Here is a 55,790-nt window from a genome sequence, read left to right as displayed (position 1 = left end):
GTAATCGGAGTCGATCAGGCCGACCAGATTGCCCAGCACGATGCCGTGCTTATGGCCCAGGCCCGAGCGCGGCAGAATCAACGCCGCCAGGCCCGGATCGCCGATGTACACCGACAGGCCGGTAGGGATCAGCAGGGTCTCGCCCGGCTTGATGACAGTGTCTTTTTCCAGCATGGCGCGCAGGTCGAGGCCGGCGGAGCCGGGCGTGGCGTACTGCGGCAGCGGAAATTCGGTGCCGATGCGTGGGTCGAGGATCTTGGCTTGCAAAGCGTGCATGTAAATTAAACCTGGTTCAGACGTTCGGCGATAAAAGTGATCAGCTGGCGGGCAATCTTGCCTTTGCTGGTCTGGGCAAAAATAGTGGCGTGCAATTCCCGGTCGATCACGCTGCAGGCGTTTTCTTCGCTGTTGAAGCCAATACTCGGGTTGGCGACGTCGTTGGCGACGATCAGATCGAGGTTCTTGTCTTTCAACTTGCGGGCAGCGTAGTCGAGCAGGTGTTCGGTTTCGGCGGCAAAGCCGACACTGAACGGACGGTCGGGACGGGTGGCGATGGTGGCCAGAATGTCTGGGTTGCGCACCATTTGTAGCAACAAGCCGTCGCCGCTTGTAGGGTCTTTCTTGAGTTTCTGTGGGGCCACGACTTCCGGACGGTAATCCGCGACCGCTGCCGAGGCGATGAACAGGTCGCAAGGAATCGCGGCTTCACAAGCGGCGAGCATGTCCCGGGCGCTGACCACGTCGATGCGCGTGACGCGATCCGGAGTCGGCAGGTGCACCGGGCCGGTGATCAGGGTCACGCGGGCGCCGGCTTCCACCGCTGCCTCGGCCAGGGCAAAGCCCATTTTGCCGGAGCTGTGGTTGGTGATGTAGCGCACCGGGTCGATGTTTTCCTGGGTCGGGCCGGCGGTGATCAGCACGTGTTTACCGGTCAGCGCCTGACGCTGGAAGCAGTCTGCCGCGCACTGGGCGAGGTCGGTGGCTTCGAGCATGCGGCCCATGCCGACGTCGCCGCAGGCCTGGCTGCCGGAGGCCGGGCCGAAGACTTTGAAGTTGCGGCTTTCGAGGGTTTGCAGGTTGGCCTGGGTCGCCGGGTCGCGCCACATGGCCTGATTCATCGCCGGCGCCACGGCGACTACCGCGTCGGTGGCCAGCACCAGCGTGGTCAGCAGGTCGTCGGCAATGCCTTGGGCCAGGCGAGCGATCAGGTCCGCAGTGGCGGGGGCGATCAATACCAGATCGGCCCATTTGGCCAGTTCGATGTGGCCCATTGCGGCTTCGGCCGCCGGGTCCAGCAGGTCCAGGTGGACCGGGTGCCCGGACAGGGCCTGCATGGTCAGCGGGGTAATGAATTCGCTGCCGCCACGGGTCATGACCACGCGCACTTCAGCGCCCTGGTCGATCAGGCGGCGAACCAGCTCGGCGCTCTTGTAGGCAGCAATGCCGCCGCCGACGCCCAGAACGATGCGTTTCCGATACAGCCGCTGCATAGGTCTGCCTTTCATTTCGTTGATGACTGCATGGCGATACCCCCTCCCCAGGGGTGAAATCGCCCGCAAAAAAGATGGGCTACGATATCACAGCGACCGCTACGGAACAGCGGCGCCCACAGACATGGAGGTGTTATGAGCATTCGCGATTGGCCAGCGGCGGAGCGACCGCGGGAGAGGTTACTTGAGTTGGGTTCGGCGAGTCTTTCGGACGCCGAGTTGCTGGCGATTTTTTTACGTACCGGTGTGTCGGGTAAAAGTGCAGTAGATCTGGCGCGACATCTGTTGAGTCAGTTTGGCAGCCTGCGTTCATTGCTCGAAGCCGATCAGGCTGCGTTCAGCAGGCAATTGGGGCTCGGGCCGGCGAAATTCGCTCAGTTGCAAGCGGCACAGGAAATGGGCAGGCGGCATTTAGCCGAGCGTGCGCGCCAGAAGTCGGCGCTGGAAAATCCGCAGGCGGTTCGTGATTACCTGAAGTCGATGCTGCGCCACGAGCCTCACGAGGTGTTCGGGTGTCTGTTTCTGGATTCCAAGCATCAAGTGCTGACCTTTGAGGTGCTGTTTCGTGGCTCTATCGACAGCACCAGTGTCTATCCAAGGCAAGTGGTTAAACGCGCTTTAGCCCACAACGCCGCAGCGTTGATCCTCTGCCACAACCATCCGTCGGGTAACTCCAACCCCAGTCAAGCCGACCGAATGCTGACCAAGCGCCTGCAAGAGGCGCTGGACCTGATCGATGTGCGGGTGCTCGACCATTTCATCGTTGGTGACGGCGATCCGTTGTCCATGGCCGAGTACGGGTGGATGTGAAGGGGAAAGGCTAGATGAGTCCCTGTGGGAGCGAGCCTGCTCCCACAGCTTTTGTGGCGACGCTGATTACTTGAAGTTGACCTTGGAGTAATCCTGCCGGCCAAACGGGCTGACCTGATAACCCTCGACGTCTTTGCGCGTCAAGGCGAAGGCCGTTGGGTGAGCCAGTGGCAGCCACAACGCCTGTTGCTGGATCTGCGCCTGGGCCTGTTCATAAAGCTTGGTGCGCACACCTTGCTCGCCAGTGGTCTTGCCGGCGCTGATCAGTTTGTCCAGGTCCTGGTTGCAGTAGCGGGCGAAGTTGGTGCCGGATTTGATCGCCGCGCAGGAAAACTGCGGTGTGAGGAAGTTGTCCGGGTCACCATTGTCGCCGGCCCAGCCCATGAACAGCAGGTCATGTTCGCCGGCCTTGGCGCGACGAATCAGCTCGCCCCATTCGATCACGCGGATCTCGGCCTGAATGCCGATTTCCGCCAGGTCCGACTGAAGCAACTGTGCGCCGAGGCTCGGATTGGGATTCAGGAGGCTGCCGGAAGGGCGGGTCCAGATGGTGGTCTGGAAGCCATTCTTGAGCCCGGCCTTGGCCATCAGTGCCCGGGCTTTCTCGACATCATGCGGGTAGCCCGGCAGGTTTTTGGCATAGCTCCAGGTATTGGGCGGGTAGGGCCCATTGGCAGGCTCGGCGGTGTCTTCGAATACGGCCTTGAGGTAGTTGGCCTTGTCGAACGCCAGGTTGATTGCCTGGCGCACTTCCGGCTTGTCCAGCGGCGGATGCTGGCTGTTGATGCCGACGAATGCGGTCATGAACGCGTCAGTCTTTTCCACCTTCAAGGTCGGTTCCTGCTTCGCAGCCTGTACGTCCAGCGGTTTCGGCGACAGGGCGATCTGGCACTCGTTGCGGCGCAATTTCTGCAGGCGTACGTTGGCATCCGGAGTGATTGCGAAGATCAACGGGTCCACCGATGGCCTGCCCTGGAAGTAGTCGCGGTTGGCCTTGTAGCGAATCGACGCATCCTTCTGGAAGCGCGTGAAGATGAACGGGCCGCTGCCGATCGGCTGGCTATTGAGCTTCTCCGGAGTGCCGGCCTTCATCAGTTGGTCGGCGTACTCGGCCGAATAGATCGAGGCGAAGCCCATGCTCAGGGTCGGCAGGAACGTCGAGTCCGGGTGATCGAGGGTGAAGCGAATGGTCAGCGGGTCTAGTGCGTCGATCTTCTTGATCAGCGTCGGTAACTGCATCGATTGAGCGTGTGGGAAACCACTCTGGGCTACTTTGTGCCACGGGTTCGCCGGGTCGAGCATGCGGTCGAAGCTGAACTTGACGTCTTCGGCGGTCAGGTCGCGCGTCGGGCTGAAGTACTCGGTGTGGTGAAATTTCACCTGCGGGTGCAATTTGAAAACGTAAGTCAGGCCGTCCGGCGTAACTTCCCAGCTGTCCGCGAGGCTGGCGACCACCTTGCCGCTGACGGTATCGAAGTCCACCAGGCGGTTCATCAGCACATCGGCCGAGGCATTGGTGGTGGTCAACGAGTTGTATTGCACCACATCGAACCCTTCCGGGCTGGCCTCGGTGCAGACGCTCAGGGCGGCTGCATGGGCCAGGGGGCTCAGTAGAAGCGGTGCGAGCAGCAGCGGTAGGGCAGCGAGGCGCATGGTTGGATTCCTTTACAGATGAAGGCCCATCTGCAAGTGCAGTCTGGAAAAGGCCTACCCTAGTGGGCTCTTTTGAAAATGACTATCCCCTTTTTCATTTTGAGGGGAGTATGGGCGATTGTTTTCGGTGGGTGACGATTGATAAAACCCCTGGATTGGCCTGTTGGCCGATTTTCTGCGACGAGCGGTCGCTATCGGGCTCAGCCTTTGTCCAAGGCACTCGGCGCCCGAAAAGCCGGGTTTTTATCAACTCAATTCACACCGGTTGTTGTTGCTCTCTGGTCTTTCTGGTATAAAGCAGCGCTCTTTTCTAGGGGCCCGGTTCCTTCGCTTGTAGGTGTAGCCGGTAAGACCCTTAAAGAAACGCGGCGCCTGGCGCCAAATGACTGAGAGATTAAGCGGCCAACCCATGCCGGGTTGGGCATGTGGTTTTAGAGGGCTGAGGCATGTCGAGAGTCTGTCAAGTTACCGGTAAGGGTCCGGTGACTGGGAATAACATTTCCCACGCAAACAACAAAACCCGTCGTCGTTTCCTGCCGAACCTGCAGCATCACCGCTTCTGGGTTGAAGAAGAGAAACGTTTCGTGCGTCTGCGCGTATCTGCCAAAGGCATGCGTATCATCGACAAGCGTGGCATCACTGTCGTGCTGGCCGAAATCCGCAAAGCTGGCAAGATCTAAGGGAGCTAATCATGCGTGAATTGATTCGTTTGATTTCGAGCGCCGGTACTGGTCACTTCTACACTACTGACAAGAACAAGCGCACTACTCCGGACAAAATCGAGATCAAGAAATATGATCCGGTTGTTCGCAAGCACGTGATCTACAAAGAAGGCAAAATCAAGTAATTGATTTTTCCCTCTTACGAAAAAGGCCCATATCGCGAGATACGGGCCTTTTTTGTTGGCTGTCGGTTCAAGTGGCACAAACCTTCAAGCCTTCTGTTCAAACACCACATAAATCTTGCGGCACGGCTCCAGCACTTCCCAGGTGCCTTTGAAGCCGGCCGGAATCACGAAGCGATCGCCCACGCGCAGGGTCTTGGCGCCGCCGTCGTCATCGCGCAGCACTGACACCCCCTGAACGATTTCGCAGTATTCGTGTTCCGTGTAGTTCACCCGCCACTGACCGATTTCGCCTTCCCAGACACCTGCACTCATCTGGCCGCACGGGCTGTTGTAGTGGTTGTACACCGCTTGCTCGGGGTCGCCCTTGAGGACTTTGGCCGGGTCTGGCCGATAGCGATCGGGCTGGGTGGTGGCCTGACTGAAATCGACGATATCCTGAATGCTCATGCTGGTATTCCCCCGTGATTACGGCGCGACTGGCTGGAAAATTGAAAGTCTATGTTTATTAAAATGAACATCGCAAGGCCGTTTAACGGCCTTATGTCAAATATATTGAAACTTCACCCGCCGCTGGTTTAGGGTAACGGTTGCCTTGAGCCGAAAAACAGGCTGGCCGGGCAGAATTCCTGACAGCACCCGCGAATAGCGCGGGGTGCTCGTATTCAATAAGAGGAGGACACTCGTATGACCACCCTGACTCGTGCCGACTGGGAACAACGGGCTCGCGATCTGAAGATCGAAGGCCGCGCCTACATCAATGGCGAATACACCGATGCCGTCTCCGGTGAGACCTTCGAGTGCATCAGCCCTGTCGATGGCCGTCTGCTGGGCAAGATTGCCAGCTGTGATGCCGCCGACGCCCAGCGCGCCGTGGAAAACGCTCGCGCCACGTTCAATTCCGGTGCTTGGTCGCGCCTGGCGCCGACCAAGCGCAAAGCCACCATGATTCGTTTTGCCGGCCTGCTGAAACAGCACGCCGAAGAGCTGGCCCTGCTCGAAACCCTGGACATGGGCAAGCCGATCAGCGATTCCCTGTACATCGACGTTCCCGGCGCGGCGCAAGCCTTGAGCTGGAGCGGTGAGGCCATCGACAAGCTCTACGACGAAGTCGCCGCCACCCCGCACGATCAGCTGGGGCTGGTGACTCGCGAGCCGGTTGGCGTGGTCGGTGCGATCGTGCCGTGGAACTTCCCGTTGATGATGGCCTGCTGGAAACTCGGCCCGGCGCTGTCTACCGGTAACTCGGTGATCCTCAAGCCTTCCGAAAAATCACCGCTGACCGCCATTCGCATTGCAGCGCTGGCGGTTGAAGCCGGTATTCCGAAAGGTGTGCTGAACGTGCTGCCGGGTTACGGTCATACCGTCGGCAAGGCCCTGGCCTTGCACAATGATGTCGATACCCTGGTGTTCACCGGTTCGACCAAGATCGCCAAGCAACTGCTGATCTACTCCGGCGAATCGAACATGAAGCGTGTCTGGCTCGAAGCCGGTGGCAAGAGCCCGAACATCGTGTTCGCCGATGCGCCGGACCTGCAAGCCGCCGCCGAATCGGCTGCCAGCGCTATTGCCTTCAACCAGGGCGAAGTCTGCACCGCCGGTTCGCGCTTGCTGGTCGAGCGTTCGATCAAAGACAAATTCCTGCCGCTGGTAATCGAAGCCCTCAAGGCCTGGAAGCCAGGCAATCCGCTGGACCCGGCGACCAACGTCGGTGCGCTGGTGGATACCCAGCAGATGAACACCGTGCTGTCCTACATCGAATCCGGTCACTCCGATGGCGCCAAACTGGTGGCTGGCGGCAAGCGTATTCTTCAGGAGACCGGGGGCACCTACGTCGAGCCGACGATTTTCGACGGTGTCAGCAACGCGATGAAAATTGCCCAGGAAGAAATCTTTGGCCCGGTGTTGTCGGTGATCACGTTCGATACCGCCGAAGAAGCCGTTGCGATTGCCAACGACACCCCTTACGGCCTCGCGGCGGCAGTATGGACCACGGACATCTCGAAGGCCCACCTCACCGCCAAGGCATTGCGTGCGGGTAGCGTTTGGGTCAACCAGTACGATGGCGGCGACATGACCGCGCCGTTCGGTGGCTTCAAACAGTCCGGGAACGGTCGCGACAAGTCATTGCACGCGTTCGACAAGTACACCGAGCTGAAGGCGACCTGGATCAAGCTGTAAGCCTGTGTGGAGCCCGATCGAACATCGGGCTCCCGAGCGACACAGATCCCCTGTGGGAGCGGGCTTGCTCGCGAAGGCGCCGTAACAGCCAACGATGATGTTGGATGTGATGGCCTCTTCGCGAGCAAGCCCGCTCCCACATTTACTTTGTGCGGCCAGTAAAAATAACAATCCACAGGAGCGTGGAACATGCGTTGGGCGACTTATTTCGCCGTCTTGGCGTCTGTCTTGAGTGTCGGCCTGGCCCTGGGCGTCAGCATGCCGTTAGTGTCGCTGCGCCTGGAAGGCTGGGGTTACGGCTCGTTCGCGATTGGCGTGATGGCGGCGATGCCGGCCATTGGCGTGTTGCTGGGGGCGAAGATCTCCAGCCATCTCGCGGCCCGTCTTGGCACGGCCAATCTGATGCGCCTGTGCCTGTGGGCCGGGGCGGTGTCCATCGGCTTGCTGGCGCTATGGCCGAGCTACCCGATCTGGCTGGTGCTGCGGTTGATGATCGGGGTGATCCTGACACTCGTCTTCATCCTTGGTGAAAGCTGGATCAACCAACTGGTGGTCGAGCAATGGCGCGGCCGATTGGTAGCGCTGTATGGCAGCAGTTATGCGCTGAGTCAGCTGGCCGGGCCGCTACTGTTGGGGGCGTTGGGCACCGAGCACGATTACGGTTTCTGGGTGGGCGTCGGTTTGCTGATGACGTCACCGTTCCTGCTGCTGGGCCGTAGCGGAGCGCCCACCAGTGAGGCCTGCAGCGTGACCCTCAACGATTTGCTGAACTTCTGCCGCGGCCTGCCGGCAATTGCCTGGGCGGTGTCGCTGTTTGCTGCGTTCGAAGCGATGATCCTGACCTTGTTGCCGGTCTACTGCCTGCGTCAGGGCTTCACCACGGAAATCGCCCTGGCGATGGTCAGTACGGTGGTGGTGGGGGATGCCTTGTTGCAATTGCCGATTGGTGCGCTGGCTGATCGCTTGTCGCGGCGTACATTGTTTACCGGCTGCGCGATGCTCTTGCTGCTGTCGAGCCTGGCGATTCCATTGCTGATCGATACGTTGCTGATCTGGCCGCTGTGGGTGTTGTTTGGCGCCAGCGCTGGCGGTCTGTTCACCTTGTCGCTGATCCTGATCGGTGAGCGTTATCGCGACGATGCGCTGGTGCGGGCCAATGCCCATATCGCGCAGCTGTGGGGGATCGGTTGCCTGATCGGGCCGTTGGCGGCCGGTGCCGGGAGCCAGTGGATCAGCGGGCATGCCTTGCCGTTGCTGATGGCGGCGGGCGCGTTGGGGTTGGTGATTCTGGTATCGCGGCAAGGGGCGTTTGGGACGGTGCAGCCGGCGTAGATCCTGGCAACTCAAGCTACAGCATCCGCTCCAGGCCGACCATGCTGCTGAGCCATGAATTGAAATGCTGCCACCAACTTCCCGGTTCTTTGGTCAGTGTGTGCGGCTTGTCGTCATCTTCAGTGGCCCAGACCATCTGGCCCTTTTCCAGTCGGACCTGATAGCTGAGAGGGGGCGCCATACCCTCCAGCGCCAATTCACGCACCCGTCCGGCGAGCTGTGGGTTGTCCACCAGTACTCCGACTTCGGTGTTCCACAGTACCGAGCGCGGGTCGAAATTGAACGAGCCGATGAAGGCTTTTTGTCGGTCGAATACCATCGCCTTGCTGTGCAGGCTGGAGTCGGAGCTACGGGAGGAGCTGCTCCCGCTGTGAAACAGGCTCGGTCCGCTGCCGCTGCCTCCATTGTCGCCGGGCTGGCGGCGTAATTCGAACAGCTGCACGCCATGCTCCAGCAAGGCTTTGCGATAAGGTGCGTAACCACCGTGCGTGGCCGGCACATCGGTGGCTTCCAGTGAATTGGTCAGCAAACTTATCGACACGCCGGCATCGGCGCGACCGGTCAGGTACACCAGGCCCGGTTGGGCGGGTACGATGTAGGGCGAGACCATGATCAACTCCTTGCTGACTCCATTGAGCTCGGGTGCCAACTGGGTGGACAGCTGCAAGTACGGAGCCGGCTCGCCGTCGGCCAGCACCTTGGTTGGTGCGTCCCACAGCGCTTGGTTCCAGGCCCAGATCAGCTCCTGGCGCCAGGTCTCCAGGCGAGGATGAGTGGTATAGGTCATCAACTGTTGGTAGAGCGCGTGATTCTGTTTGCGCGTTTCCTCCAGGGATTCGTCCAGTCGCGTCCGGGTATTTTCCAGGTCCTTGGGTGTCGGCCTGATCGAGAGAAACTGCTCGATCGGCTTGCTCAGAGCGCTGTTCCAATACTCGTCGAAGCTATGCCCCAGCTGCTGGGCAACCGGGCCGACGCTGAGCATGTCGATATCGGTGAAATTACGGTTGGGCTCGGCATCGAAGTACTCGTCCCCCAGATTGCGCCCGCCAACGATTGCCACGCTATTGTCCGCCACCCACAGTTTGTTGTGCATGCGGCGATGTTGCTGCGACAGGTTGAACAGCCGGCCCATGGTACGCGTCACGACGGTGCTGCGGCCCAGGTGCAGCGGGTTGAAGACGCGGATCTGAATCTTCGGATGGACAGCGAGGGTTGCGATGATCTGATCCAGGCCATCGCTGGTGGTGTCGTCGAGCAGAATCCGCACCCGTACACCGCGGTCGGCGGCCTTGAGCAGCTCGCTTATCAGTATCCGTGTGCTGATGCCGTCATGGACGATGTAGTACTGCAAGTCGAGGCTGCTTTGGGCATTTCGAATCAGCTCGGCGCGAGCGGTGAAGGCCTCGGTGCTATCGGACAGCAAGCGGAAGCCCGACTGGCCCTGGTGGGGAGCGGCCTGGGCCTGGATCGAACGGCCAAAAGCAGAGTCGGCGGCCGGCAGGGCCTGGCTCGGTTCGCGAGGGATATTGAGTGTCGTACAGCCACCCAGAAGTGAGGCGAGTAACAGAAGAGCAAGCAGGGGCTGTCTGATTCCCACGGCGCGTATTCCGGATGGTGGCGGATAGCATATGGACGCCGTATCCCGAAGAAAGGTCAGTCGGTTTCCGCCAGCAGTTTGATTGCTGTCGCACCGACCTTGCGCACAGCTTCTTCAATCTGCGGGGTCGTTTTGGCAGCGTAGTTCATCCGCAGGCAATTACGGTATTTGCCCGAGGCGGAAAAGATACTGCCCACGGCAATCTGTACGCCTTGATCATGCAGTGCACGATTGAGTTTCAGGGTGTCAAAGCCCTCCGGCAGTTCGACCCACAGCATGAAGCTTCCTTGCGGACGACTGGCGCGGGTACCGGCGGGGAAATAACGGGTGACCCAATCGATCATTACGTCGCGATTGCGCTGGTATTGCATCCGCATCCGCCGCAAATGTGGTTCGAAGTGTCCGGCCTTGAGAAATTCGGCAATTGCAATCTGTGGCTGCGGCGCGGTGCAGCCGGTGCTGATGTACTTCATGTGCAGCACCCGTTCCAGATAACGGCCCGGTGCCACCCAGCCAATGCGCAGGCCCGGTGCCAGGGTCTTGGAAAAGGAACTGCAGAGCAGGACGCGGCCGTCTTCGTCGAAGGATTTGATCGTGCGCGGGCGTGGGTAGGTGTAGGCCAGTTCGCCATACACATCGTCCTCGATAATCGCCACGTCAAAACGCTGCGCGAGCGTCAACAGCGCACGTTTGCGTGACTCGGGCATGATGTAGCCCAGTGGGTTGTTGCAGTTGGGGGTCAACTGTATGGCCTTGATCGGCCATTGCTCCAACGCCAGCTCCAACGCTTCGAGGCTGATGCCGGTGAGCGGGTCGGTGGGAATTTCCAGGGCTTTCATGCCCAGCCCCTTGAGCGTCTGCATGGCGCCGTGAAAGCTTGGTGAATCAACCGCCACGATGTCGCCGGGCTCGCAGATGGCGCGGATGCTGGTGGACAGCGCTTCGTGGCAACCGGTGGTGACCACCAGATCGTTGGCGCTCAACTGGCAGCCGGAGTCGAGCATCAGGCGAGCGATCTGCTCGCGCAGCTCCAGGGTGCCGTAGATATTGTCGTAATACAGGCCGGGCATGTCCTGCCGACGGCTGATTTGCGCCAGATTGCGCAGCAGCGGTTTCATGGTCGGCGAGGTGATATCCGGCATGCCGCGGCCCAATTGCACGACATCCTTGCGCGGCACGGCGCGGATCAGTTCCAGCACCTGATCCCACTGTGAAATATCCACCGGTCGTTGGGCTGGGCGGCCAACCACGGGGAGCTCTGGCAGTTCGCGGCTCACCGGTACGAAATAGCCGGATTTGGGTTTGGGCATCGCCAGGCCCACGTCCTCCAGCACTCGATAGGCCTGTTGCACCGTGCTCAGACTGACCCCGTGCTCGACACTCAGCGCCCGTACCGAGGGCAGCCGGTCACCGGGGCGATAGAAGCCCTGTTCGATACGTGTGCCGAGCAACTCGGCGAGGTTGACGTAAAGGGTCATGGTGCAGTCTCGATGTGGGTGATTCGGTTAACCAATACAGATAGGGCAAAAATAAGCGATTCAGAGGCTGAAACAGAAAAGCTGTATGGAATTAATACTGCTCTGTTGAATCTGTAATGCTTTTTGCCGTCCGCGCATCATGAAAGCTCTGGCTACCCAAGTAAACAGGAGCGACGAAAATGAACGGCTTGAGCGATGTGCGGCTGACGTTACACAGTCAGGAACTGGCGGCAGGGCAACAGAACGGCGCGCGCGAGGCAATTATGCGCAACGCACCGTCCTGCCTGGGTCGCTGGGGTCTGTTCTGGCATCGTCTGCACACGCGTAAGGCGTTGTTGGAGCTGACGCCGGAGCAACTCAAGGATGTCGGGTTGAGTCGGGAGCAGGCGCGGGAGGAGGGGCTTAAACCTTTCTGGCGGATCTAGTACTGTTGATCGTTCCCACGCAGGAGCGAGGGAACGATCATCTTCCTCAAACCAACTCTTTAAGTCGATGCCACAACATCCCCAGGGCCAACAACGGCGAGCGCAAATGTTTGCCGCCTGGAAAGGTAATGTGCGGCACCTTGGCAAACAGATCGAAACCACCACTCTGCTGGCCGCTGATGGCCTCAGCCAACAACTTGCCTGCCAGGTGCGTGGCGTTTACGCCATGACCGGAATAGGCCTGGGCGTAATACACATTCGGTTGCTCCTTGAGCCGGCCGATCTGCGGCAGGCGATTAGCCCCGATGCCGATCATCCCGCCCCACTGATAGTCGATTTTCACCCCGGCCAGTTGCGGGAACACCGCCAGCATCTTCGGACGCATGTACGCGGCGATGTCTTTCGGATCGCGTCCTGAATAATGGCAGGCGCCGCCGAACAGCAGGCGGCGGTCCGCCGAGAGTCGGTAATAATCCAGCGCTACCCGTTGATCGCAGACCGCCATGTTCTGCGGCAGCAGCGCGTGAGCCTGCTCTTCACTCAAGGGTTCGGTGGCGATGATGTAACTGCCGGCGGGCAGCACCTTGCCGCCAAGTTGCGGGTTGAGATCGTTGAGGTAGGCGTTGCAGCCCAGCACCAGGGTCTTGGCACGGACCGAGCCCCGGGCGGTGTGGACCTTGACCTCGCGGCCATAATCGATGCGGGTTACGGCCGATTGCTCGAACAGTTTAGCGCCCAATTGTCGGGCGGCGGCCGCTTCGCCCAGCGCCAGGTTCAGTGGGTGCAGATGCCCGGAGCCCATGTCGATCAAACCACCGACATAGCGATCGGAACCCACCACGCTGTGCATTTCGTTAGCTTGCAGCAGACGGGTTTCGTAACGGTAACCGAGGCTGCGCAGCTCGCTGGCGTCTTCAGCGAAGCCTTCCAGGTCATGGGCTTTGTTGGCGAGGTCACAGTAACCCCAGGTCAGGTCGCAAGCGATCTGAAAGCGCTCGATTCGCTGTCGGACGATTTCCACCGCTTCCAGTCCCATCAGTTTCATCTGACGCACGCCGTCTGCACCGATCACGTTGGTGAACTGATCGAGGCCATGGCCGACGCCGCGAATCAATTGCCCGCCATTGCGTCCACTGGCGCCCCAACCGATCTTGTGCGCTTCCAGCAGCACCACGCGCAAGCCTCGTTCAGCCAGTTCCAGCGCGGTGTTCAGCCCCGAGAACCCGCCGCCCACCACGCACACGTCCGCGACCAGCTCACCTGTGAGTGTTGGAAGGTCGGGTTGCGGCAGGCTGCTGGCGGCGTAATAAGAGGCGACGTGCCGGTGGTTAGGGGCAGGTTGCTGAACGGGGGCGTTCATGGACGTCATCCTGATGCGTGTGTTTGAAAAAGTTGACGGAGCATAAGCCGCCCCTTCGGATACGGGCAACATTGGTCGGTTGGTGCTGTCTGGGTCGGGGCTTTTGCGTCAGAATCCCCATCTATTCCGCATTCGGTCACCGTTCAGATGAGCTGCAACAGTCAGAAAATTCGCACGCTGCGCCAGCAGATTCCCACCTTCGAGTGCGTGCCCGGCTGCCATGACTGCTGTGGGCCGGTCACCACCTCGCCCGAAGAAATGTCCCGCCTGCCGCGCAAGACCCGGGCCGAGCAGGACGCGGCGATGGACGAACTCAATTGCGTCCATCTGGGGCCCAACGGCTGCACGGTGTATGACGAGCGACCGCTGATTTGCCGTCTGTTCGGTACCACCAAGACGTTGCCTTGCCCCAACGGGCGGCGGCCGGTGGAGCTGATTCACCCGCGGGTCGAGAAGCAGATTCACGAATACATGGCCAGTACCCGGCAGGTGTTGGTGTAGGGCTCAATCCGGAATCGGCAGACTCAAACTCTCTTTCACTTCTTCCATCACGATATAGCTCTTGGATTCGCGCACATGCGGCAACTTGAGCAGGATGTCGCCCAGCAATTTGCGGTACGAGGCCATCTCGGAAATCCGCGCTTTCACCAGGTAATCGAAGTCCCCTGACACCAAATGGCATTCAAGGACGTGGGGCAGTTTCAGCACCGCACGTCGGAACTCTTCGAAAGTATCGCCGGATTTGTAGTCGAGACTGATCTCGACGAACACCAACAGACTACCCTTCAGGTGCTGCGGATTCAGCCGGGCGTTGTAGCCCATGATGATCCCTTCGCGCTCCAGGCGCCGTACCCGTTCAGTGCAGGGAGTGGTGGAGAGGCCGACCTTTTCCCCCAGTTCGGTGAAGGAGATACGCCCATCCGCTTGCAGAATCCGCAGGATGTTGCGGTCGATCTTGTCCAGCTCACGTTTGGTCTGAGTATTGGTCCGCATAGGGGATGCGCCTCCGTGAAAAGGGTTTTTGCCGAGAATTGTCGCCAAATATAAGCACTTATATAGTGAAAAGCACTGGCTAATCTTTTTTAAACTGCCCACATCTTCGGTCTGCACAATAAACGTCAGCGGTAAGCCGCGATGAGGGATATGAAAATGCGCGTTCTGGTCTTGGGTAGCGGCGTCATCGGTACCGCCAGTGCCTATTATCTGGCACGAGCCGGCTTTGAAGTGACGGTTGTGGACCGTCAGCCAGCGCCGGCCATGGAAACCAGTTTCGCCAACGCCGGGCAGGTTTCGCCGGGTTATGCCTCGCCGTGGGCCGCACCGGGCGTGCCGCTCAAAGCCATCAAGTGGCTGCTGCAGCGCCATGCGCCATTGGCGATCAAGGCCACCGCCGACATCGACCAATACCTGTGGATGGCGCAGATGCTGCGCAACTGCACCGCCAGCCGTTACGCGGTGAACAAGGAGCGCATGGTGCGTCTGTCCGAGTACAGCCGCGACTGCCTCGACGAATTGCGCGCCGAAACCGGCATTGCCTACGAAGGCCGTAGCCTGGGGACTACCCAGCTGTTCCGCACCCAGGCGCAGCTCGATGGCGCCGCCAAAGACATCGCCGTGCTGAAAGAGTCCGGTGTGCCGTTCGAGCTGCTCGACCGCGCCGGTATTGCCCGGGTCGAACCGGCCCTGGCCAGCGTCACCGACATCCTCGCCGGTGCCTTGCGCCTGCCGAACGACCAGACCGGCGACTGCCAGATTTTCACCACCCGCCTGGCCGAAATGGCCGTGAAACTGGGTGTGGAGTTCCGTTTCGGCCAGGACATCCAGCGTCTCGACTTCGCCGGTGATCGCATCAACGGTGTGTGGATCGACGGCAAGCTGGAAACCGCCGACCGTTACGTGCTGGCCCTCGGCAGTTACTCGCCGCAGTTGCTCAAGCCGCTGGGCATCAAGGCCCCGGTGTACCCACTCAAGGGTTACTCGCTGACCGTGCCGATCACTAACCCGGCGATGGCCCCGACGTCGACCATTCTCGATGAGACGTACAAGGTCGCGATCACCCGCTTCGACAACCGCATCCGCGTCGGCGGCATGGCTGAAATCGCCGGTTTTGACCTGTCGTTGAACCCGCGCCGGCGCGAAACCCTGGAGATGATCGTCAACGACCTTTATCCTCAGGGCGGCAATCTACCCGAAGCGAGTTTCTGGACTGGCCTGCGTCCGACCACTCCGGACGGCACGCCGATTGTCGGTGCCACACCGTTCAAAAACCTGTTCTTGAATACGGGCCACGGTACGCTCGGCTGGACCATGGCTTGTGGTTCCGGTCGTTTGCTGGCTGACCTGATGGCCAAGAGAACGCCGCAGATCAGCGCCGAAGGCCTCGATATTTCTCGTTATGGCAACAAACTTAAGGAGCCTGCAAAACATGTCAATCCAGCGCCAGCTCACCAATGAGCGCATGAGCCAGATCGTTGTCCATAACGGTACTGTGTATCTGGCAGGACAGGTCGGCGACGACATGGGCGCCGGGATTGAACAGCAGACCCGTGAAGCCCTCGCCAATATCGAGCGTTTGCTGGATCTGGCCGGGACGGACAAGAACCGTCTGCTGTCGGTGACCATTTACCTGAAAGACATCGACGCGCACTTCGCAGGCATGAATTCGGTGTGGGACCAGTGGCTGCCAAAAGGCGTCGCGCCGGCCCGTGCTACGGTCGAATCGAAACTGTGCGAACCGCAAATCCTGGTCGAGCTGTCGGTAGTTGCCGCGTTGCCATAAACGCTCTGCCCTGAATCAAGTCACAAGATCCCTCTCCCGGCGCTGTTGGTGGTTCACGCTGTCAGCCAGCGCCGGTTTTTTTTCAACGACCGACTAGAAGTCTGCCGCCATGCGTCCTGCCCGTGCCCTGATCGACCTCCAAGCCCTGCGTCACAACTACCGGATTGCCCGTGAAGTCACGGGTGCCCGTGCCCTCGCGGTGATCAAGGCAGATGCCTATGGCCATGGCGCGGTGCGTTGCGCCCAAGCGCTGGAAGCCGAGGCGGACGGCTTTGCCGTGGCGTGTATCGAAGAGGCCCTGGAGCTGCGCGCCGCCGGTATTCGTGCGCCGGTGTTGCTGCTGGAAGGTTTTTTCGAAGCCGATGAGTTGGCGCTGATCGTCGAGCATGACTTCTGGTGTGTGGTGCATTCGTTGTGGCAACTCGAAGCCATCGAAAAAGCCACGCTGAGCAAACCGATCACGGTGTGGCTCAAGCTCGACTCCGGCATGCATCGGGTTGGCCTGCATCCAGCGGATTACCAGGCAGCCTATCAACGGCTGCTGGCCAGCGGCCAGGTGGCGAAGATCGTGTTGATGAGTCACTTCGCCCGCGCCGATGAACTGCACTGCCACGCCAGCGTCGATCAGGTCGCGGTATTCGAAGCGGCGCGTAAGGGTTTGGCGGCCGAAATCAGCCTGCGTAACTCGCCGGCGGTGCTTGGTTGGCCGCAGATTCCGAGCGATTGGGTGCGCCCGGGCATCATGCTCTACGGCGCGACGCCGTTCGAAGAGGCCAATGCCGTGGCGTCTCGCCTGCAACCGGTGATGACTCTGGAATCGAAGGTGATTTGCGTGCGTGAACTGCCGGCCGGCGAGCCGATTGGTTACGGCGCGAAATTCATTACCCCCAAACCGATGCGTGTGGGCGTGGTGGCGATGGGGTACGCCGACGGTTATCCGCGTCAGGCTCCGAGCGGCACACCGGTGCTGGTGGCCGGGCAGCGTAGTCAATTGCTGGGGCGGGTATCGATGGACATGCTCTGCGTCGACCTGACCGACGTACCGCAAGCCGGCCTCGGTTCGCCCGTCGAGTTGTGGGGCAAAAATATCCTCGCCAGTGACGTCGCGACAGCCGCCGACACGATTCCTTATCAGATCTTCTGCAACCTGCGTCGGGTTCCGCTGCTCTATTCCGGGGCCTGACAAACAGCGCTCCCGACCGAAAGTCGCTTCGCCAGGCTGGATTCAGGCGCAAGTGTTGTAAATACTGAACGCTGTCGCCATGATAACGCTCAATATTCTTGCAACCTGAATCCCTGGAGGCTCCAGCATTGGACGTCGGTGAACGACTGCAATCGATCCGTAAGCTCAAAGGTCTTTCCCAGCGTGAGCTCGCCAAACGCGCGGGTGTTACCAACAGCACCATATCGATGATCGAGAAGAACAGCGTCAGCCCCTCGATCAGTTCGCTGAGGAAGGTACTGGGCGGGATTCCCATGTCCATGGTCGAGTTCTTTTCCGAAGAAATCCTGCAGGAAAAGCCGACTCAGATCGTCTACAAGGCCCACGAGCTGATCGATATTTCCGATGGCGCAGTGACCATGAAGCTCGTCGGTCGGGCTCACCCGAGCCGGGCTATCGCGTTCCTCAACGAAATCTACCCGCCAGGCGCCGACACCGGTGAGGAGATGCTCACCCACGAGGGCGAGGAAACCGGGATTCTGGTGGAAGGTCGGCTGGAACTGGTGGTAGGGCTCGAAACATTTGTGCTCGAGGCCGGCGACAGCTACTACTTTGAAAGTACCAAGCCGCACCGTTTTCGGAATCCGTTCGATGCCCCGGCGCGACTAATCAGCGCAGCCACTCCAGCGAATTTCTAAGAGACACGGCGTCGTGCCCGGATTGCACAGACGCCCATGCTGCCTTCCCGCCTTGTGATAAGACCCCTTCGACTTTGGGGTTGTTTCAGTGTGGCGGGCTTACCGCTATACTTGCGCCCGCCTGCGAACCGTGGCCGCAGGCGTGACTAGCCACCATTGAGGGTGTACGCGTGAACCTAATTATGAAAATGCTGGCCGCACCAGCAACCGTATTGGCCCTTTGGGCAGTCAGCGCACAAGCTGCGACCAACGACGATATCGCTAAACGTCTTGAACCAGTCGGCCAAGTCTGTGTGCAGGGTAAAGAATGCAAGGGGATGGAAGTCGCAGCTTCGGTTGGCGGCGGTGCGTCGAAAACTCCTGACGAAATTATTGCCAAACACTGCAATGCTTGCCATGGCACCGGCCTGTTGGGCGCACCGAAGATCGGTGATGCCGCAGACTGGAAAAAACGTGCCGATAAAGAAGGCGGCACCGCTGCTGGCTTGGCGAAGGTAGCGTTGAGCGGGCTCAATGCGATGCCGCCAAAAGGCACCTGCAGTGACTGCGAACTGAAAGACCTTGAAGGCGCCATCCAGAAGATGTCTGGCCTGAAATAAGCCTGTTTTCAACGAAAAGCCGCTTACGAGCGGCTTTTTTGTGCCTGCGATTTGCCTGAGGCTATTCTTTGCAGCAAAGACCCGGCAAGCTCGGTCCAACCCAATTCATGGGTTGGGCGGGAGGATCAGATGGTGCAGTTGTGTTCTATCGAGCAGGCGGTCGATGACGTCCTGGCACGATTGCCGGCGCATATCCACATGGGCCTGCCGCTGGGGCTGGGCAAACCCAACCCCTTCGTCAACGCGCTGTATCAACGCATCGCGCAACTGCCCGAGCGGCAGCTGACGGTCTACACCGCCCTGTGCCTTGGACGCCCGCCCTTGGGCGATGGTTTACAAAAGCGTTTCCTCGAACCCTTCATCGACCGGGTGTTCGGCGATTACCCGGAACTGGATTTCCTCGCTGACCTGCATCGCGACAGCTTACCGAACAACATCCACATTCATCAGTTCTTCATGCAGCCGGGCAGCCTGCTGAACAGCGCCCCGGCCCAGCAGGATTACGTCAGTAGCAATTACAGCCACGCCGCGCGGGACATCAACGCCGCCGGATTGAACCTGGTGGCGCAACTGGTCGCCAGCCACAGCGAACATCCCGATCGCCTGAGCCTGAGCTGCAACCCGGACATCACCCTCGACCTGTTGCCGATGATCGCCAAGCGCCGTGCGGCGGGGGAGACAATCCTGATGGTGGGCCAGGTGCACAACGATTTGCCGTACATGCCCGGTGACGCGGAAGTCGGCATCGACACCTTCGACCTGCTGATCGACGCCAAGGACAGCACCACGTTGTTCTCCACGCCGAACATGCCGGTGGGTTGCCAGGATCATTTCATCGGGCTGCACGCCAGCACACTGGTGCGCGATGGCGGCACCTTGCAGATCGGCATTGGTGCAATGGGCGATGCCCTGACGGCGGCGCTGCTGGCGCGGCAGGCGGACAGTGATGGTTACAAGGCGTTGCTGGCGGATCTGAATCTCAGCCAGTGGGCGCAGCTGATCGAGCGCGAAGGGGGCATCGAACCGTTCGCCAAGGGCCTTTACGGATGCAGTGAAATGTTCGTCAACGGCTTGCTGGTGCTGGCGGACGCCGGGATCGTGCGACGCAAGGTCTACCCGGATGTGTTGACCCAGCAGCAGGCCAACGCCGGCACGTTGAACGAAGCCGCGCAAACCGACGGCATCTCGGTGCATGGCGGGTTTTTTCTCGGCCCGCGCAGTTACTACGAGCGCTTGCGCGAGTTGCCGCAGAGCAAACGGCTCGAATTCAACATGACCCGCATCAGCTACATCAATGAGCTCTACGGCCAGGAAGAACTCAAACGCTTGCAGCGCCTTGATGCGCGCTTCATCAACACCGTATTCACCATGACCCTGCTCGGCGCCGGCGTGGCCGATCAACTTGAAGACGGGCGGGTGCTGAGCGGCGTTGGCGGGCAATACAACTTCGTCGCTCAAGGCCATGCACTGGAAGGCGCGCGTTCGATCCTGCTTCTGCGCAGTTGGCGTGAGTCGGGTGGTGAAGTCAGTTCGAACATCGTCTGGGAATACGGCCACTGCACGATCCCGCGGCATCTGCGGGACATCGTCATCACCGAGTACGGCATCGCCGATTTGCGGGGCAAGACCGACGCGGCGGTGATCGAGGCGTTGCTGAACATCAGCGACTCACGCTTCCAGCCGGGGCTGATCGAACAGGCGCAGAACGCTGGCAAATTATCGAAGCATTTTCGCCTCGATCCGCGTTTCGCCGACAACAGCCCGCAGCGTTTACAGGCCATTCAGGCCCGGCATTCGAATCTGTTTCCGGAATATCCGTTGGGCTGTGATTTCACGGCGCAGGAGCGGGATTTATTGCGGGCGCTGAACTGGTTGAAGAGCAAGTTCAAGCTCACGGAGATTCTGGAATTGGGCAGGGCGGCGCTGGATGCGCCGGAGCCGGCGGAGTTTCCCGAGCATCTGGAGCGCATGCAGCTGACGAAGCCGGAGGGGTTGAAAGAGGATTTGTTTCAGCGGTTGTTGCTGGCTGGCCTGAAGGCTACCGTGCATTAACAGCCGCCACAAAAACCTGTGGGAGCGGCGGTGCGACGATTCGACTTGCCCGTGAGGGACAGTCCCTTCTCGAGCGAACCAATACCTACACTTAAATTCTTTCTAAGTTTGCACGTCTGCAGAGTAAGACTGTGCTGTCAGCCCCTTCTGATTTTCCCTGCTCTACGGCGATACACCCCAACAGCTGTGTACCTTGTCGGCAAGGACCCATTGTTGAGAGAAAGAGCATGGACACGTCTTCAAGGAAAACTGTTACGGACGCCGCACTTAAACAAGCTCTGTTACTGGTTGATCTAACCGAAACAAACGATCCCGATCACGCTGTTCGATTGCTGCTAAATGAAATCCTCCAGGGACTCTCTGAAAAAGGTTGGCCCCAAGCGCAACTACAAACTGGGCCGCGGATTGTGTCTGCTGAAGAAAATTACGGTCTGCTCGGTTATGACCCTGCAGAGATTACGCTCGGGAGCGAGCACACCCGTTGGGTCGATGAGTGCTCGCTGTTGCGAACACAAACCACCAGTCAGATTCCGGTAGCGCTTCAGCGAGCGGCTCAGGTGCGGCAGTCGGGACAGACGATACTGCTGGCAGCACCAGGTATTACTTTCCGTCGTGATAGTCGGGATCGTTGGCATTGCGCGGAACCGCATCAAATGGATATTTGGGTGCTGGGTGATCCGGAACTGGCAACGCACGAACATCTGTTGCGTTTGGTCGGCGATATTCTTAAGTCTGCCGTTCCCGATAAATCTTGGGTCTACAGCGATAGTCCGCATCACTACACGGAGGGAGGAATCGAAGTGAATGTGTTGAATGATGGGGCTCCGGTTGAGGTGCTGGAGTGCGGTCGTATTGCGAGGTCTTTGTTGGAGCGTTTGAACATTGACCCGCTGCATCATGGAGGGCTGGCACTCGGGATGGGTCTGGATCGCCTGACGATGTTGCGAAAAGGCATTCCGGATATTCGCTTGCTGCGTGATCAGAACGTGCGAGTGCAGGCGCAGATGCATGATCTGAATCCATGGACGGCGGTATCTCGTTTGCCGTCGATTGCTCGTGATATTTCGTTGGCGGTAACGCCGGGGCTGAGCGAGGAAGTGTTGACTGAAAGAATGTTGCAGGCGGCCGGCGACTGCTCTGACTGGATCGAGGAGATGCAAGTCAAGGGAAGGTGGGAGTTCTCGGATTTACCCGCGCAGGCAATTGAAAGGCTCGGGCTGCTGCCGGGTCAGGAGAATGTGCTTTTACGCGTGGTGCTGCGTGATTGTTCGCGATCAATCACTACCGCTGAGGCGAACGCTTTGTATGCGGACATTCAGGCGGCGATGCATGAAGGAACGCCTGGGGCGGGTTACAGAATGGACCTGTCAAAGGCTTGAAACCGAAGTGGGAGCAAGCAGGCTCGCTCCCACAAGGCATAGGCGGTGTGGCTTTATTCGATGAAGGTTACAACGCCATCCTTCAGCGATTGCACCCGAGCCAACGATTCCACGCGATAACCCTGGGCATCCAGTTCCGCACGGCCACCCTGGAACGATTTCTCGATCACGATGCCCAGACCGGCCACGGTCGCGCCGGCCTGTTTGATGATCGAGATCAGCGCTTGCGACGCCTTACCGTTGGCCAGGAAGTCGTCGATGATCAGCACGCGGTCGCTGCTGGTCAGGTGACGCGGGGAGATCGCCACAGTGCTTTCGGTCTGCTTGGTGAACGAGTAGACCGTCGCCGACAGCAGGTTTTCAGTCAGGGTCAGGGACTGATGCTTGCGCGCGAAAATCACCGGTACGCCGAGGTTCAGGCCGGTCATGATCGCCGGGGCGATACCCGAGGCTTCGATGGTGACGATCTTGGTGATGCCCGAATCCTTGAACAGCGAGGCGAATTCGTCGCCGATCAGCTTCATCAGGGCCGGGTCGATCTGGTGGTTCAGAAAGGCGTCGACTTTCAGGACCTGGTCGGAAAGCACGATGCCTTCTTCGCGAATTTTCTTGTGCAGTGCTTCCATGAAGCTGTCCTCTGTTGGCGTCTGTTGCGCCGAAGGTCTAAATAAATGTGGTCAATTCTAGCGCTTTAGCATTGCGCGTATATCTGCCAATGCGCTGTTGCCACGAACGGCTTTGACTTCGGTCGGGGTGTCGTCGTTGCCTTCCCAGGCCAGGTCGTCCGGCGGCAGTTCATCGAGGAAGCGGCTGGGCGCGCAGTCGATGATCTCGCCATATTGCTTACGCTTGGCGGCGAAGGTGAAAGCCAGCGTCTGACGCGCTCGGGTAATCCCGACGTAGGCCAGGCGGCGTTCCTCTTCGATAGTGTCGGCTTCGATGCTGGAACGGTGCGGGAGGATTTCCTCTTCCATGCCCATGATGAACACGTAAGGGAATTCCAGGCCCTTGGAGGCGTGCAAGGTCATCATCTGCACACCTTCGGCGCCGTCTTCCTCTTCCTGCTGACGCTCCAGCATGTCGCGCAGCACGAGTTTGCCGATGGCGTCTTCGACGGTCATCTCGCCGTCTTCGTCTTTCTCCAGCGTGTTCTTCAGCGCCTCGATCAGGAACCAGACGTTACCCATGCGGTAATCGGCGGCCTTGTCGCTGGAGCTGTTGGTGCGCAGCCAGTTCTCGTAGTCGATGTCCATGACCATGCTGCGCAGGGCGGAGATCGGGTCTTCGCCGGCGCACTGCTCGCGGACCTTGTCCATGAAGCGTTTGAAGCGCGACAGGCGATCGGTGAAGCGGCTGTCCAGGTGTTCGCCCAGGCCGATTTCGTCGGTGGCGGCGTACATCGAGATTTTTCGCTCGGTGGCGTAGTTGCCCAGCTTCTCCAGGGTGGTCGAACCGATCTCCCGGCGTGGGACGTTGATCACCCGCAGGAAGGCGTTGTCGTCGTCCGGGTTCACGATCAGGCGGAAGTAGGCCATCAGGTCCTTCACTTCCTGGCGTCCGAAAAAGCTGTTGCCGCCGGACAGTCGGTAAGGCACCTGGTGATGCTGCAGCTTCAGCTCGATCAGCTTGGCCTGGTAGTTGCCGCGATACAGAATCGCAAAATCGCTGTAGGGCCGGTCGGTGCGCAAGTGCAGGCTGAGGATTTCCACGGCCACGCGCTCGGCTTCGGCGTCTTCGTTGCGGCAGCGGATCACGCGGATCTCGTCGCCGTGACCCATTTCACTCCACAGCTGCTTTTCGAATTCGTGCGGGTTGTTCGAAATCAGCACGTTGGCGCAGCGCAGGATGCGGCTGGTGGAGCGGTAGTTCTGCTCCAGCATCACCACTTTCAGGGACGGGTAATCGTCCTTGAGCAGCATCAGGTTTTCCGGGCGGGCGCCGCGCCAGGCGTAGATCGACTGGTCGTCGTCGCCTACCACGGTGAACTGGTTGCGTTTGCCGATCAGCAGTTTCACCAGCAAATACTGGCTGGCGTTGGTGTCCTGGTATTCGTCCACCAGCAGGTAGCGGACCTTGTTCTGCCATTTTTCCAGGATGTCGTCGTGTTCCTGGAACAGTTTTACCGGCAGCAGGATCAGGTCGTCGAAGTCCACCGCGTTGAACGCCTTGAGCGTGCGCTGGTAGTGGGTGTAGACGATGGCGGCGGTCTGTTCCTTGGGGTTGCGTGCGTTTTCCAGGGCTTCGGGCGGCAGGATCAGGTCGTTTTTCCAGGCGCCGATCATGTTCTTGATCTCGTCGACGCCGTCGTCGCCCGAGTATTCCTTCTGCATGATGTCGGTCATCAGGGCTTTGACGTCGGTCTCGTCGAAGATCGAGAAGCCCGGTTTATAGCCCAGCCGCACATGTTCCTTGCGGATGATGTTCAGGCCCAGATTGTGAAAGGTGCACACCGTCAGGCCGCGGCCTTCACCGCCCTTGAGCAGCGTGCCGACCCGTTCCTTCATCTCCCGCGCGGCCTTGTTGGTAAAGGTCATGGCGACGATGTACTGGGCACGGATGCCGCAGCTCTGGATCAGATGCGCAATTTTGCGGGTGATCACGCTGGTCTTGCCGGAGCCTGCGCCGGCGAGCACCAAAAGAGGGCCGCCGACGTAGCTCACGGCTTCTTGCTGCCGGGGATTGAGTCGGGACATACGAAATCAGGGAGTCGTTAGCGAAATGGGCCGGCATTTTAACAGGCTCTGAGAATTGTGCTGCTCTCTCCGACTTGTGACGCAACACGCGATCTCTATTTGCCGGTTTTGATACTTTCACGCAGGATGCGCAATGAATTCGCGTCTAATGTACGTATTCAAGACTCGAAGTCGTGTTTGATAACCGATGATATTGGGTCATTGGTTACCCGAGCGGCATAATGCGCGCCGCCTACATCTTTGCAGAGTCTAGGGAGCTAGCTTGTCTACGCCTGTCGAACCCTTGCGTTTGCTGCTACTGGCCGAAGAGCCGGCGTGGGCAGCGTTGTTGCGCGAGTGTCTGGCTCCAATGGGGAGTTCGGCAGTGCTGCTCAGCGCGCCGAGCTGGGAGTCGGTCAGCAACCTGTTCGATGACAACCGCAGCGCGGTGTTGTTGACGATTCCTGCTCTGCAGCCGGCACCTGGCCGTTGCAGCCTGCCGACGGTGTTGCTGCTCGAACACGAGCCGCTGGCGCCGCCCGACGGTGTGAGCGACTGGTTGGTGCGCAATCTGCTGGATCCCGGCATGTTGCGCCGCTGTCTGCGTCATGTGCGTGAGCGTGGGGTGTTGGAAAACACCTTGCAGCGCCTGGCCGAGCAGGATCCGCTGACCGGCATCGCCAACCGTCAGGGTTTCCAGACCTTGCTGGCGGCGCGTCTGGCGGACAACGACGGCCGCGGCCTGGCCCTCGGTCACCTCGACCTCGACAACTTTCGACATGCCAACGACGCCCTCGGCCATCAGGCAGGCGACCGGTTGATTCTGCAAGTGGTCTCGCGGCTGAAAAGCCAGCTGGAGGCCGGCGATCAACTGGCGCGGCTGGGTAGCGATGAGTTCGCCCTGCTGATCGACACCCGCCGCGCCCCGCAGCGCGCTGAATGGATGGCCGAACGGATTACCGAAGCCTTGTCCGAACCCTACTGGATCGACGGCGAAAGCCTGTTGATCGGTTCCAGTCTCGGCATTGCTCACGCCCGGGCGCAGGCCGGCGCCGACCCGCTGATGTGGCACGCGCACATCGCCATGCAGCAGGCCAAGAGTACTCAAGGCTGCACCTTTCACATCTTCAACGAGCGGATCAATCGCAATGCCCGCAGCATCGCCGACCTTGAAAGCGAGCTGCGCCGGGCCTTACGCCGCGATGAGCTGGAGTTGCATTACCAGCCGCGCCTGAACCTTGAGGACGGTCAGATCGTCGGCCTCGAAGCTTTGGTGCGCTGGCGTCATGGCGAACGCGGTTTGCTGCCCCCCAGCGAGTTCGTGCCGCTGGCCGAGCAAAGCGGCTTGATCGTGCCGCTGGGTTACTGGGTGATTTCCCGAGCCCTGCGGGACATGCAGGCGTTGCGTGAGCGGGGTCTGCCGGCGCTGCACATGGCGATCAACCTGTCGTTCCGGCAGTTTCAGGACAGCCAGTTACTGTCGACCCTGAGCCGGCTGATTGCCGAGCGTGGCGTCGAGGCGCAATGGCTGGAATTCGAACTGACCGAAACCGCGGTGATGCGTCGCAGTGACCTGGTCAAGCAGACCATGGACGCCCTCGGGCGGCTCGGTGTGCGCTTCTCGCTGGACGATTTCGGTACCGGGTTCTCATCGTTCGTGCACCTGAACAGCCTGCCGATCGCCTTGTTGAAGGTCGACAAGAGCTTTGTCGGCGGCATGGAAGAGCGGGAAGAGAATCGCAAACTGGTGCACGCCATGATCAACCTGGCGCACAACCTCAACCTCGAAGTGGTTGCCGAAGGGGTGGAAACACCGGAGCAGCTGGATTTGTTGCGCGGATTTGGTTGCGATCAGGTGCAGGGGTATCTGATCAGCAAGCCGTTGCCGTTGGCGGAATTGGTTGAGTATTTGACCTTCGGCTCCAGCCAGCAGGCTGTGCTGGCTTAACAACGTACCGTAGGAGCGAGGCTTGCCCGCGAAGGCGGAGTGTCAGTCGATATTGTTGTTAACTGACACTCCGCCTTCGCGGGCAAGCCTCGCTCCTATAGGGTTTAATCAGGCTGGGTGATTTGGAAGCTCGGCTGCGACGATGGCTCGCGCCGAATCATCCGCGTCATCTTCCACTCAAACGCCAGCGTCAGGCTCACCGCCGCACACGCCAGCCCCAGCGCCAACCCCCACCAGACGCCCGTCGGCCCCCAGTTCAGATGGAAGGCCATCCACCAGGCGGCCGGCGCACCAATCAGCCAATAGCAGCCCAAACCCACCAGGAACGTGGTCTTGGCATCCTTGAGTCCGCGAATGCAGCCCATGGCAATGGTTTGCGTGCCGTCGAACAGCTCGAACCACGCCGCCACCGCCAACAAGCTCACGGCCAGTTCGATGACCGGGCGGAACGCCGGGTCGTTGTGGTCGAGGAACAAGCCTATCAACTGATTCGGCAGCAGCCAGAAGACCATCGCAAACCCCAGCATCGACACCGCCCCGAAGGCGATCCCGACCCGTCCGGCCAGCCGCGCATCCAGCAATTGCCCGGCGCCGTAATGCTGGCCGATGCGCATGGTGATCGCGTAGGAAAGCCCCGCCGGCACCATGAACGCCACCGAGACGATTTGCAGGGCGATCTGGTGCGCCGCCAGTTGCGTGCTGCCCATGGTGCCCATGCACAGCGCGGCGAAGGCAAACAGGCCGACTTCCACCGCATAGGTGCTGCCAATCGGCAGGCCCAGGCGCCACAACTCCTTCAAGTACTGACGATTGGGCCGCGACAGCCCCTGGCGCAACGGATAAGCGTCATAGGCCGGGTGCCGACGAATGTGCAGCGCGAGCGCCAGCGCCATCAGGTTGGCCACGATCGCTGTGACCAGACCGATGCCCATCAGGCCCATTTTCGGCAGGCCGAACATGCCGGTGATCAACGCGTAGTTGAGCAGGAAGTTGGCCACGGTGCCGCCGAGGCTGATGACCATCACCGGCGTCGCCCGGCCGATGGCGCTGGTGAAGCCGCGCAGCGCCATGAAACTCAGGTAGCCGGGCAGGGCGAACGGCAGGATCAACAGAAACTGGCCGGCAGCCTGGACGTTGGTTGCGGTCTGGCCGAACAGCAGCAGCACCGGTTTGAGGTTCCACAGCAGCAGGCCCGCCACCAGCGCCATCAACCAGGCCAGCCACAAACCGGCCTGGGTCAGCCGCGCTGCGCCGATGATGTCGCCCGCGCCCTGACGGATCGCCACCAGGGTGCCGACCGCCGCGATCACGCCGATGCAGAAGATCGACACGAACGAATACGTCGCCGCGCCCAGACCGCCGCCGGCCAGCGCCTCGGGACTCAGGCGCGCCATCATCAAGGTGTCGGTGAGGACCATCAACATGTGCGCCAACTGCGAGGCAATCAACGGCCCCGCCAGCCGCAGGATGGCCCAGAGTTCAATACGCGCTGGATGCTGCATGATCATCACGCTCGATTGTCAGAGAGAACAGGAAGCGTTGATTCTCGGCGCTCTGCGGGGTTTCCACAAAGGGATAAAAAGGATGGGTGGCATGATTTAAACTCATGCTCGGGACTTTCTGATAAGTTGAGGCAACCGCGCTATAGGAGGTTTCCCAATGTCTCGTCGTCTTCCTCCCTTGTATGCCCTTCGAGCATTCGAAGCGGCGGCGCGGCATAGTTCGTTTACCCGCGCCGCCGAAGAGTTGTCGATCACGCAAAGTGCGGTCAGCCGGCACATTCGTACGCTCGAAGAGCATTTCGCCTGTCGGCTGTTTCATCGCAGCGGGCGCAACCTGCAACTGACCGAGTCAGCGCGGCTGATCCTGCCGGGCATTCGCGAAGGCTTCACCGCCCTTGAGCGGGCCTGCAACACCTTGCGCGCCGAAGACGACATCCTGCGCATGAAAGCCCCGTCGACCCTGACCATGCGTTGGCTGTTGGCGCGGCTCAGTCGCTTTCGGCATTTGCGCCCGGGGAACGAGGTGCAATTGACCAGCGCCTGGATGGACGTCGATACGGTGGACTTCAACCACGAACCCTTCGACTGCGCCGTCATCCTCAGCAACGGGCATTTTCCACCGGACTGGGAGACGACTTTGCTGTTCCCCGAAGAGTTGATTCCGGTGGGCGCGCCGAATCTGCTGAAGGATCAACCGTGGGACGTTGCGCGCCTGGCCAGCACCGAACTGCTGCACCCGACGCCGGACCGCCGTGACTGGCGCAACTGGCTGGAGCGCATGGGCCTGAGCGATCAGGTCTCGCTCAAGGGCGGGCAGGTGTTCGACACCCTGGAACTGGGCATGATCGCTGCCGCCCGTGGCTACGGCGTGTCCATGGGTGATTTGCTGATGGTGGCGGAGGATGTCGCGCAGGGACGTCTGAGTTTGCCGTGGCCGACGGCCGTCGCCAGTGGTGAGAATTATTACCTGGTCTGGCCGAAAACCCGCCCGGGAGGTGAACGTTTGCGCCGGCTCAGCGATTTCCTGCAAGGCGAAGTCCGGGCTATGGAATTACCGGATGTCGAGCGCCTGGGCTGAATCGATGGAGCCGCTGCAATGGCGGCCTTGAGCCATATCCCCGTTAATCACTCAAGTATTCGGCTTTGCCGCCGAAAATCTGCTGATGGAACCTTCGTACCAGGCTCCACGTTTTCCCCACAATCAGAAATTTAGCCGAGTGCGACGGGATCAGGATGATCCGGCCCACTGGGTCAGGAGCTGTCATGTCTCAACCTCGTGCTCGGATTGCTTCACAGCTGGGTCTTGCGCTTGCCGTGATATTGGCGATTGTCATCAGCGGCAGCGCCGTGTTTGCCCTGCGCTCGCTGGACGCCGCCAACCTCGCCACCCGCGAAGAGCACCTGGCCAGCGAGGCGCGGCTGCTGGCCGATCAGCTGAGCACGTTCCACGGCACGTTGCGTGAGAGTACCCAGCGCCTCAGCGGGCTGTTCGAGAAGCGCTTCAGCGCCGGTCTGAGCGTGCACCCGGATGAGCCGGTGACCGTGGCGGGTGTGCAGACCCCGGGCCTGCACCTGGGTGGCGAAGTGTTGAACAACAACTTCAAGGAAGTGGATGAGTTCAAGCAAATGACTGCCGGCGTTGCGACGCTGTTCGTGCGCAGTGGCGAAGACTTCATCCGGGTCAGCACGTCCCTGAGCAAACAGGACGGCACCCGGGCCATCGGCACATTGCTGGATCACGCTCATCCGGCCTATGCGCGCTTGATGGCCGGGCAGAGCTACGTCGGTCGTGCTTTGCTCTTCGAACGGTCCTACATGACTCAGTACACCCCCGTACGCGACAGCGGCGGTAAGGTGATTGCCGTGCTGTTCGTAGGATTCGATTACACCGACGCACAGAACGCCCAATTCGAAAACCTCAAGCGCTTCCGCATCGGCCAGACCGGCTCCCTGGCGTTGCTCGATGAGCAGAGCAAATGGCTGGTACCGATCGCCGGTGTGCAAGCGTTGGACGTGGCAGCACCGGCCATCGTCGGTCTGGCCAAGACACCGGGCAAGGGCGATTTCTGGAGCGACAAGTCGCAAGACTTCTACAGCATTGCCGTGCCGTTCGAAGGTGGGCCGTGGTCGGTGGTGGCGAGCATGCCGAAAGCGGAAATCCGCGCAGTGACCTGGAGCGTCGGCATTCGCCTGGCCATCGGCAGCCTGTTGGCGATGTTGCTGGCGGTGGGTTCGGCGGTCTGGTTGTTGCGCAGCAAACTGGCGCCGCTGGGGGATCTGGTGCGTCAGGCCGAAGCCTTGGGTGCCGGTGATTTGAGCGTGCGCCTGAGCGTGTCGAGCAACGACGAAATCGGTCAGTTGGCCCGCGCTTTCAACCAGATGAGCCAGGCTTTGTCGACCATGGTCGAGCACATTCGTAGAGCCTCGGAAGAGGTCAACAGCCGCGCCCAGGCGTTGTCTGGCTTGTCCGGTGGTGCCTATGAAGGGATGGAGCAGCAGTCCGGCGAGATCACCAGCATGGCCGGCGCCGTGGAAGAGTTCAGCGCCACCTCGTTGAACATTGCCGACAACATGGGCAACACCCAGCGCTTGGCGCAGGAAAATGCACAGCAAACCCAGATCGGTCGTACGTCGATGGACGAAGCGTCCTCATCCCTGGAACAAATCGCTGGTGCGCTGAACAGCACCGCGACTGTGATCAACACCTTGGGTCAGCGCTCCCAGGAAATCGGCGGCATTGTCGGGGTGATCACCGCGATCGCCGAGCAAACCAATTTGCTGGCACTCAACGCTGCCATCGAAGCCGCCCGTGCCGGTGAACAAGGTCGTGGGTTTGCGGTGGTGGCCGATGAGGTGCGTAACCTGGCCTCACGTACTCGCCAGGCCACTGACGAAATTTCCGGGATGATCCAGAGTATCCAGCAGGAAACCGGCAACGCGATCAGCACCATGGAGCAGGGTAACGTGCTGATGCAGGAAGGCTTGTCGCGCAACGCCAACGTCGCTTCAGCCCTGGCGCGAATCGATGAGCAAAGCCGCTCGGCCGGTCAGCAGTTCGCCGCCATCACCACCGCCACCCAAGAGCAAAGCAGTACCGCGACCTTGCTCAGCAGCAATCTGCAAAGCATTGCCCTGGCGAACAGTGAGCAGCGGGAAGTGGTGTCGAACCTGGCGGTGACTGCCAAAGAGCTGGAGAAGCTCGCGGCGGACTTGCGGCATGAGGTTGACCGGTTTCGTTGAGGCGCTGCCCAAATCGCCATCGCGAGTAGGCTCGCGATGGCATCAACTCGATTCTCCGCGTTACCCACAAGCCCCGTATCGACGATCATTTGGCATTTGCCGTCGTGATCTCGATTTTTATACTTGCTGAAACGTTTCTTCAAGTTTATAAAAATGGCACAACTCCAATAAAGGCTGCTGCCATGACCCCGCTCAAACTCTTCGTTGCCCTCAGCGCACTGTCCGCTGCTTCCCACGCCATGGCCTGGGATTACGTCCTGCTCGATACCGACAAAGCCGCCCAGAACTGGCAGATCACCAGCCAGCAACTCGGCGTGAAAACCGCCAAACCCTTCTCCGTGACCCTGCGCACTTTGCACGGCGGTCGGCAGGAGGGTGTCAGCATTGTCGACATCGATAACGGCACGATGAAACTCTCGGTTGTGCCGACTCGCGGTATGAACGTGCTGCAAGCTTCGGTCGGCAATGTGCGCATGGGCTGGGATTCGCCGGTCAAGGAAGTGGTCAACCCGTCCTTCATCGAACTCAACGGTCGCGGTGGCCTGGGCTGGCTGGAAGGTTTCAATGAACTGGTCACCCGCTGTGGCTACGAATGGGTCGGCCATCCCGGCATGGACAATGGCGAGCTGCTGACCCTGCACGGTCGCGCCGCCAACATCCCGGCCAACAAAGTCACCCTGCATATTGATGAAAAACCGCCATACGCCATCAGCCTGCGCGGTGAACTGAAAGAGCAGGCATTCAAGAAAGTCGACTTCTCCGTCGCGACCGAACTGGTCACCGAACCCGGCAGCGTCGTGTTCGCCCTCAACGACACCCTGACCAACAACGGTGATTATCCGAAGGAATATCAGGCGCTGTATCACAGCAACTTCAGCACTCCGTTCCTGGAACAGGGCGCCCGTTTCGCCGCTCCGGTGAAGCAGGTGTCGCCGTTCAACGACAAAGCCAAGGGCGATCTGCCGGACTGGCAAACCTACCGCGCACCGACCAAGGACTACGACGAGACGGTTTACAACGTGGTGCCATATGCCGATGCCAAGGGCGATACGTTGACCGTGCTGCATAACAAGGCCGGCAGCCTGGGTGTCTCGGTCGGTTTCAACACTCAAACACTGCCGGTGTTCTCCCTGTGGAAAAACACCGATACCCAAGGCCAGGGCTACGTCACGGGGCTGGAGCCGGGAACGAGCTTTTCCTATAACCGCCGGTATCAGCGGCCACTGAACCTGGTGCCGACAATTGCGCCGAAGGAACAGAAGCAGTTCCGTATCAGCTACAGCTTGTTGGCGGATAAGGCGGCTGTGGATAAGGCGTTGAAGCGGGTGAGCGAGATTCAGGGTGGTCGGGAGACTGAAGTGCGGCAGACGCCGTTGGTTGATCTGACCAAGGGGTGACACGGACTAGAGTGTTGTTGGCCGATATTGCAGCGCTTCGGCCAGATGTTCGCGTCTGATCCCGTCAGCCTGCTCAAGGTCCGCCAGCGTGCGCGCGACCTTGAGCAGTCGATGGGCCGCTCGCAACGACAGCGTTAAACGCTCGCAGGCGGATTCCAGCCAGTTTTCATCGGCTGTGGATAACTTACAGTGTCGGCGTAGGCCTGGCAGGTCGAGAAAGGCATTGGCGCAACCTTGGCGTTTGTGTTGCCGCTCTCTTGCATCAGCAACCAGCTTGGCGGCGGTGGCTGTATCGTCGCCGGGTTTTAACGCAGGATTCAGCGCCGTAGCCTCCCGAGCAACCGTCAGGTGCAGATCGATGCGGTCCAGCAGCGGCCCCGACAGTTTGTTGCGATAGCGCTGCACCATGTCCGGCGTACAGGAACAACGGCCGCTTGGCTCGCCAAGATATCCACAGGGGCAGGGGTTCATCGCAGCCACCAATTGAAAGCGCGCCGGAAAGCGTACGCGGTCCTTGGCGCGGGAAATCACGATGTGACCGGACTCCAATGGCTCTCTCAATACCTCCAATACCTTGCGATCAAATTCCGGGAGTTCATCGAGGAACAGCACGCCATGGTGGGCGAGGGTGATTTCACCGGGTTGCGGTTTCGAGCCGCCGCCTACCAGTGCAGGGCCTGAAGCGGAGTGGTGAGGCTGTCGGAAGGGGCGCTGTGGCCAATGACTCAGCGGCACACAACTGGCGACCGATTGAATCGCCGCGACTTCCAGTGCTTCGCTCTCGGCCAATGGCGGTAACAGCCCCGGCAGACGACTCGCCAACAACGTTTTTCCCGTCCCCGGCGGACCGCTGAACAGCATGATGTAGTAAAATACACCCATCACTGTCAGTGGCGCCCACTCATGAAGCCGAAAGCATACAGCTACATCCGATTCTCAACTCCTGACCAGGGGCGTGGCGATAGTGAGCGACGTCAGAGAGCCGCTGCCGCTGAATACGCCAGGCAGAACGGGCTCGAATTGGTTGTAGAGCGCGACTATCAGTTCTTAGATTCTGGGGTAAGCGCGTATAGGGGGCGTAATAGCAATGATGAGGGGCGATTGCACCAATTCTGCAATTACGTAAAAGAGGGAAAGATCACAGCGGGCTCATATCTTATTGTTGAATCATTGGATCGGCTGAGCCGTGAAGATGTATTGACTGCATTAGGGCGATTTATAGATTTATTGAATGAAGAGATCAAGATAGTCACGCTCACAGATAATCAAGTGTATTCAAAGGGTGCAAATCCAATACAGCTTGTGATGTCGATCGTTTATATGATGCGGGCCAATGAAGAGTCCACGACCAAAGGGCTCAGGGTAAGCTCTGCTTGGCAGAAAAAACAGACGCAGGCTCGGGAGGAGGGTAAGCCGCTAGGGGCCGCATGCCCATATTGGCTAGAGTATTTGGATGGCGCTTATGTGCCCATTGCAGAGCGCGTAAACGTAATTCATAAGATAATGAGAATGACAATTGGTGGTCATGGTCAAACTGCGATTGTAAAATACCTGAACGCTGAAAAAATTCCGGTGTTTGGAAGTGCGAGCAGGAATAAATCGGGTATATGGGGTAATAGCTCTATCGCCAAAATTCTCGCCAACAGGGCTTTGCTGGGTGAGTATCAGCCAATGATACATGTCGGCGGGAAAAGAATTATAAATGGTCCACCAATTGAAGATTATTATCCGCCGGTCGTTGAGCAAGAATTATTTTACGCGGCATTGAGCGCCCGTAGTCAACGAAGAATAGATAAGGTCACACATCAGTCTAAAACGTTCAACGTTTGGTCGAAGTTGGTGTCATGCAGTATCTGTAAGTCACCGATGCATCTTGTCAATAAAGGTAAGCCCCCAAAAGGGTACAAATACCTGAGATGCTCTGCTGCTGCTAAAGGTGAGTGCGGATCAAAGCTGGTAAGACTGGATTTGTCGGAAATTGCGTTCAAAGAAATTTTGGCGAAAATGAATTCTGGGACTTTGGTAAAAAACTCAAATAGGAGTTTGCAGGCCAAAGTAGCTGAGTTGTCGGGTCGGATAATTAGCGTCGAAAAAGATTTGTCTGATATCGAGCGCATAATGGCAATTGAACCTTCCTTGGCATTATCGCGAACGGCAGCCAAAAAAGAGAAAGATCTTGATGAGTTAAGGAAGGAAGTAGAGGTAGCAAAGATTGAAGTGTCGAATAATTTGATATTTGACAAAGATGACTTTTTTGAGAAGTTAGACTTGGAAACCTACGAGGGGCGTGCGGCTGCAAACGCCTTCATTCGTAACCAAAAGAGAAAAGTTCGGATTACCACTGATGAATCTGGTCACTGGTTTACTGTACTTGATAGCGAACCACCGTATTTCCCGAAATTTTCGGTTCTGGTCGGCGCTGATCAGTCTCCAAAGTTTCTTTCGTTCACATCTGATTCCTTTGCCAATGTTATAAATCAGGGCGATCTAACCCAAATGATGGTTTATAGGAAGTCAGTGAGGAAAGCCATAAAGCGGACGTTGAAAGCCACAGAAGGCAACGGGCGTGCGGAAGTGAATTTTGAATATGCGAAATTACCAGTTATGAAATCATCTTTAGATGACCGTACAAAGCTGCAACTGCTGAAGAGTATGGGCTTGGCGCCTAAAGTGGATGAAACTTAATAAGTGGCCAATTTTTTGAGGCGCCAAATTTTTTGACGCGATTTTTTTAAATCGAGATGACTGAATTGGAAAGGACCCAAATGGCGGTTTACTCCGTTTTTGAGGGGGAGTAGTACCCCGCCCTCATTAAGTGGTTTTGTTCCACAATCGTTTGATTGTGCTTAAGCTTACATCCAGTTTGGTGGCGGCAACCGACTGACTTATGCCCGACGACTTCAGTTGTTGCACTTGAGCGGCGGATGCGGCACTTGGCCTCCCAAGCGGCTTTCCTGCTAGTTTTGCCCGATTCAACCCTGCTTGCGTTCTCTCAATCAAGAGATCACGCTCAAACTCGGCCACAGCAGCAATTACCCCCATGGTCATTTTTCCGGCTGGGCTGGTCAAATCCACGCCACCCAATGCCAAGCAATGAACTCTAATCCCTCGCTGGTTCAGCATCTCTACTGTATTTCTGACATCGATGGCGTTACGCCCAAGCCTGTCTAGCTTCGTTACCAATAAAACATCTGAGTGTTCCATTCGTTCTAGAAGCTTTTGAAAGCCGTTGCGTTCGGTGGCAGGTACGCTACCTGAAATGGTTTCTACTACCACTCTGTTAGGTTGAATTTCAAATCCCTGGGATCTTACTTCCTGGATTTGGTTTTCGGTGGTCTGTTCTATTGTGCTTACGCGGGCGTATAGGAAGGTTCGTGACATGATGATCTCTGCTGGTGTCATTAACGTGGTGTCAGTATAGTTTCTGGTGTCAAAATATCCATGGTTAATTTCTGACACCAACCTAAAGGTTTCGGAGTAGTAGGTTCACAAACGGTCGATTTTGATACCTGTTGTTGCTAATGATTACCCCGATAGCACCACACGCGTCATCTAGCTCATGGAAGCCAATTTTAGTGACAGGCGGGGCGCGTTGGTGCTGAAGTGGCAATAACTTAATCAAGCAACAAAGAAGTCTTGCAGTAATCCTTGTTGGTGATAGCGGACAGGACGCTGACATTTCTTTTGATTAAGTTTCAATCGCGAAGCTGAGAAGCGTTTGTGTTTCTCGCCTGTGCCAAAGTCTTTATCCCTAACTTTTGCAGCGTAGCTTAAGTGGTAAAATGCGTTACCTAACTCAATAAGATTGCCGCGATTAACCGTGTGATACTTTGTTGGCCTCACGGAGCCACCTATAAGCTCTTTCCAGAGGCTTTCGAGGAGTTTCCATATGCCGGTGTACCCTTTGCTGGAAATGCCTCCAGGTCGCACCATAGAGTGTTTTAGGCCTATAAAGCAGTGATAGTGCCCTTTTTCAGTTTCTCCAACTTCTCTTGCCCAAAAATGTATTACGTTTTTATGGCTTCCCCACTGCGCTTTTCCCAGCTGCTCCTTGGCGCGCTTAAAAAATTCGGTGACTAGTTGGTTCGATGACAAAGCTGGTAAAAGTTCCGTAACGGGCAAGTGAAGATTGAATGCAGCAATTGTGATGCGGGAGTGATGGGATAATAGTGCCTGTATCTGGCTGTACATGCTTCCCAGCATCCTGGTGTAAACCCCGAGTTTCTTGAGTTTTCCGGTGTTGATCGGAAGTTCCAGATAGCTGCTGCTAGACGTGATTGTGTTGGACAAAGTCGTACCTTTAAATACTGTAGTTTATGGATTAAATATTATCCCTCTATTTGCGATGATGGGCCTGAATATGGGTGTGATCCGTTTTCCAATGCATTGATTAGAACGGATAATATTAATATACAAGTGCTCGATTGGCTAAGCCCTATGTATTATTAGGGGGTTAGCCAGGTTTTGTTCCGAAGAAACAGGGAGATGACCAAAAGGTAGCACCAAATTCTTCAATTCTAAACAGAATCGGAAAATTTAATTTGATGTAATGTTTTTGGTTTGATGCAATGGAGTAATCAGAAAAAAGCATGGATGCATAGAGCGTTGAATCTGGTAGGTCGTAGGCCTATTTGAATTCAACGCTCTATGGGAAAATTAGAAGCTTTTGGCAACTGCTCCAGCAATAGCTTTTCCAAGCAATGGAGGCACAGCATTTCCTATCTGCTTTGTGATTTGAGCTCTGTTTCCACAAAATACGTATGCATCATCGAAGGATTGAAGTCTTGCTCCCTCTCGTGGGGTCAGTGCTCGATTTTGAATCGGGTGGATGCATCTATTTGATGCCGGGTGAACAAAGTTCACAGTAATAGTTACCGCTGGTTCATCAGCATCCAGTCTTGAATAACAAGAGCTAAAGCCACTGGTGACCATGCCTTTAGGGATGCAGTTTATATTCTTTCCAGCGTGCTTTATTATCTCAAGCATTTTTGAAGAATGCGCTGTAGCCAAATGCATTTTAAGGTCGTTTTTTACATGGCGGCGCATGCTATGCTGATATTCGTTGCTTGGAGGGTCGATATAAAATTTTGCTTCCTCTCCTGATTGAACGGCAGGAAGATCAGATATCGCCTGCATAACTGAAATAGCAGGTTTCTGTTTTTCCTCTTTCATGCTGAATAGGTCATATGATGGGGCATGTACTCGCCTCTTATCTTTTACGCCTATCGTGGGTCCTGAAAAATTGTGAGTGGTTTCAGGAAATTCAATTTTCCCACCTTTCTCCACTCCTATCATAATTAGACGCTCTCTTTTTTGCGGAACGCCATAGTTGGCTGCATTCAATATGCGCCACTGGGTGTCGTACCCCAAATTTTTAAAGCACTCTTCCATGAGGGCAACAGTAGAACCATCTTTATGTGTGGCTAGACCAACTACGTTTTCGAGGACAAATACAGGAGGCCTGAAATAGTTAACGAACGAAGCATACTCTTCAAATAGACTATTTCTCGGATCGTCATCATTCGTAGAACGGAACGGTCTTATCGAGGAGAATCCCTGGCATGGCGGCCCCCCAACAATCACATCGATCATGCCACGCTTTAGTTTTAGCCTGTCACTAAGTTCAGATCTTCTTACCTTCCTGATATCCGAAGAGATGCTTAAGGCATTAGGTCGGTTCGCATTAAAGGTTTGAGTTGCAATGGGAAGAACATCAATACCGAATACGGTCTCAAATCCTAATTCGGCTATTTCAAAACCGTGAGAAAATCCGCCGGTGCCGCAAAATAGATCTAGAACTTTCATAAAAAACCCCCCACATTTGCGCTCAAGCGTAACATGATGTCTCCGGTGGAGACAATAGTCTCGTACCGTGCAAATCCCTTTTCACTCAAAATGCCATCATCTAAGTGGGGTGGGATTTAGGGTGCGGTATGGATGAGCCAAGGCGTAGTACGGTTGATATTCTATTCAGACTGGTCAAGCAGTTGCGAGAGTCAAAAGGGTTAAGCTTGGAAGCTCTTGCAGATAGAGCAGGCATACACCGAACGACGCTCGGACTGTTAGAGCGTGGTGAGCGACAGCCAACATTGAGTATCGCAACTAATATATCAGAGGCGTTAGATTTTCAGCTTTCAGAGCTTTTATTAAAGGCTGAGCTTATTGATGCTAAGAAGCTAAATGAACATGATGCTTTCTTGGCGATGGCTGTCAGAGCAGAAAAAACGCAATGTTTGAGAAATACAGATGCGCTGGAGCATTACACGGGCTTAAGTGGTTCGATGTTGCTGCAAGCTATACACAATACATACAATACATTAGATACCATAGACGCGGAGTTGGTGGCAAGTGGACTTCCACCTATAGGTGGCCTTGTTGAGTTAGCAAATTTGTCCTCTATGGTGGGTAATATAGTCGGGGGATCAATCGCAGAAGCGTCAGAGGGGATGTACATTAGAAACCGCCCCCACAGTTACCCAGACCTTTTACCACAACGCCATAACGCTAGAAACTTAGAGCTAAAAATGGCTCTTGAAACTAATCGCCCCAAAGGACATCTTCCTAAGCCGGGCACGTACATAAGTTTTAGGTATGTGTTGGGTGATCAGCATGGTGCTTATAATCGAGGGAAATTAACTCGAGGTAGCACAGTTTGGATATGGGAAGTGAAAGTTGGTGAGGTTGAAATTGATGATTTTGATATCAGCAATACTCCCGGCGATTCTGGAAAAACGGCGGTAATTAAAACGTCTGTGTTTAATGCTATGCCTTTGGTATATTTTGATCCGAATTACTGCCCTCATTCCATGAGGGGTGGAACATATCCTGCCTTTAACTAGGTGTTGTAATGGACGGGGTGGTTAAATAGCGCCCCGTTCAATCATTTGGAGTTTTACGGCGTTGAATCCGAGTTGTACAAGCTAGGGGCTTGTCAAAATAGCAGCCTGGGCTGGATTTACCGAGTAGACGTATCCGAAAATTCCATTTTTCTGATTGTCGCTTGTGGAATTTCTGTAGTTCGCTAAGAGCTCACGAAATCGGGTGTTGCTAATCATAACTAAATTTGGCGATAGATCGATGTTGAATGCAGTTATGCTCTCTGCTGGACCTTTAAGTTTTTCTTTGTTTAACAATAGGCCTGACTTTTTTGAGCTTTCTTGGATCATGGACAGTGCCAAATTTGCTTTTTCCATGCTTTGAGTCGAAATGATGATGTCGTCAACGTAGACGCTGGCTTTTATGCCTTCGGTGCTGTCTAGTTTATGGATCGTTTTTCCTAGTCTGCTTTTACGAAGGCATAGCGAAGCTATAATTGTTGATTGGACAAAACCAAAGGGCAAGGCAAAAACTTGCCCCGATTCCAGCGGGATGGAAACGGTTGACTCCATAGCTATGCTTCTTGCTTTTTCGTATCCAAAGTATGGCTTTAATTCACGGGTTATTCTGCTTCGATTTATGCTATTGAAAAACTTCTTGAGGTCGGCATGAATAAAAAACTGGCCATCTAGGTGGTACTTAATGGCGTCTACATGTCCGCCGCTTTTAAGGTGATAGTAGTTGCTTGGGGGGAGCCACTTGAATTCAATTAGCTTTTTAAACAGTTCCCCTTCATCCACAGTTTCTGGAGTGGGAACATAAACCCAAGTTTTAGATCTTAGCCGGAACCTACTGAGCCATTTATGTGAATTTTGCATCAGGTAGAGGCTCGGAATAGTTAAAAGCCACGCTCAAGAGCGGAAGAGCTGCATACACAAGCTTCAAAATGGCCGTGGCCATAAGGAAGATCTTGGTAGCAAACTCAATACGCTTCTGAGCTTGGCTGTAATCAAATTTCTTCATGATTACGTACCTCATCTAAATTCCTGGCTGACCGAGCGCTAAGCGCATGGCTTTACAACCAACGAGGAAACCGATGACACATAACGAGTCGTAACGGATTTCCCAGAGATCACATAGTGACGCGATGAGGGACACGCTGACGAGCAGCCTGTCGCCAGGAAGGTTGGATCCTATCATCCGGTGTTTAGAAGCTGCAACGTCGTTGGTTTGATACGGGCGGATGCCGTCGTGACGAGCTACTAATTAATGGGTGTTTATAGCTACAACATCAGCAGGTTATGAGCCCCCGCCGCTGCAATCAGCAAGGCTCGCTTGGCCGCAAGTTGTCCCTGCACTTCGTTCAAGTCGGGATAGGGTTTGCTGGCGTAGAGCAAACCATTGGAAGCGTAGGGTTCGATGGGCGTGTGACCATTGAAATGCGCGACCGCTTGAAGCAGATGATCCACCGCAATCACCTTCAACCCCGACGCCAGGCAGGCTTCTTCTGCGTTCGCTCGCGGGACTACCAGCGTGCGCCCGGCCTTGCGTGCCGCCAACGCCGCCGGCAACACCCCGCGAACCGCCCGCACCGCGCCCGACAGCGCCAGCTCTCCCAGGCACTCCACGTCATCCAGCGTCAACGTCGGCACTTGCACACTGGCCGACAGAATCCCCAAGGCAATCGCCAGATCGAATCGCCCGCCATCCTTCGGCAAATCGGCAGGGGCGAGATTCAAAGTGATGCGCCGTGCCGGAAATTGCAGGCCGGAATTGATGATCGCGCTGCGTACCCGGTCCTTGCTTTCCTTCACCGCCGCCTCGGGCAGCCCGACCATGGTCAGCGACGGCAAGCCGTTGGCCAGATGCACTTCGACGGTGACGGCGGGCGCATCCACGCCGACTTGGGCGCGGCTGTGGACGATGGATAGGGACATGGTCGTTCCTTGAGCTGACAGGGAACCGCTTCCTGCGGGTTTTTGAAGGGTAGACGGGGAGTGAGGGTTTAGCGTGGCGGCAAGGGAAGGAAACTTTCGCAGGATGTTGCGAGTTTTGGTGAGCTAATCCGGGAGCTTCGTCAGGCTCGTGCCTGCAAGCCAGCCACTCGGTTCAAGTTCTTTGCCCTGAGCAGCGGCGACATCAAAAAAGCGGCGTTGATTGGCCGATACGCTCCCGGCTAACCGGAGTGCCTCAGCATGATATTTAGTGGCGAGTAACAGTTTGGCTTTTTGTTTTTTAGATTTCATAGCGGCCTTTTCGATTTGTAGATTGGTTTTTTTGGGTCAGTCAGCTTAAGAGGTGGACACGGTTTTGATGCAATGGGAATTGGCGCTTGTTTTTGTAGGATTCGGCTGGATTTCGAAAGCCTTCTGAAGGGCTCAGGTAGTCCTTTTCCTAAAGTTTTGAGAGGGGGACCAAGAATCGCAACACCGCGTTTGCATTAGTGAATTCAGGTTATACACTCAAGATTAATGCATAACGTTAAGCTTTAAATTATGATCGTTGGCTTTAAGTGTTCTGAGACCGAGTACCTGTTTCGCAACGGAAAGACCCGTATGTGGTCAGCCATTCTGAGTGTCGTGGAACGAAAGCTGACGATGCTTGATGCTGCTGCGGTGCTGATGGACCTTCGATCACCACCAGGCAATCGATTGGAGGCGCTGGAAGGAGATCGAAAAGGTCAGCACAGCATCCGCATCAACGCTCAATGGCGAATTTGCTTTGTTTGGGGTCTTAACGGACCAGAGAATGTCGAAATCGTCGATTATCACTGAGGTGAGTAATGACTAAGAATGGTATGCGCCCGGTTCACCCTGGCGAGATCCTCAAAGAGGAATACCTGGAGCCTCTGAGCCTTACGGCTGCAGCCTTGGCCAGAGCGTTGAGCGTTTCGACGCCTACGGTGAACGACATCGTACTTCAGCGTCGAGGTGTCAGTGCCGATATGGCTCTAAGGCTATCTATCTGCCTGGACACGACTCCCGAGTTTTGGCTGAACCTGCAATCGACATACGATTTGCGAAAAGCCGAGATCGAACGAGGGGCTGCGATCCGGGATCAGGTTGAGCGGCTCCCGCACTGCGCCTGAACCTCTGTTCCTGAACGAACCCCACGCGATAAACGTGGGGTTTTTTTTGTCGTTCAGAATACCTGGAGTATTCGTGACGCACGCTTCCACCACGGAGCATTGACCATACTTCGCGGTCGTTCCTCATTCGGCAGCAGTTGCGGAACATCCTGCAACCGAATCCACGGCTGGTTATTCCAGTGCAGCAAACTCAACGACATCTGCGGCCAATTGAGCAGGCTCAGAATCGGGCGTTCGGTTGAGGTGGGTTGTTGGGCGTCTCTGAGGGCTGGTACTACGTCGTGGGTCAGCCATTCGCGCAGGCCTCGGTATTCGGGGCAGTAGTGGTAGACCAGTAATGCGTAGACGCCGGATTCGCTGATCAGCAGTGTGTTTTCTACAGTGCCGTGGATGAGCATTTGCAGATTCTGGTGTTGGTCGGGATCGAGTTTGCGTAGCGCTCGTTCGTCGAGGAAGAGGCGGAGCAATCGGCCGAGGTCGCGGGCGCTGAACCAGGCTTGGTTTTCGAGGAGGAGGGCGTGGAGGTGGAGTTTGTGGCGGGTGAAGATGTGGGGGATTAGATAGTTTTCGTCCATGGTGCAGTTCTCGGGATCAAATGAAGAAAACTGCCTCTGATCGTCGCCAAACGAAAAAGGTGGCAGCCATGCGCGGGTTGGCGAACCGGTGACGCCCGAAAACCGGCAGACCCGAAGGTCTCCCACGCATAGCCGCCATAATTCGAGATGGGAACAAATTCCTCGGTCGAATGTGGTCGCGGTGCGTCGGGGTCTTCCGGGTCGCCAAACCCAGAGCTGAACATTCAGCTGGGGATGAGCATAGAAACTGGAGGCCTTACGACGCAATCGGACGGCGGTGGTGTTCTTTGTAGGACGTTGCCGGGATGTTTGCGAGGCTAAGGATCAAAAGATCGCAGCCTTCGACAGCTCCTACAAAGGTGGTCTGTCCAGTATGGGGGGGCTGGTAGACCGAGGCGCCCTCATTCGCGAGCAAGCCCGCTCCCACAGGGAATGCATTTCACAGAAGAGTCAGTGCGTTACTCGGCAGGTGGATTGAGCTTCGCTTCCAGCTCCGCCACTTTCGCCTCCAAGCTCTCCAACCGGGCGCGGGTCCGCGCCAGCACAACCATCTGACTATCGAATTCTTCCCGGCTCACCAGGTCCAGCTTGCTGAAGCCGCTCTGCAACAAAGCCTTGAACTGGCTTTCGATTTCGCTTTTCGGCAGTGGGGTGTCGCCGCTGAAGAGGCGGGAGGCGGTGCCGCTGAGGGCGTCGAGGAAGTCTTTGGGCGCGAGCATGGGAAATGTCCTGTCAACAATGGCGGGCAGTGTACCACGCAGTGTCTATAGTCAATCTCGGCGGCTGGGATGCACGCTTTTCGCGCATGCGAGTGGACGGTCGCGCACTGTTGTTGTGCGTAACCGTGGCGTCAATCGGCTGGAGGGGTCTGTGGTAGCGGCCAAGGGCTTGAAATCAATGGGTTTTGGATAGATGGCAAGCTTTCTGCTTAGTCGCTGGTGACCCATGCACTGATGCAGTCGCTGTGACGAATGCAGTGCGCCAAGCGGAACGGGGGAAGTTTCGTGCGGAGTGGTTAGCTGGCGTCGGACGGGCAGGTAAAGCCGACGATGCGTTACAAAGCCAGGCACTGCGCTTAGACTTGAGTCGGGTTTGTTTTCCTGGGGCAAGTCCACCAATTCGGGAGAGAGTTTTCATGAAGCTAGTCACTGCCATCATCAAGCCGTTCAAACTGGACGACGTGCGCGAGTCGCTGTCCGAGATCGGCGTGCAGGGCATTACCGTTACTGAGGTCAAAGGCTTCGGTCGGCAGAAGGGTCACACCGAGCTGTATCGCGGCGCGGAGTACGTGGTCGATTTTCTGCCCAAGGTGAAGATCGATGTCGCCATTGACGACAAGGATCTGGACCGGGTTATCGAGGCGATAACCAAGGCCGCCAACACCGGCAAGATCGGTGACGGCAAGATCTTCGTGGTCAATCTGGAACAGGCGATTCGCATCCGTACCGGCGAAACCGATACCGACGCAATCTAAGCCGCCACAAACCCAACGCCCCAGGAGAAAACAATATGACTCTGCGTAAAATCGCAGGGCTAGGAGCCCTGTTGTCCCTCGTAATGCCCGGCCTGGCCATGGCGGCAGACGAAGTGGCGGCCCCAGTCCTCAACTCCGGCGACACCGCCTGGATGATGACCTCGACAGCCCTGGTGCTGTTCATGACCATTCCCGGCCTCGCGCTGTTCTACGGCGGCATGGTTCGGTCGAAAAACCTTCTTTCCGTGATGATGCAGTGCTTCGCCATTACCGGTCTGATCAGCGTGCTGTGGGTCATTTATGGCTACAGCGTCGCGTTCGACACCACCGGCATGGAACAGGGCGTCATCAATTTCAACTCGTTCTTCGGGAGCCTGAACAAGGCCTTCCTCGCCGGTATCACGCCTGCGAGTCTGACCGGGCCTGCGGCGCTGTTCCCTGAGGCAGTGTTCGTCACCTTCCAGATGACCTTCGCCATCATTACCCCGGCACTGATCGTCGGCGCCTTCGCCGAGCGGATGAAGTTCTCCGCCATGCTGATTTTCATGGGCGTGTGGTTTACCCTGGTTTACGCACCGATTGCGCACATGGTCTGGTCCGGCAACGGCGGCCTGTTGTGGGACTGGGGTGTTCTGGACTTCGCCGGTGGCACCGTGGTGCACATCAACGCCGGTGTGGCCGGTCTGATTGCCTGCCTGGTACTGGGCAAGCGTAAAGGCTTCCCGACCACTCCAATGGCGCCGCACAACCTCGGTTACACCTTGATGGGTGCTGCGATGTTGTGGGTCGGCTGGTTCGGTTTCAACGCCGGTTCCGCTGCCGCAGCCAACGGCACTGCAGGCATGGCGATGCTGGTGACTCAGATCGCCACCGCCGCTGCGGCGCTGGGCTGGATGTTTGCCGAGTGGATCACTCACGGCAAGCCAAGTGCACTGGGTATCGCCTCGGGTGTGGTGGCCGGTCTGGTTGCAATCACTCCGGCCGCTGGCACCGTGGGCCCGATGGGCGCTCTGGTGATCGGTCTGGCAGCAGGCGTGGTGTGCTTCTTCTGCGCGACTACCTTGAAACGCAAACTCGGTTATGACGATTCCCTGGATGCCTTTGGCGTGCACGGTATCGGCGGTATCCTCGGTGCGATCCTGACCGGTGTGTTCGCGGCACCGTCCCTGGGTGGCTTCGGCACCGTCACCGACATCGCGGCTCAAGTCTGGATTCAGTGCAAAGGCGTGGGCTTCACGGTGATCTACACCGCGATCGTCACCTTCATCATCCTCAAGGTGCTGGACGCTGTCATCGGTCTGCGTATCACCGAGGAAGAAGAGGCAGTCGGCATCGATCTGGCGCTGCACAACGAACGCGGCTACAACTTGTAAGCACGCCTACAAAAAAATGCCCGGCTTGCCGGGTATTTTTTTGTCTTGATTTTGTCAGTGAAGGAAAGGCTGAAAGGTTTTTTCATACACGTTCAGGGGCGTTTACAACGGGTGTTTTTCTGCGGCCAATGGCTTACACGATTGAAGGAATATTAGGGCCTTTGTTTTTTCCCAGAGCGCGCTAGAATGCGCCCCGAACGTGCGGAGAACTGTATGTGGCAACAGACTCTGATTACCCTGCGGGCACGGCCCCGGGGCTTTCATCTGGTAACGGACGAGTTACTCGCCGGCTTGCCTGAACTCAAGGCGTGTCGGGTCGGTCTGTTGCATTTGTGGCTACAGCATACCTCGGCGTCGTTGACCATCAACGAGAACGCCGATCCGGCGGTACGTCGCGACTTCGAACGATTTTTCAATCGTCTGATCCCACAAGGAACAGACGACTATGAGCATAACGACGAAGGCCAGGACGACCTCCCGGCGCACTTCAAGGCCAGCGTGCTTGGCTGTCAGCTCAGTTTGCCGATCTCGGCAGGCCGACTGGCGTTGGGAACCTGGCAAGGCGTTTATCTGGGCGAGCACCGTGATCATGGCGGTGCCCGTAAAGTCCTCGCCACTGTGCACGGTGAAGGGGAATAAACCGCTGGTCACCAGCGGTGGTTGAATTTTTTCCGGCGGCCTTCGACAGAAGGCAAAGCTGGGCTATAACTAATCTGCTTTTCGCAAGTCATGAGGTAGAACATGAGCGACGATGATCTGGAAAACGACGACCTCGAAGTAGGCGACGAAGACGAGGCCGAAGAAGGCCTGGAAGCAGCAGCGGAAGACGTTGCTGACGATGACGGTGCTGATGTGCCCGTTCCCACTGCCAAAGGCAAAGCCAAGGCAGCGGTATCGGTCGATGAGCTGCCGAGCGTTGAAGCCAAGAACAAGGAACGCGATGCCCTGGCCAAGGCCATGGAAGAGTTTCTGGCACGGGGCGGCAAGGTGCAGGAAGTGGAGGCCAATGTGGTCGCCGATCCTCCCAAGAAGCCTGATAACAAGTACGGCAGCCGGCCTATCTAAGCGCCTGCTTCCTGCTTGCTGAAAAAGCCCGCCGTCGCTGCGGGCTTTTTCATGGGGGAAAATCAAAAGATCACAGCACCTCAAATATCGGCTGAGTTCCAGCGAGCCAACAACCCCGGCAACTCGGTCAAACTGCGAATCTCGGCATCCGGCGCCCTCTCGGCTTCCCACACTTTGCCCGCCGGGTTAAACCAGATCGCTCGCAACCCCGCCTGCTGTGCTCCGGCAATGTCATCGCCAGGATGATCGCCGATATGCACCGCGGTTTCGGCGGTCGCGCCGCCACGTTGCAACGCTTCATGAAACAGTCGCGCATCCGGTTTGGCGATGCCGATGTCTTCGGCGCACAGGGCAAACCTGAAGTAATCCGCCAGGCCCAGTCGGCGCACATCGGCGTTGCCATTGGTCACTACACCGAGGGCGTAGTGCTTGGCGAGTGTCTCCAGCGTCGGCTCGACTTCGGGGAATACTTCCAATTGATGCCGGGCATGCAGAAACACTTCAAAACTTTGATCAGCCAGGTCTGAGGCTTGACCATGGTCGTAACCAGCCTCTTCCAGAGCATGAAAAAGCACCCGCCGACGCAGCGCACTGATTCGGTGCTTGAGGTTCGGCTCGTTGCTCAACACCCGCTCGCGAATCGACCACAAATGCTCCACCGGCACCGCGCCCAGGTTCGGCGCATGCTCGGTCAGCCATTCACGCAATATGGCTTCGGCGCTGGCGATTACCGGGGCGGTGTCCCACAGGGTGTCGTCGAGGTCGAAGGTGATCAGTTGGATGGTCATGAATCATCGCCTTTAATGCGTTTGGCCCGTGGATGGGCGCTGTCGTAGACCGTCGCCAGGTGCTGGAAGTCCAGGTGGGTGTAGATCTGGGTGGTCTTGATATCCGAGTGGCCGAGCAGTTCCTGCACGGCGCGCAAGTCCTGAGAGGACTCCAGCAAATGGCTGGCGAAAGAGTGTCGCAACATGTGCGGGTGCAGGTTCTGCCCCAGCTCGCGCTCGCCGGCGGCCTTGACCCGCACCTGAATCGCCCGGGGGCCAAGGCGCCGGCCTTGCTGACTGACAAACACCGCGTCGTCCGCCGGGTTGGCCATGGCCCGCAACGGCAACCATAACTCCAATGCTTCGCGAGCCTTTTTGCCGACTGGCAACAGCCGGGTCTTGCTGCCTTTACCGAGGACCTGGACCATGCCGTCAGCCAGGTCCAGCTGATCGAGGTTGAGCCCGGTCAGCTCCGAAAGCCGCAAGCCGGAGGAATAGAACAGCTCCAGAATCGCCTGATCCCGACGGGCCAGGAAATCATCCTCTACCGCGCCTTCCAGCAGTTGCAGCGCACGGTCGGTGTCGAGGGTTTTCGGCAGACGACGCTCGCCCTTGGGCGGTGCCAGGCCATTGGCCGGGTCGTGGTCGCACAGGCCTTCGCGGTTCAGATAATGATAGAGCCCGCGCACCGCCGACAGTAGCCGCGCCAGGCTGCGGGACGATTGGCCTTGTGCATGCAGGCGGGCGATCAGGCTGCGCAGCCGCTGGATATCCAGTGCGGCCCAGCTGCCGATGTTCTGTTTGACGCACCAGCCAAGCACTTTGTCGAGGTCGCGGCGGTAGGCGTACAGCGTATGCGGCGACACTTGCCGCTCACTGCGCAGGTGTTCGCAGTAAGCGTCCAGTTGCCGTTCCACGATCAGCGTACCGAGCGCAGGGAGTTGTTGACCCGTGGCAGTACGCGGCCCATGACTTCGGCGATGTAGCTGAGGAACAACGTGCCCACCGAACTCTTGTAGTGCTGCGGATCGCGGCTGGCGATGGCCAGAACACCGTGGATGCCCTGGTGGCTGATGGCGACGACGGCGGTGGAGCCGATCTGCTTGCGCTGTTCTTCGCCGAACAGGAAGTCCAGTTCATGCTCACGCAGGCTGCCGCAGACGCTCTTGTCTTCCGAGAGCAGGCCGCCGATGGCCGTTTGTGCGTCGGCGTGGGTGACCCAGCGGCCTACCGGCATCGGGTTGTCGCCCAGCAGGATCAGGCTGACGAAGGGCACCTGAAAGTCCTGGCGCAGGCTGTCTTCGACGCCAATCACCACGTCTTCAAGGCTGGTCGCGTCCATCAATGTGAGAATCAGACGGCGGGTCTTGTCGAACAGGCGATCGTTGTCGCGGGCCACGTCCATCAAGTGCGAGAGACGATGACGCAACTCGATGTTGCGATCGCGCAGAATTGTCATCTGGCGTTCGACCAGCGAAATGGTGTCGCCGCGCTGGTGCGGAATGCGCAGGGCCGGGAGCAGTTCTTCATGCTCGATGAAGAAATCCGGATGAGCCTCCAGGTACGCGGCAATCGCCGCCGCCTCAAGGCTTTCGGAAGGGGATTCGTCGGGCTGTAGGGCGGGAACCTGGGGCTTGTCGGTCATGGATTTCGCTCACTCAAAGACGCACTTGTCCTTCGTATACGCGTACTGCCGGGCCGGTCATCATGACCGGTTGGCCAGGGCCTGCCCATTCAATGGACAGGCGCCCGCCAGGCAGGTCGATCAATAGCGGCGAATCCATCCACCCCTGGCTGATCGCGGCCACCGCGGCAGCACAAGCGCCGGTTCCGCAGGCCTGGGTTTCCCCGGCCCCGCGTTCCCAGACGCGCAACTGCGCGCGGTTCCGGTCGATGACCTGGAGAAAACCGACATTGACCCGCGCCGGAAAGCGCGGGTGATGTTCGATTTTCGGCCCCAGTTCATGCACCGGTGCTTTGTTGATGTCGTTGACCCGCAACACGGCATGGGGGTTGCCCATGGACACCGCAGCCAGTTCGACCATGGTGCCGTCGACGTCGACCTGATAGCTCAGGGCCTGGCTTGGGGCTTCGAACGGAATCTCGGCCGGCACCAGGCGCGGGGCGCCCATGTTGACGCTGATCTGGCCATCGTTGCGGATGTCCAGTTCGATGATGCCGCTTTTGGTCTCGACGCGAATCTGCCGCTTGGCGGTCAGGCGCTTGTCGAGCACGAAGCGGGCGAAGCAGCGTGCACCGTTACCGCACTGTTCCACTTCGGAGCCGTCGGCGTTGAAGATCCGATAGCGGAAATCCACGTCCGGGTTGCTGGGCGCCTCGACGATCAGCAACTGGTCGAACCCGATGCCGGTGTGCCGATCGCCCCATTGCTTGGCATGCTTGGGCAGAATGTGCGCGTGCTGGCTGACCAGGTCGAGAACCATGAAGTCATTACCCAGGCCGTGCATCTTGGTAAAACGCAGCAGCATGGGGTTACTCCGGCAGCAGGCTTTCGCCAGCAAACAACTCGGCTACCGTCTCGCGGCGACGCACTTCGATTGCCTGACCACCGTCCACCAACACTTCAGCGGCGCGGCCGCGGGTGTTGTAGTTGGAACTCATGACAAACCCGTAGGCACCGGCCGAATGCACGGCCAGCAGGTCGCCTTCTTCCAGCGCCAGTTGACGATCCTTGGCCAGGAAGTCGCCGGTTTCGCAGATCGGGCCGACGATGTCGTAGGCACGCGCCGCGGTATCGCGAGGGCGCACGGCGGTAACGTCCATCCAGGCCTGGTACAGCGCCGGGCGGATCAGGTCGTTCATGGCCGCATCGACGATGGCGAAGTCTTTGTGTTCGGTGTGCTTGAGGTACTCGACCTGGGTCAGCAGCACGCCGGCGTTGGCAACGATGAAGCGGCCTGGCTCAAACACCAACGCCAGGTCACGACCGTCGAGGCGCTCGCGCACGGCCTTGATGTAGTCGGCGGCCAATGGCGGCTCTTCATCGCGATAACGCACGCCCAGACCGCCACCCAGATCGATGTGGCGCAGGTAGATGCCGCAATCGCCGAGGCGGTCGACCAGGCCCAGCAGGCGGTCGAGGGCATCGATGAAGGGCGGCAGGGTGGTCAGTTGCGAACCGATGTGGCAATCGACGCCGACCACTTCCAGGTTAGGCAGTTGCGCGGCGCGGACATACACGTCTTCGGCGTCGGCGATGGCGATGCCGAACTTGTTTTCTTTGAGACCGGTGGAAATGTACGGGTGCGTGCCGGCATCGACGTCCGGGTTGACGCGCAGCGAGATCGGCGCGCGAACGCCCAGCTCGGCGGCGACTACTTGCAGACGCTCGAGCTCATCGGTGGATTCGACGTTGAAGCAATGCACGCCGACTTCCAGGGCGCGACGCATGTCGTCACGGGTCTTGCCGACACCGGAGAACACGATCTTTTCGGGGCTGCCGCCAGCGGCCAGTACACGCTCCAGTTCGCCACGGGAAACGATGTCGAAACCGGCGCCCAAACGGGCCAGGACATTCAGTACACCCAGGTTGGAGTTGGCCTTGACCGCAAAGCAGACCAGGTGCGACGTGCCGGCCAGCGCATCGGCGTAAGCCAGGTACTGGGCTTCGATATGGGCACGGGAGTAGACGTAGGTCGGTGTACCAAAGCGTTCGGCGATGGCGGACAGGGCAACACCTTCCGCGAACAGCTCACCGTCACGGTAGTTAAAAGCGTCCATGGCGTTCCCTTATTGGTAGACGTCGTGTTTGTGTGCTTTCGACGGAGACTGTTGCGACGACTTGGCCTGCTCTGCAGGATCCTGGCTGTCATCGGGCAGGTACAGCGGGCCTTTTTGACCACAGGCCGATACCAGGCAGGCAACCGCGACGAGCGCAGCAAGGGAAGAGATCAGGCGCTTCATGGCGAAATCCTTGAAAATGCGTTAATTGCGCCGGAGTATACCGGCCACCCGGCAGCTTGCCTATGTGACGCGGCTCCCGTCCGGCGGGCCTTTGACTGTGGCGCAGTAACTTGTCCTGCGTTGCGCAGGGATATTTCGTACCGCACCTCGTCCTTGGTGGTTATTCTTTGCAATCATCGGGGCTCGCCCGTATCTTGCGGCGCTTGAGCGTGAGTAGACACTTTTTGAGGTTCCCGTAATGAGTTTGACTGAAGCCCGTTTTCACGATCTGGTCGATGCCACCCAGCAGACGCTGGAGGATATTTTCGATGAGAGTGACCTGGATATCGATCTGGAGAGCTCGGCCGGTGTGCTCACCGTCAAGTTCGAAAACGGCAGCCAGTTGATCTTCAGTCGTCAGGAGCCGTTGCGGCAATTGTGGTTGGCGGCGGTGTCGGGTGGCTTCCACTTCGACTACGACGAAGAGAGCAAGCGCTGGATGTGTGACAAGAGCGACGAGCAACTGGGTGAGATGCTCGAGCGCATCGTCAAGCAGCAAGCCGACGTCGAACTCGAATTCGAAGGTCTGTGAGATCGTGACCCAGCCTGCGCCCGTTCGCCCGCCCAAACCGCTCTATAGCAACGTCAGCCCGGCAGTGCCTTCGCCGTGCAGCGGTGTGTGCCGGCTGGATGAGCAGAAGGTTTGCCTGGGGTGTTTTCGGCATGTCGAAGATATCCGCGAATGGCGCTCGGCCGATGATGAGCGGCGGCGGGTAATTTGTGCGCAGGCTGCACAACGCAAAATCTTGGCTTAAGGGCTTAAGGGCTTAAGGGCTTTTGTGGCGAGGGGGCTTGCCCCCGTTCGGCTGCGCAGCAGTCGTAAGCTTTTTGGGGCCGCTTCGCGACCCAACGGGGGCAAGCCCCTCGCCACATCGCTCCCTCGCCACAATGGTCAGCGCTGGGCCGTGGTCGCCCCCGGCTTGTTTATTTATTGAGCTGTGATAGTGTCCAGATACGCCTCAACCCATCGAGGCTCGTGAAAACCCCGCCTTTTTCTGGCGGGGTTTTGCTTTTTTCGTGCAGAAGAAAGGAGTCTGCCCTGATCATGACCGCACCTTCCATCACCCTTACCCGTCTGGACGTGCAACGTCTGGAGCGCCTGATCGACAGCCTGGATGACTCGCTGCCGGGCGTTATCGCGCTGCAAACCGAACTGGATCGCGCCGATACCCTGGTCGGTCACGAAGAGGTGCCGGCCGATGTCGTGACCATGAATTCTAAAGTGCATTGCCGCGAAGAGAGCAGTGGCAAGGACTACCACCTGACCCTGGTCTACCCCAAGGATGCCAACGCCGACGAAGGCAGGATTTCCATTCTGGCGCCGGTGGGCAGTGCGTTGCTCGGCCTGAAGGTTGGCCAGCACATCGACTGGCCGGCACCGGGTGGCAAGACCCTCAAACTGACCCTGCTGGAAGTTGAATCGCAGCCTGCAAACGGCGGCGCTTTCCCGGAATGAACCCCTCAGACCTGCTCGAGCGCCTCGTTCAATGCGCGCTCCAGGTCGGCCTTGTAGCGCAAATACAAATTGCTTGAACTCTGACCATCACCGAGCAGGCCCGACAGGTCCAGGTCGGTGATGTAGCAGCGATAGCGTTCGGTCTCGCGGCGCTGTTCGACGATTTCCCGGGCGACCACACTGAACAGTTGGTCGCCGTGTTCCAGCTCTGAAAATTCCCGCTGATTGCAATACAACGTGACCTGCACCTGTCCCGGTGCGGCTTTGCCGACGATCGCCTGCACGTCATAGAACGGTTTGTTGACCGGGGTTTGCGGCGCCGGTCGGGCTTCGACCCGACGCGCCCGCGCGGTGCCTGAAGGCAATAACTGGTAATACAAAGTCTCCAGGCTCAGCGGCTGGGCGGCGTCCATCGGTAGCAAGGCGTCGCGCCGGTACTGGATCGATTGCAGGAAACGTTGCAGTGGCACCAGCAGGCTTTGTTCGTCGTGATAAGGCAAACGCTGCTGCCACAGGGCATTGAATTCATCCAGTACGTACAGATCGGCCTGGTGTTCGTTGATCCGGTAGAACACCTGAACGCAGTCGGGTTGCCCCATGGGCAGGATCAGCGCCAGATCGTGGTCTTCCAGTGCCATCGGGTCCAGATGCAGCGGGCTGTAGCTCGCCAGCTCTTCGCCGAGGTAGTCAAACAGCGCCGGCAACGTGGCGAGGGCAACGTGATTGACCTGGCCGGGCACCAGCTCCAGCACGTGGTAATGCTGCTGGACCTGAATCAGGTAACGATGATTGAGTTTGCTCAGCAGCAGGTTTTGCGCGGTATCGAGAACTTCTTCGACTCGTCGGGCTATGAATTGCGCGCGGTTGTGGCAGAAGCAACGTACCCGCAGCTTGGGTTGCTGTGGCCCGTCCGGCAGGTTATTGAGGTAATCGCGCAGGCAGTCGAGCAGGGCGTGGGGGCCGTCAAAACGGCTGACCAGCACCTCGTTCCAGCTGTTTAGCGTGACCTGATCCAGGGTCAACACCAGATTTTCCCGCACGCCGGCGTAGCTCAGGGAATCGGTGCGCTCGGTGGTCATCAGGATGTTCATGTCGCGATGGTGCTTGAGCGGATCGACGCCGACGTTCACCAGAATCAGTATTTCGCTCGGCACGCTGGCGCGCAGCAAAGGCTCTTCGGCGACGGTGGTCAGGGGCAGGGCGATGCTTTGCTGCAGGCTGCCGAGCAGGTTGAACAGTTCGAACTCGCTCAAGTCGCTGGTGCCGGGGTGCAGGGCCAGGCGGGTACTGCTGTCGATCACGCCGTTACGGTGACACCAGGTGAGCAGTTCGAGTAACTGGCGGCTGCGCTTGATCGGCGCGAAATGCTCCCACTCATGAGCGGTCAGGCTGCCGTTGTACAAACCCCATTGGGTTTGCCCCGGCTCTCTCTTGTTCGGGGCCTGCACCAGCGTCAGGGTGTCTTCGGCCAGATCGGGGGCGATGCCCGGGTTGATGCATTCGACCTTGTCGGCCTTGCGCTCGAAGGCCGCGTACAACCGCCGGCCCAGCACATTGAGGTCGCGCTTGTTGATCAGGCTGACGGTCTGCTCGTTACGGGCAAACTGTGTCAAGAAGCGGTAGCTGTAATTCAGTTCGCCGACCAAGGCACGGCGCTCGGCGCTGACCTGGCGGACTTTCCACTGGCTGCGGCTGTCGAGCAACGCCAACTGACGCTGATCCCAATGCCATTCGTGGGCCAGACGTTTGAGCAGCGAACGCTGCCAGCTCTGGGTGCGACCGCTGCTGCCGGTGAGCTTGCGATTGACCTTCAGGTACAGCGCACGGCGTACCAGTTCGAGCCGCTCCGGTTCGCCCCGAGCCGTGAGGTATTCCTCGATGCGCCGGTAAACCACCATGTACGGGTCCAGTTCATCGAGGTCCAGTCGATTGGCAAACACCGCCTGTTTGAAACGCAGGCTCAGGCAGTGGACTTTCGGGTGTTCACTGGCGTAGACCTCGGTCAGCAGCAGTTTTAGCACTGATTTGTAGGGCGATTCGATGCCTTTGAACAACTGCCAGAGCCCGGCACCGATGAATTCCCCGGGCGGGATGTGCGCCAGATGCCCCAGGTCCAGGGTTTCGTCGGCACGGATGAAGCGTTTGGAAAGCAACGTGTGGGTGTAACGGTCGTACGCAACCTCTTCGTAGACCGGCACCAGCCACCAGATGGGGGTGCGTCCGGCCAGCCAGATCGCGGTTCGATAGAACTCGTCCAGCAGCAGATAGTGCTGGGTGGTGCCACAGTCTTCCGAGCTCAACTGCGTATCGCGCTCGCCAAGCACGAAGCGGGCCGGGTCGATCAGGAAAAAGTGCGCCTCGGCGCCCTGGCTGGCGGCCCAGACTTCCAGCAACTGGCATTTCTTGCGCAGTTCAGCGAGCTCGCTTTCGCTCAGGTCCGGCCCATGACAGACCCACACGTCCATGTCGCTCTGATCGGCCTGGGCCAGGGTGCCGAGGCTGCCCATCAGGAACAGGCCGTGAATGGGGCGCGGCGGATTGCTGCCGTGGCGCGGTTTGTAGGAAAACGAGCGGGTCAGGCGTTGGGCTTCGGCGAGGGTGTTGGTGTCGGGTTC

At 58.0% G+C, this 55,790-nt stretch carries 55 protein-coding genes and 2 pseudogenes (2 of these 57 running past the window's edge); 29 read left to right on the top strand and 28 right to left on the bottom strand.

Annotated features, from left to right (window positions below; all coding sequences use genetic code 11):
* Positions 1–276 carry the 5' portion of a dUTP diphosphatase gene (dut, locus tag JUI81_RS10190; protein WP_019580468.1) on the bottom strand. Its footprint begins 180 nt before the window's first position, so the window shows 276 of its 456 coding nt (coding positions 1–276); the start codon lies at positions 274–276; its stop codon lies beyond the left edge, outside the window.
* 5 nt (positions 277–281) lie between these two features.
* Positions 282–1,490, bottom strand: coding sequence for a bifunctional phosphopantothenoylcysteine decarboxylase/phosphopantothenate--cysteine ligase CoaBC (coaBC, locus tag JUI81_RS10185; protein WP_019580469.1), 1,209 nt, complete (start codon positions 1,488–1,490; stop codon positions 282–284).
* 135 nt (positions 1,491–1,625) lie between these two features.
* Between coaBC and radC the strand changes: the two genes are divergently transcribed.
* Positions 1,626–2,300, top strand: coding sequence for a DNA repair protein RadC (gene radC, locus JUI81_RS10180; protein ID WP_019580470.1), 675 nt, complete (start codon positions 1,626–1,628; stop codon positions 2,298–2,300).
* A gap of 66 nt (positions 2,301–2,366) precedes the next feature.
* Here radC and JUI81_RS10175 read toward each other — a convergent pair whose 3' ends face one another.
* Entirely contained in the window at positions 2,367–3,953 is a 1,587-nt protein-coding gene (locus tag JUI81_RS10175; protein WP_019580471.1) for an ABC transporter substrate-binding protein, read from the bottom strand.
* A gap of 446 nt (positions 3,954–4,399) precedes the next feature.
* Here JUI81_RS10175 and rpmB point away from each other — a divergent pair, with 446 nt between their 5' ends.
* Together rpmB and rpmG are read left to right on the top strand one after the other, a co-directional pair.
* Complete coding sequence (rpmB, locus tag JUI81_RS10170; RefSeq protein WP_007894701.1) at positions 4,400–4,633, top strand: 50S ribosomal protein L28; 234 nt, start codon at positions 4,400–4,402, stop codon at positions 4,631–4,633.
* A gap of 11 nt (positions 4,634–4,644) precedes the next feature.
* On the top strand, positions 4,645–4,800 hold the full coding sequence (rpmG, locus tag JUI81_RS10165; protein WP_003177274.1) for a 50S ribosomal protein L33: 156 nt from the start codon (positions 4,645–4,647) through the stop codon (positions 4,798–4,800).
* A gap of 84 nt (positions 4,801–4,884) precedes the next feature.
* On the opposite strand, the gene JUI81_RS10160 is transcribed toward rpmG, so the two are convergent.
* Positions 4,885–5,247 (bottom strand): cupin domain-containing protein, encoded by a 363-nt coding sequence (locus tag JUI81_RS10160; RefSeq protein ID WP_028939148.1) that lies wholly within the window; start codon positions 5,245–5,247, stop codon positions 4,885–4,887.
* Between the two features lie 237 nt (positions 5,248–5,484).
* Between JUI81_RS10160 and JUI81_RS10155 the strand changes: the two genes are divergently transcribed.
* Positions 5,485–6,978: an aldehyde dehydrogenase gene (locus JUI81_RS10155; protein WP_018927494.1), complete on the top strand. Its 1,494-nt coding sequence runs from the start codon at positions 5,485–5,487 to the stop codon at positions 6,976–6,978.
* A gap of 189 nt (positions 6,979–7,167) precedes the next feature.
* Positions 7,168–8,310: an MFS transporter gene (locus tag JUI81_RS10150; protein WP_019580474.1), complete on the top strand. Its 1,143-nt coding sequence runs from the start codon at positions 7,168–7,170 to the stop codon at positions 8,308–8,310.
* 16 nt (positions 8,311–8,326) lie between these two features.
* On the opposite strand, the gene JUI81_RS10145 is transcribed toward JUI81_RS10150, so the two are convergent.
* Positions 8,327–9,907, bottom strand: a complete 1,581-nt coding sequence (locus tag JUI81_RS10145) for a phospholipase D family protein (protein ID WP_204124195.1) — start codon at positions 9,905–9,907, stop codon at positions 8,327–8,329.
* A gap of 56 nt (positions 9,908–9,963) precedes the next feature.
* The gene (locus JUI81_RS10140; RefSeq protein ID WP_204124194.1) at positions 9,964–11,385 is read right to left on the bottom strand and encodes a PLP-dependent aminotransferase family protein; all 1,422 of its coding nucleotides are present in this window, start codon (positions 11,383–11,385) and stop codon (positions 9,964–9,966) included.
* Between the two features lie 179 nt (positions 11,386–11,564).
* Between JUI81_RS10140 and JUI81_RS10135 the strand changes: the two genes are divergently transcribed.
* Entirely contained in the window at positions 11,565–11,810 is a 246-nt protein-coding gene (locus JUI81_RS10135) for a DUF1127 domain-containing protein (RefSeq protein ID WP_028939146.1), read from the top strand.
* A gap of 46 nt (positions 11,811–11,856) precedes the next feature.
* On the opposite strand, the gene JUI81_RS10130 is transcribed toward JUI81_RS10135, so the two are convergent.
* Positions 11,857–13,170: an FAD-binding oxidoreductase gene (locus JUI81_RS10130; protein WP_019580478.1), complete on the bottom strand. Its 1,314-nt coding sequence runs from the start codon at positions 13,168–13,170 to the stop codon at positions 11,857–11,859.
* A gap of 147 nt (positions 13,171–13,317) precedes the next feature.
* Here JUI81_RS10130 and JUI81_RS10125 point away from each other — a divergent pair, with 147 nt between their 5' ends.
* Complete coding sequence (locus tag JUI81_RS10125) at positions 13,318–13,671, top strand: YkgJ family cysteine cluster protein (protein ID WP_007934627.1); 354 nt, start codon at positions 13,318–13,320, stop codon at positions 13,669–13,671.
* Positions 13,672–13,674: 3 nt separating this feature from the next.
* Here the strand turns inward: JUI81_RS10125 and JUI81_RS10120 are convergent, their stop codons facing one another.
* Positions 13,675–14,163, bottom strand: coding sequence for an Lrp/AsnC ligand binding domain-containing protein (locus tag JUI81_RS10120; RefSeq protein ID WP_003177284.1), 489 nt, complete (start codon positions 14,161–14,163; stop codon positions 13,675–13,677).
* Between the two features lie 156 nt (positions 14,164–14,319).
* On the opposite strand from JUI81_RS10120, the gene dadA reads away from it, so the two are divergent.
* The 7 genes from dadA to JUI81_RS10085 all read left to right on the top strand — a co-directional run bounded on the left by dadA (position 14,320) and on the right by JUI81_RS10085 (position 21,839).
* Positions 14,320–15,624, top strand: coding sequence for a D-amino acid dehydrogenase (gene dadA, locus JUI81_RS10115; protein WP_026331818.1), 1,305 nt, complete (start codon positions 14,320–14,322; stop codon positions 15,622–15,624).
* Positions 15,596–15,949 (top strand): RidA family protein, encoded by a 354-nt coding sequence (locus JUI81_RS10110; RefSeq protein WP_019580480.1) that lies wholly within the window; start codon positions 15,596–15,598, stop codon positions 15,947–15,949. Before dadA ends, JUI81_RS10110 begins: the two co-directional genes overlap by 29 nt.
* Before the next feature lie 109 nt (positions 15,950–16,058).
* A complete protein-coding gene (gene alr / locus JUI81_RS10105) occupies positions 16,059–17,132 on the top strand; it encodes an alanine racemase (RefSeq protein WP_019580481.1) in 1,074 nt (357 codons plus the stop codon).
* Positions 17,133–17,260: 128 nt separating this feature from the next.
* On the top strand, positions 17,261–17,809 hold the full coding sequence (locus JUI81_RS10100) for a cupin domain-containing protein (protein WP_018927504.1): 549 nt from the start codon (positions 17,261–17,263) through the stop codon (positions 17,807–17,809).
* A 170-nt stretch (positions 17,810–17,979) separates the two neighbouring features.
* A complete protein-coding gene (locus JUI81_RS10095; protein ID WP_081625748.1) occupies positions 17,980–18,408 on the top strand; it encodes a cytochrome c5 family protein in 429 nt (142 codons plus the stop codon).
* A gap of 129 nt (positions 18,409–18,537) precedes the next feature.
* Complete coding sequence (locus JUI81_RS10090) at positions 18,538–20,460, top strand: acetyl-CoA hydrolase/transferase family protein (RefSeq protein WP_204124193.1); 1,923 nt, start codon at positions 18,538–18,540, stop codon at positions 20,458–20,460.
* Positions 20,461–20,687: 227 nt separating this feature from the next.
* Positions 20,688–21,839, top strand: coding sequence for a hypothetical protein (locus JUI81_RS10085; protein WP_096479374.1), 1,152 nt, complete (start codon positions 20,688–20,690; stop codon positions 21,837–21,839).
* 53 nt (positions 21,840–21,892) lie between these two features.
* Here the strand turns inward: JUI81_RS10085 and JUI81_RS10080 are convergent, their stop codons facing one another.
* The gene (locus tag JUI81_RS10080) at positions 21,893–22,465 is read right to left on the bottom strand and encodes a xanthine phosphoribosyltransferase (protein WP_018927509.1); all 573 of its coding nucleotides are present in this window, start codon (positions 22,463–22,465) and stop codon (positions 21,893–21,895) included.
* 57 nt (positions 22,466–22,522) lie between these two features.
* Entirely contained in the window at positions 22,523–24,532 is a 2,010-nt protein-coding gene (rep, locus tag JUI81_RS10075) for a DNA helicase Rep (RefSeq protein WP_018927510.1), read from the bottom strand.
* Positions 24,533–24,794: 262 nt separating this feature from the next.
* Between rep and JUI81_RS10070 the strand changes: the two genes are divergently transcribed.
* Positions 24,795–26,459, top strand: coding sequence for a bifunctional diguanylate cyclase/phosphodiesterase (locus JUI81_RS10070; protein ID WP_019580484.1), 1,665 nt, complete (start codon positions 24,795–24,797; stop codon positions 26,457–26,459).
* Positions 26,460–26,563: 104 nt separating this feature from the next.
* Here JUI81_RS10070 and JUI81_RS10065 read toward each other — a convergent pair whose 3' ends face one another.
* Entirely contained in the window at positions 26,564–27,961 is a 1,398-nt protein-coding gene (locus tag JUI81_RS10065; protein WP_204124192.1) for a NorM family multidrug efflux MATE transporter, read from the bottom strand.
* A gap of 157 nt (positions 27,962–28,118) precedes the next feature.
* Between JUI81_RS10065 and JUI81_RS10060 the strand changes: the two genes are divergently transcribed.
* The 3 genes from JUI81_RS10060 (at position 28,119) to JUI81_RS10050 (ending at position 32,598) form a co-directional block, all read left to right on the top strand.
* Positions 28,119–29,039, top strand: a complete 921-nt coding sequence (locus tag JUI81_RS10060; RefSeq protein ID WP_019580487.1) for a LysR substrate-binding domain-containing protein — start codon at positions 28,119–28,121, stop codon at positions 29,037–29,039.
* A 185-nt stretch (positions 29,040–29,224) separates the two neighbouring features.
* Entirely contained in the window at positions 29,225–31,201 is a 1,977-nt protein-coding gene (locus JUI81_RS10055; RefSeq protein ID WP_204124191.1) for a methyl-accepting chemotaxis protein, read from the top strand.
* Positions 31,202–31,383: 182 nt separating this feature from the next.
* Positions 31,384–32,598: an aldose 1-epimerase family protein gene (locus tag JUI81_RS10050; RefSeq protein WP_028939141.1), complete on the top strand. Its 1,215-nt coding sequence runs from the start codon at positions 31,384–31,386 to the stop codon at positions 32,596–32,598.
* Between the two features lie 6 nt (positions 32,599–32,604).
* On the opposite strand, the pseudogene JUI81_RS10045 reads toward JUI81_RS10050, so the two are convergent.
* Positions 32,605–33,459: pseudogene (locus JUI81_RS10045) on the bottom strand (YifB family Mg chelatase-like AAA ATPase); the annotation flags it as partial.
* A gap of 42 nt (positions 33,460–33,501) precedes the next feature.
* Here JUI81_RS10045 and JUI81_RS10040 point away from each other — a divergent pair.
* Positions 33,502–35,283, top strand: a complete 1,782-nt coding sequence (locus JUI81_RS10040) for a recombinase family protein (RefSeq protein ID WP_204124190.1) — start codon at positions 33,502–33,504, stop codon at positions 35,281–35,283.
* A gap of 126 nt (positions 35,284–35,409) precedes the next feature.
* Here JUI81_RS10040 and JUI81_RS10035 read toward each other — a convergent pair whose 3' ends face one another.
* The 3 genes from JUI81_RS10035 to JUI81_RS10025 all read right to left on the bottom strand — a co-directional run bounded on the left by JUI81_RS10035 (position 35,410) and on the right by JUI81_RS10025 (position 38,403).
* Positions 35,410–35,979, bottom strand: a complete 570-nt coding sequence (locus JUI81_RS10035) for a recombinase family protein (RefSeq protein ID WP_204124189.1) — start codon at positions 35,977–35,979, stop codon at positions 35,410–35,412.
* Positions 35,980–36,216: 237 nt separating this feature from the next.
* Positions 36,217–36,888, bottom strand: coding sequence for an inovirus-type Gp2 protein (locus JUI81_RS10030; protein ID WP_204124188.1), 672 nt, complete (start codon positions 36,886–36,888; stop codon positions 36,217–36,219).
* Between the two features lie 366 nt (positions 36,889–37,254).
* Entirely contained in the window at positions 37,255–38,403 is a 1,149-nt protein-coding gene (locus JUI81_RS10025; protein WP_204124187.1) for a DNA cytosine methyltransferase, read from the bottom strand.
* A 128-nt stretch (positions 38,404–38,531) separates the two neighbouring features.
* Here JUI81_RS10025 and JUI81_RS10020 point away from each other — a divergent pair, with 128 nt between their 5' ends.
* A complete protein-coding gene (locus JUI81_RS10020; protein WP_204124186.1) occupies positions 38,532–39,437 on the top strand; it encodes a helix-turn-helix domain-containing protein in 906 nt (301 codons plus the stop codon).
* Between the two features lie 81 nt (positions 39,438–39,518).
* On the opposite strand, the gene JUI81_RS10015 is transcribed toward JUI81_RS10020, so the two are convergent.
* From JUI81_RS10015 to JUI81_RS10000, 4 genes and pseudogenes are all read right to left on the bottom strand, one after another.
* The gene (locus JUI81_RS10015; protein ID WP_204124185.1) at positions 39,519–40,292 is read right to left on the bottom strand and encodes a reverse transcriptase domain-containing protein; all 774 of its coding nucleotides are present in this window, start codon (positions 40,290–40,292) and stop codon (positions 39,519–39,521) included.
* Positions 40,276–40,437 carry a hypothetical protein gene (locus JUI81_RS10010; RefSeq protein WP_204124184.1) on the bottom strand — a complete coding sequence of 54 codons (162 nt, stop codon included), beginning with the start codon at positions 40,435–40,437 and terminating at the stop codon, positions 40,276–40,278. The genes JUI81_RS10015 and JUI81_RS10010 overlap by 17 nt, the downstream gene beginning before the upstream one ends.
* A gap of 266 nt (positions 40,438–40,703) precedes the next feature.
* Positions 40,704–41,351, bottom strand: a pseudogene (locus JUI81_RS10005) (magnesium chelatase domain-containing protein); the annotation flags it as partial.
* A 123-nt stretch (positions 41,352–41,474) separates the two neighbouring features.
* A complete protein-coding gene (locus JUI81_RS10000) occupies positions 41,475–41,660 on the bottom strand; it encodes a hypothetical protein (RefSeq protein ID WP_019580492.1) in 186 nt (61 codons plus the stop codon).
* Positions 41,661–41,909: 249 nt separating this feature from the next.
* Here JUI81_RS10000 and JUI81_RS09995 point away from each other — a divergent pair, with 249 nt between their 5' ends.
* Both JUI81_RS09995 and JUI81_RS09990 read left to right on the top strand, forming a co-directional pair.
* Positions 41,910–42,188, top strand: a complete 279-nt coding sequence (locus JUI81_RS09995) for a type II toxin-antitoxin system RelE/ParE family toxin (protein ID WP_026331819.1) — start codon at positions 41,910–41,912, stop codon at positions 42,186–42,188.
* An 8-nt stretch (positions 42,189–42,196) separates the two neighbouring features.
* Positions 42,197–42,502 carry a HigA family addiction module antitoxin gene (locus JUI81_RS09990; RefSeq protein ID WP_030129123.1) on the top strand — a complete coding sequence of 102 codons (306 nt, stop codon included), beginning with the start codon at positions 42,197–42,199 and terminating at the stop codon, positions 42,500–42,502.
* 53 nt (positions 42,503–42,555) lie between these two features.
* Here JUI81_RS09990 and JUI81_RS09985 read toward each other — a convergent pair whose 3' ends face one another.
* On the bottom strand, positions 42,556–43,077 hold the full coding sequence (locus JUI81_RS09985) for a Bro-N domain-containing protein (protein ID WP_204124183.1): 522 nt from the start codon (positions 43,075–43,077) through the stop codon (positions 42,556–42,558).
* Positions 43,078–43,535: 458 nt separating this feature from the next.
* Positions 43,536–43,796, bottom strand: a complete 261-nt coding sequence (locus JUI81_RS09980; RefSeq protein WP_008076132.1) for an accessory factor UbiK family protein — start codon at positions 43,794–43,796, stop codon at positions 43,536–43,538.
* Between the two features lie 416 nt (positions 43,797–44,212).
* Here JUI81_RS09980 and glnK point away from each other — a divergent pair, with 416 nt between their 5' ends.
* From glnK to sutA, 4 genes are all read left to right on the top strand, one after another.
* Positions 44,213–44,551: a P-II family nitrogen regulator gene (gene glnK / locus JUI81_RS09975; protein ID WP_002555808.1), complete on the top strand. Its 339-nt coding sequence runs from the start codon at positions 44,213–44,215 to the stop codon at positions 44,549–44,551.
* Positions 44,552–44,586: 35 nt separating this feature from the next.
* The gene (locus JUI81_RS09970) at positions 44,587–45,924 is read left to right on the top strand and encodes an ammonium transporter (protein ID WP_007941275.1); all 1,338 of its coding nucleotides are present in this window, start codon (positions 44,587–44,589) and stop codon (positions 45,922–45,924) included.
* 213 nt (positions 45,925–46,137) lie between these two features.
* Entirely contained in the window at positions 46,138–46,563 is a 426-nt protein-coding gene (locus JUI81_RS09965; protein WP_018927529.1) for a secondary thiamine-phosphate synthase enzyme YjbQ, read from the top strand.
* A 102-nt stretch (positions 46,564–46,665) separates the two neighbouring features.
* A complete protein-coding gene (sutA, locus tag JUI81_RS09960) occupies positions 46,666–46,989 on the top strand; it encodes a transcriptional regulator SutA (RefSeq protein WP_007941277.1) in 324 nt (107 codons plus the stop codon).
* Positions 46,990–47,069: 80 nt separating this feature from the next.
* Here sutA and JUI81_RS09955 read toward each other — a convergent pair whose 3' ends face one another.
* The 6 genes from JUI81_RS09955 to JUI81_RS09930 are packed head-to-tail and all read right to left on the bottom strand — an operon-like array spanning position 47,070 to position 51,680.
* Positions 47,070–47,777, bottom strand: coding sequence for an HAD family hydrolase (locus JUI81_RS09955; protein ID WP_019580497.1), 708 nt, complete (start codon positions 47,775–47,777; stop codon positions 47,070–47,072).
* The gene (xerC, locus tag JUI81_RS09950; protein WP_007941279.1) at positions 47,774–48,673 is read right to left on the bottom strand and encodes a tyrosine recombinase XerC; all 900 of its coding nucleotides are present in this window, start codon (positions 48,671–48,673) and stop codon (positions 47,774–47,776) included. Before xerC ends, JUI81_RS09955 begins: the two co-directional genes overlap by 4 nt.
* A gap of 2 nt (positions 48,674–48,675) precedes the next feature.
* The gene (locus JUI81_RS09945; RefSeq protein ID WP_007941280.1) at positions 48,676–49,401 is read right to left on the bottom strand and encodes a DUF484 family protein; all 726 of its coding nucleotides are present in this window, start codon (positions 49,399–49,401) and stop codon (positions 48,676–48,678) included.
* A gap of 13 nt (positions 49,402–49,414) precedes the next feature.
* Positions 49,415–50,245, bottom strand: coding sequence for a diaminopimelate epimerase (gene dapF / locus JUI81_RS09940; RefSeq protein WP_018927533.1), 831 nt, complete (start codon positions 50,243–50,245; stop codon positions 49,415–49,417).
* A gap of 4 nt (positions 50,246–50,249) precedes the next feature.
* Positions 50,250–51,497, bottom strand: a complete 1,248-nt coding sequence (gene lysA, locus JUI81_RS09935) for a diaminopimelate decarboxylase (protein ID WP_019580499.1) — start codon at positions 51,495–51,497, stop codon at positions 50,250–50,252.
* 9 nt (positions 51,498–51,506) lie between these two features.
* Positions 51,507–51,680 carry a lipoprotein gene (locus tag JUI81_RS09930; RefSeq protein ID WP_007941283.1) on the bottom strand — a complete coding sequence of 58 codons (174 nt, stop codon included), beginning with the start codon at positions 51,678–51,680 and terminating at the stop codon, positions 51,507–51,509.
* 238 nt (positions 51,681–51,918) lie between these two features.
* Here JUI81_RS09930 and cyaY point away from each other — a divergent pair, with 238 nt between their 5' ends.
* The 3 genes from cyaY (at position 51,919) to rnk (ending at position 53,175) form a co-directional block, all read left to right on the top strand.
* Positions 51,919–52,251 carry an iron donor protein CyaY gene (gene cyaY, locus JUI81_RS09925; RefSeq protein WP_019580500.1) on the top strand — a complete coding sequence of 111 codons (333 nt, stop codon included), beginning with the start codon at positions 51,919–51,921 and terminating at the stop codon, positions 52,249–52,251.
* Positions 52,252–52,255: 4 nt separating this feature from the next.
* A complete protein-coding gene (locus tag JUI81_RS09920; RefSeq protein ID WP_081791024.1) occupies positions 52,256–52,474 on the top strand; it encodes a DUF1289 domain-containing protein in 219 nt (72 codons plus the stop codon).
* A 290-nt stretch (positions 52,475–52,764) separates the two neighbouring features.
* Entirely contained in the window at positions 52,765–53,175 is a 411-nt protein-coding gene (gene rnk / locus JUI81_RS09915; RefSeq protein ID WP_007941285.1) for a nucleoside diphosphate kinase regulator, read from the top strand.
* Positions 53,176–53,180: 5 nt separating this feature from the next.
* On the opposite strand, the gene JUI81_RS09910 is transcribed toward rnk, so the two are convergent.
* Positions 53,181–55,790, bottom strand: partial view of a class I adenylate cyclase gene (locus JUI81_RS09910; RefSeq protein WP_204124182.1) — the 3' portion only. The gene runs 237 nt beyond the window's last position; only the last 2,610 of its 2,847 coding nucleotides appear in the window; its start codon lies beyond the right edge, outside the window; the stop codon is at positions 53,181–53,183.

The organism is Pseudomonas sp. 008 (assembly GCF_016861935.1).
In the GTDB taxonomy this organism is placed as follows: Bacteria; Pseudomonadota; Gammaproteobacteria; order Pseudomonadales; family Pseudomonadaceae; genus Aquipseudomonas.
This window is presented reverse-complemented; position numbering and strand designations above follow the sequence as displayed.

What these genes read in the sequence shown, in the direction of transcription:
- coaBC (WP_019580469.1), bottom strand. Translation starts at nt 1,490, where the DNA reads ATGCAGCGGCTGTATCGGAAACGCATCGTTCTGGGCGTCGGCGGCGGC.
- radC (WP_019580470.1), top strand. Translation starts at nt 1,626, where the DNA reads ATGAGCATTCGCGATTGGCCAGCGGCGGAGCGACCGCGGGAGAGGTTA.
- JUI81_RS10175 (WP_019580471.1), bottom strand. Translation starts at nt 3,953, where the DNA reads ATGCGCCTCGCTGCCCTACCGCTGCTGCTCGCACCGCTTCTACTGAGC.
- rpmB (WP_007894701.1), top strand. Translation starts at nt 4,400, where the DNA reads ATGTCGAGAGTCTGTCAAGTTACCGGTAAGGGTCCGGTGACTGGGAAT.
- rpmG (WP_003177274.1), top strand. Translation starts at nt 4,645, where the DNA reads ATGCGTGAATTGATTCGTTTGATTTCGAGCGCCGGTACTGGTCACTTC.
- JUI81_RS10160 (WP_028939148.1), bottom strand. Translation starts at nt 5,247, where the DNA reads ATGAGCATTCAGGATATCGTCGATTTCAGTCAGGCCACCACCCAGCCC.
- JUI81_RS10155 (WP_018927494.1), top strand. Translation starts at nt 5,485, where the DNA reads ATGACCACCCTGACTCGTGCCGACTGGGAACAACGGGCTCGCGATCTG.
- JUI81_RS10150 (WP_019580474.1), top strand. Translation starts at nt 7,168, where the DNA reads ATGCGTTGGGCGACTTATTTCGCCGTCTTGGCGTCTGTCTTGAGTGTC.
- JUI81_RS10140 (WP_204124194.1), bottom strand. Translation starts at nt 11,385, where the DNA reads ATGACCCTTTACGTCAACCTCGCCGAGTTGCTCGGCACACGTATCGAA.
- JUI81_RS10135 (WP_028939146.1), top strand. Translation starts at nt 11,565, where the DNA reads ATGAACGGCTTGAGCGATGTGCGGCTGACGTTACACAGTCAGGAACTG.
- JUI81_RS10130 (WP_019580478.1), bottom strand. Translation starts at nt 13,170, where the DNA reads ATGAACGCCCCCGTTCAGCAACCTGCCCCTAACCACCGGCACGTCGCC.
- JUI81_RS10125 (WP_007934627.1), top strand. Translation starts at nt 13,318, where the DNA reads ATGAGCTGCAACAGTCAGAAAATTCGCACGCTGCGCCAGCAGATTCCC.
- JUI81_RS10120 (WP_003177284.1), bottom strand. Translation starts at nt 14,163, where the DNA reads ATGCGGACCAATACTCAGACCAAACGTGAGCTGGACAAGATCGACCGC.
- dadA (WP_026331818.1), top strand. Translation starts at nt 14,320, where the DNA reads ATGCGCGTTCTGGTCTTGGGTAGCGGCGTCATCGGTACCGCCAGTGCC.
- JUI81_RS10110 (WP_019580480.1), top strand. Translation starts at nt 15,596, where the DNA reads ATGTCAATCCAGCGCCAGCTCACCAATGAGCGCATGAGCCAGATCGTT.
- alr (WP_019580481.1), top strand. Translation starts at nt 16,059, where the DNA reads ATGCGTCCTGCCCGTGCCCTGATCGACCTCCAAGCCCTGCGTCACAAC.
- JUI81_RS10090 (WP_204124193.1), top strand. Translation starts at nt 18,538, where the DNA reads ATGGTGCAGTTGTGTTCTATCGAGCAGGCGGTCGATGACGTCCTGGCA.
- JUI81_RS10085 (WP_096479374.1), top strand. Translation starts at nt 20,688, where the DNA reads ATGGACACGTCTTCAAGGAAAACTGTTACGGACGCCGCACTTAAACAA.
- JUI81_RS10080 (WP_018927509.1), bottom strand. Translation starts at nt 22,465, where the DNA reads ATGGAAGCACTGCACAAGAAAATTCGCGAAGAAGGCATCGTGCTTTCC.
- rep (WP_018927510.1), bottom strand. Translation starts at nt 24,532, where the DNA reads ATGTCCCGACTCAATCCCCGGCAGCAAGAAGCCGTGAGCTACGTCGGC.
- JUI81_RS10065 (WP_204124192.1), bottom strand. Translation starts at nt 27,961, where the DNA reads ATGCAGCATCCAGCGCGTATTGAACTCTGGGCCATCCTGCGGCTGGCG.
- JUI81_RS10060 (WP_019580487.1), top strand. Translation starts at nt 28,119, where the DNA reads ATGTCTCGTCGTCTTCCTCCCTTGTATGCCCTTCGAGCATTCGAAGCG.
- JUI81_RS10055 (WP_204124191.1), top strand. Translation starts at nt 29,225, where the DNA reads ATGTCTCAACCTCGTGCTCGGATTGCTTCACAGCTGGGTCTTGCGCTT.
- JUI81_RS10050 (WP_028939141.1), top strand. Translation starts at nt 31,384, where the DNA reads ATGACCCCGCTCAAACTCTTCGTTGCCCTCAGCGCACTGTCCGCTGCT.
- JUI81_RS10040 (WP_204124190.1), top strand. Translation starts at nt 33,502, where the DNA reads ATGAAGCCGAAAGCATACAGCTACATCCGATTCTCAACTCCTGACCAG.
- JUI81_RS10035 (WP_204124189.1), bottom strand. Translation starts at nt 35,979, where the DNA reads ATGTCACGAACCTTCCTATACGCCCGCGTAAGCACAATAGAACAGACC.
- JUI81_RS10025 (WP_204124187.1), bottom strand. Translation starts at nt 38,403, where the DNA reads ATGAAAGTTCTAGATCTATTTTGCGGCACCGGCGGATTTTCTCACGGT.
- JUI81_RS10020 (WP_204124186.1), top strand. Translation starts at nt 38,532, where the DNA reads ATGGATGAGCCAAGGCGTAGTACGGTTGATATTCTATTCAGACTGGTC.
- JUI81_RS10015 (WP_204124185.1), bottom strand. Translation starts at nt 40,292, where the DNA reads ATGCAAAATTCACATAAATGGCTCAGTAGGTTCCGGCTAAGATCTAAA.
- JUI81_RS10010 (WP_204124184.1), bottom strand. Translation starts at nt 40,437, where the DNA reads ATGAAGAAATTTGATTACAGCCAAGCTCAGAAGCGTATTGAGTTTGCT.
- JUI81_RS10000 (WP_019580492.1), bottom strand. Translation starts at nt 41,660, where the DNA reads ATGAAATCTAAAAAACAAAAAGCCAAACTGTTACTCGCCACTAAATAT.
- JUI81_RS09995 (WP_026331819.1), top strand. Translation starts at nt 41,910, where the DNA reads ATGATCGTTGGCTTTAAGTGTTCTGAGACCGAGTACCTGTTTCGCAAC.
- JUI81_RS09990 (WP_030129123.1), top strand. Translation starts at nt 42,197, where the DNA reads ATGACTAAGAATGGTATGCGCCCGGTTCACCCTGGCGAGATCCTCAAA.
- JUI81_RS09985 (WP_204124183.1), bottom strand. Translation starts at nt 43,077, where the DNA reads ATGGACGAAAACTATCTAATCCCCCACATCTTCACCCGCCACAAACTC.
- JUI81_RS09980 (WP_008076132.1), bottom strand. Translation starts at nt 43,796, where the DNA reads ATGCTCGCGCCCAAAGACTTCCTCGACGCCCTCAGCGGCACCGCCTCC.
- glnK (WP_002555808.1), top strand. Translation starts at nt 44,213, where the DNA reads ATGAAGCTAGTCACTGCCATCATCAAGCCGTTCAAACTGGACGACGTG.
- JUI81_RS09970 (WP_007941275.1), top strand. Translation starts at nt 44,587, where the DNA reads ATGACTCTGCGTAAAATCGCAGGGCTAGGAGCCCTGTTGTCCCTCGTA.
- JUI81_RS09965 (WP_018927529.1), top strand. Translation starts at nt 46,138, where the DNA reads ATGTGGCAACAGACTCTGATTACCCTGCGGGCACGGCCCCGGGGCTTT.
- sutA (WP_007941277.1), top strand. Translation starts at nt 46,666, where the DNA reads ATGAGCGACGATGATCTGGAAAACGACGACCTCGAAGTAGGCGACGAA.
- JUI81_RS09955 (WP_019580497.1), bottom strand. Translation starts at nt 47,777, where the DNA reads ATGACCATCCAACTGATCACCTTCGACCTCGACGACACCCTGTGGGAC.
- JUI81_RS09945 (WP_007941280.1), bottom strand. Translation starts at nt 49,401, where the DNA reads ATGACCGACAAGCCCCAGGTTCCCGCCCTACAGCCCGACGAATCCCCT.
- dapF (WP_018927533.1), bottom strand. Translation starts at nt 50,245, where the DNA reads ATGCTGCTGCGTTTTACCAAGATGCACGGCCTGGGTAATGACTTCATG.
- lysA (WP_019580499.1), bottom strand. Translation starts at nt 51,497, where the DNA reads ATGGACGCTTTTAACTACCGTGACGGTGAGCTGTTCGCGGAAGGTGTT.
- JUI81_RS09930 (WP_007941283.1), bottom strand. Translation starts at nt 51,680, where the DNA reads ATGAAGCGCCTGATCTCTTCCCTTGCTGCGCTCGTCGCGGTTGCCTGC.
- cyaY (WP_019580500.1), top strand. Translation starts at nt 51,919, where the DNA reads ATGAGTTTGACTGAAGCCCGTTTTCACGATCTGGTCGATGCCACCCAG.
- rnk (WP_007941285.1), top strand. Translation starts at nt 52,765, where the DNA reads ATGACCGCACCTTCCATCACCCTTACCCGTCTGGACGTGCAACGTCTG.